This window comes from Gammaproteobacteria bacterium (assembly GCA_028817225.1).
Lineage (GTDB): Bacteria > Pseudomonadota > Gammaproteobacteria > Poriferisulfidales > Oxydemutatoraceae > Oxydemutator.
The window spans coordinates 1-46,761 of sequence record JAPPQC010000010.1 but is presented as its reverse complement, the minus strand read 5'-3'; the positions used below and the strand labels follow the sequence as shown (position 1 = coordinate 46,761).

The 46,761-nt window shown below is 65.4% G+C and carries 43 protein-coding genes; 18 read left to right on the top strand and 25 right to left on the bottom strand.

Annotated elements, in window-relative coordinates; all coding sequences use genetic code 11:
- The 14 genes from mpl to OXU50_00930 form a co-directional block, all read right to left on the bottom strand.
- Positions 1 to 1,369 (bottom strand): UDP-N-acetylmuramate:L-alanyl-gamma-D-glutamyl-meso-diaminopimelate ligase (gene mpl / locus OXU50_00995; protein ID MDD9868468.1); only part of this gene is annotated, 1,369 nt, incomplete at its 3' end.
- A gap of 89 nt (positions 1,370 to 1,458) precedes the next feature.
- Complete coding sequence (locus OXU50_00990; GenBank protein ID MDD9868467.1) at positions 1,459 to 1,992, bottom strand: hypothetical protein; 534 nt, start codon at positions 1,990 to 1,992, stop codon at positions 1,459 to 1,461.
- A gap of 37 nt (positions 1,993 to 2,029) precedes the next feature.
- The gene (gene yaaA / locus OXU50_00985) at positions 2,030 to 2,809 is read right to left on the bottom strand and encodes a peroxide stress protein YaaA (protein MDD9868466.1); all 780 of its coding nucleotides are present in this window, start codon (positions 2,807 to 2,809) and stop codon (positions 2,030 to 2,032) included.
- 17 nt (positions 2,810 to 2,826) lie between these two features.
- Positions 2,827 to 4,170 carry a metalloprotease PmbA gene (pmbA, locus tag OXU50_00980; GenBank protein MDD9868465.1) on the bottom strand — a complete coding sequence of 448 codons (1,344 nt, stop codon included), beginning with the start codon at positions 4,168 to 4,170 and terminating at the stop codon, positions 2,827 to 2,829.
- The gene (gene tldD / locus OXU50_00975) at positions 4,167 to 5,609 is read right to left on the bottom strand and encodes a metalloprotease TldD (protein MDD9868464.1); all 1,443 of its coding nucleotides are present in this window, start codon (positions 5,607 to 5,609) and stop codon (positions 4,167 to 4,169) included. Before tldD ends, pmbA begins: the two co-directional genes overlap by 4 nt.
- A gap of 90 nt (positions 5,610 to 5,699) precedes the next feature.
- Positions 5,700 to 6,128, bottom strand: a complete 429-nt coding sequence (gene ndk / locus OXU50_00970; GenBank protein MDD9868463.1) for a nucleoside-diphosphate kinase — start codon at positions 6,126 to 6,128, stop codon at positions 5,700 to 5,702.
- Complete coding sequence (iscX, locus tag OXU50_00965; protein MDD9868462.1) at positions 6,125 to 6,325, bottom strand: Fe-S cluster assembly protein IscX; 201 nt, start codon at positions 6,323 to 6,325, stop codon at positions 6,125 to 6,127. Before iscX ends, ndk begins: the two co-directional genes overlap by 4 nt.
- Positions 6,326 to 6,337: 12 nt before the next feature.
- On the bottom strand, positions 6,338 to 6,676 hold the full coding sequence (fdx, locus tag OXU50_00960) for an ISC system 2Fe-2S type ferredoxin (protein MDD9868461.1): 339 nt from the start codon (positions 6,674 to 6,676) through the stop codon (positions 6,338 to 6,340).
- Positions 6,677 to 6,685: 9 nt separating this feature from the next.
- A complete protein-coding gene (gene hscA / locus OXU50_00955; GenBank protein MDD9868460.1) occupies positions 6,686 to 8,554 on the bottom strand; it encodes a Fe-S protein assembly chaperone HscA in 1,869 nt (622 codons plus the stop codon).
- A 1-nt stretch (position 8,555) separates the two neighbouring features.
- Positions 8,556 to 9,104, bottom strand: a complete 549-nt coding sequence (hscB, locus tag OXU50_00950; protein MDD9868459.1) for a Fe-S protein assembly co-chaperone HscB — start codon at positions 9,102 to 9,104, stop codon at positions 8,556 to 8,558.
- Between the two features lie 34 nt (positions 9,105 to 9,138).
- Positions 9,139 to 9,462 carry an iron-sulfur cluster assembly protein IscA gene (gene iscA, locus OXU50_00945; protein MDD9868458.1) on the bottom strand — a complete coding sequence of 108 codons (324 nt, stop codon included), beginning with the start codon at positions 9,460 to 9,462 and terminating at the stop codon, positions 9,139 to 9,141.
- A gap of 7 nt (positions 9,463 to 9,469) precedes the next feature.
- A complete protein-coding gene (gene iscU, locus OXU50_00940) occupies positions 9,470 to 9,862 on the bottom strand; it encodes a Fe-S cluster assembly scaffold IscU (protein MDD9868457.1) in 393 nt (130 codons plus the stop codon).
- A 29-nt stretch (positions 9,863 to 9,891) separates the two neighbouring features.
- On the bottom strand, positions 9,892 to 11,118 hold the full coding sequence (locus tag OXU50_00935) for an IscS subfamily cysteine desulfurase (protein ID MDD9868456.1): 1,227 nt from the start codon (positions 11,116 to 11,118) through the stop codon (positions 9,892 to 9,894).
- 45 nt (positions 11,119 to 11,163) lie between these two features.
- On the bottom strand, positions 11,164 to 11,658 hold the full coding sequence (locus OXU50_00930; GenBank protein MDD9868455.1) for an Rrf2 family transcriptional regulator: 495 nt from the start codon (positions 11,656 to 11,658) through the stop codon (positions 11,164 to 11,166).
- A 116-nt stretch (positions 11,659 to 11,774) separates the two neighbouring features.
- On the opposite strand from OXU50_00930, the gene OXU50_00925 reads away from it, so the two are divergent.
- From OXU50_00925 to OXU50_00910, 4 genes are read left to right on the top strand one after another with little or no spacing between them, the layout of a single operon-like run.
- Complete coding sequence (locus tag OXU50_00925) at positions 11,775 to 14,000, top strand: glycosyltransferase family A protein (protein ID MDD9868454.1); 2,226 nt, start codon at positions 11,775 to 11,777, stop codon at positions 13,998 to 14,000.
- 17 nt (positions 14,001 to 14,017) lie between these two features.
- Complete coding sequence (locus OXU50_00920; GenBank protein MDD9868453.1) at positions 14,018 to 14,818, top strand: inositol monophosphatase family protein; 801 nt, start codon at positions 14,018 to 14,020, stop codon at positions 14,816 to 14,818.
- Positions 14,819 to 14,829: 11 nt separating this feature from the next.
- Positions 14,830 to 15,951, top strand: coding sequence for an anthranilate phosphoribosyltransferase (locus OXU50_00915; protein ID MDD9868452.1), 1,122 nt, complete (start codon positions 14,830 to 14,832; stop codon positions 15,949 to 15,951).
- Positions 15,952 to 15,999: 48 nt separating this feature from the next.
- Positions 16,000 to 16,203 (top strand): hypothetical protein, encoded by a 204-nt coding sequence (locus tag OXU50_00910; protein ID MDD9868451.1) that lies wholly within the window; start codon positions 16,000 to 16,002, stop codon positions 16,201 to 16,203.
- 7 nt (positions 16,204 to 16,210) lie between these two features.
- Here OXU50_00910 and OXU50_00905 read toward each other — a convergent pair whose 3' ends face one another.
- Entirely contained in the window at positions 16,211 to 16,759 is a 549-nt protein-coding gene (locus OXU50_00905) for a hypothetical protein (GenBank protein MDD9868450.1), read from the bottom strand.
- Positions 16,760 to 16,842: 83 nt separating this feature from the next.
- Between OXU50_00905 and OXU50_00900 the strand changes: the two genes are divergently transcribed.
- Positions 16,843 to 17,208 carry a S24 family peptidase gene (locus OXU50_00900; GenBank protein ID MDD9868449.1) on the top strand — a complete coding sequence of 122 codons (366 nt, stop codon included), beginning with the start codon at positions 16,843 to 16,845 and terminating at the stop codon, positions 17,206 to 17,208.
- A gap of 7 nt (positions 17,209 to 17,215) precedes the next feature.
- On the opposite strand, the gene OXU50_00895 is transcribed toward OXU50_00900, so the two are convergent.
- From OXU50_00895 to gmk, 5 genes are read right to left on the bottom strand one after another with little or no spacing between them, the layout of a single operon-like run.
- On the bottom strand, positions 17,216 to 18,193 hold the full coding sequence (locus tag OXU50_00895; GenBank protein ID MDD9868448.1) for a glycosyltransferase family 10: 978 nt from the start codon (positions 18,191 to 18,193) through the stop codon (positions 17,216 to 17,218).
- Positions 18,194 to 18,222: 29 nt separating this feature from the next.
- The gene (locus OXU50_00890) at positions 18,223 to 18,876 is read right to left on the bottom strand and encodes a response regulator transcription factor (GenBank protein MDD9868447.1); all 654 of its coding nucleotides are present in this window, start codon (positions 18,874 to 18,876) and stop codon (positions 18,223 to 18,225) included.
- A complete protein-coding gene (locus tag OXU50_00885; GenBank protein ID MDD9868446.1) occupies positions 18,876 to 20,390 on the bottom strand; it encodes a histidine kinase in 1,515 nt (504 codons plus the stop codon). The genes OXU50_00890 and OXU50_00885 overlap by 1 nt, the downstream gene beginning before the upstream one ends.
- A gap of 26 nt (positions 20,391 to 20,416) precedes the next feature.
- On the bottom strand, positions 20,417 to 20,758 hold the full coding sequence (locus tag OXU50_00880) for a Fe-S cluster assembly protein HesB (GenBank protein MDD9868445.1): 342 nt from the start codon (positions 20,756 to 20,758) through the stop codon (positions 20,417 to 20,419).
- Positions 20,755 to 21,387, bottom strand: coding sequence for a guanylate kinase (gmk, locus tag OXU50_00875; protein MDD9868444.1), 633 nt, complete (start codon positions 21,385 to 21,387; stop codon positions 20,755 to 20,757). The genes OXU50_00880 and gmk overlap by 4 nt, the downstream gene beginning before the upstream one ends.
- Positions 21,388 to 21,562: 175 nt before the next feature.
- Between gmk and OXU50_00870 the strand changes: the two genes are divergently transcribed.
- The 4 genes from OXU50_00870 (at position 21,563) to OXU50_00855 (ending at position 26,374) form a co-directional block, all read left to right on the top strand.
- Positions 21,563 to 21,886: a ferredoxin family protein gene (locus tag OXU50_00870; GenBank protein ID MDD9868443.1), complete on the top strand. Its 324-nt coding sequence runs from the start codon at positions 21,563 to 21,565 to the stop codon at positions 21,884 to 21,886.
- Positions 21,887 to 21,892: 6 nt separating this feature from the next.
- The gene (locus OXU50_00865; GenBank protein MDD9868442.1) at positions 21,893 to 25,000 is read left to right on the top strand and encodes a PD-(D/E)XK nuclease family protein; all 3,108 of its coding nucleotides are present in this window, start codon (positions 21,893 to 21,895) and stop codon (positions 24,998 to 25,000) included.
- 171 nt (positions 25,001 to 25,171) lie between these two features.
- A complete protein-coding gene (locus OXU50_00860; protein ID MDD9868441.1) occupies positions 25,172 to 25,927 on the top strand; it encodes a DUF3108 domain-containing protein in 756 nt (251 codons plus the stop codon).
- Positions 25,928 to 25,957: 30 nt separating this feature from the next.
- Positions 25,958 to 26,374, top strand: coding sequence for a VOC family protein (locus OXU50_00855; protein ID MDD9868440.1), 417 nt, complete (start codon positions 25,958 to 25,960; stop codon positions 26,372 to 26,374).
- Between the two features lie 238 nt (positions 26,375 to 26,612).
- Here OXU50_00855 and OXU50_00850 read toward each other — a convergent pair whose 3' ends face one another.
- From OXU50_00850 to OXU50_00830, 5 genes are all read right to left on the bottom strand, one after another.
- A complete protein-coding gene (locus OXU50_00850) occupies positions 26,613 to 27,212 on the bottom strand; it encodes a hypothetical protein (GenBank protein ID MDD9868439.1) in 600 nt (199 codons plus the stop codon).
- A 301-nt stretch (positions 27,213 to 27,513) separates the two neighbouring features.
- The gene (locus OXU50_00845) at positions 27,514 to 28,110 is read right to left on the bottom strand and encodes a hypothetical protein (GenBank protein MDD9868438.1); all 597 of its coding nucleotides are present in this window, start codon (positions 28,108 to 28,110) and stop codon (positions 27,514 to 27,516) included.
- Positions 28,111 to 28,483: 373 nt separating this feature from the next.
- On the bottom strand, positions 28,484 to 29,071 hold the full coding sequence (locus OXU50_00840; protein MDD9868437.1) for a hypothetical protein: 588 nt from the start codon (positions 29,069 to 29,071) through the stop codon (positions 28,484 to 28,486).
- Positions 29,072 to 29,295: 224 nt separating this feature from the next.
- Positions 29,296 to 34,539 (bottom strand): hypothetical protein, encoded by a 5,244-nt coding sequence (locus OXU50_00835; protein ID MDD9868436.1) that lies wholly within the window; start codon positions 34,537 to 34,539, stop codon positions 29,296 to 29,298.
- A 220-nt stretch (positions 34,540 to 34,759) separates the two neighbouring features.
- On the bottom strand, positions 34,760 to 36,541 hold the full coding sequence (locus OXU50_00830; GenBank protein ID MDD9868435.1) for a long-chain fatty acid--CoA ligase: 1,782 nt from the start codon (positions 36,539 to 36,541) through the stop codon (positions 34,760 to 34,762).
- 119 nt (positions 36,542 to 36,660) lie between these two features.
- Here OXU50_00830 and OXU50_00825 point away from each other — a divergent pair, with 119 nt between their 5' ends.
- From OXU50_00825 to katG, 9 genes are all read left to right on the top strand, one after another.
- Positions 36,661 to 37,788, top strand: coding sequence for a phosphotransferase (locus OXU50_00825; GenBank protein ID MDD9868434.1), 1,128 nt, complete (start codon positions 36,661 to 36,663; stop codon positions 37,786 to 37,788).
- Positions 37,789 to 37,846: 58 nt separating this feature from the next.
- Positions 37,847 to 38,521, top strand: a complete 675-nt coding sequence (locus OXU50_00820; GenBank protein ID MDD9868433.1) for a nucleotidyltransferase family protein — start codon at positions 37,847 to 37,849, stop codon at positions 38,519 to 38,521.
- The gene (gene nadC / locus OXU50_00815) at positions 38,518 to 39,378 is read left to right on the top strand and encodes a carboxylating nicotinate-nucleotide diphosphorylase (protein MDD9868432.1); all 861 of its coding nucleotides are present in this window, start codon (positions 38,518 to 38,520) and stop codon (positions 39,376 to 39,378) included. The genes OXU50_00820 and nadC overlap by 4 nt, the downstream gene beginning before the upstream one ends.
- Before the next feature lie 8 nt (positions 39,379 to 39,386).
- Entirely contained in the window at positions 39,387 to 40,976 is a 1,590-nt protein-coding gene (locus OXU50_00810) for an ABC transporter substrate-binding protein (protein MDD9868431.1), read from the top strand.
- Positions 40,973 to 42,001: an ABC transporter permease gene (locus OXU50_00805; GenBank protein MDD9868430.1), complete on the top strand. Its 1,029-nt coding sequence runs from the start codon at positions 40,973 to 40,975 to the stop codon at positions 41,999 to 42,001. Before OXU50_00810 ends, OXU50_00805 begins: the two co-directional genes overlap by 4 nt.
- Positions 41,998 to 42,918, top strand: coding sequence for an ABC transporter permease (locus tag OXU50_00800; GenBank protein ID MDD9868429.1), 921 nt, complete (start codon positions 41,998 to 42,000; stop codon positions 42,916 to 42,918). Before OXU50_00805 ends, OXU50_00800 begins: the two co-directional genes overlap by 4 nt.
- A gap of 67 nt (positions 42,919 to 42,985) precedes the next feature.
- On the top strand, positions 42,986 to 43,828 hold the full coding sequence (locus OXU50_00795) for an ABC transporter ATP-binding protein (GenBank protein MDD9868428.1): 843 nt from the start codon (positions 42,986 to 42,988) through the stop codon (positions 43,826 to 43,828).
- A gap of 151 nt (positions 43,829 to 43,979) precedes the next feature.
- Entirely contained in the window at positions 43,980 to 44,699 is a 720-nt protein-coding gene (locus OXU50_00790; GenBank protein MDD9868427.1) for an ABC transporter ATP-binding protein, read from the top strand.
- Positions 44,700 to 44,953: 254 nt separating this feature from the next.
- Positions 44,954 to 46,761 (top strand): catalase/peroxidase HPI (gene katG / locus OXU50_00785; protein ID MDD9868426.1); only part of this gene is annotated, 1,808 nt, incomplete at its 3' end.

Genomic DNA, 46,761 nt, shown 5'->3' with positions numbered 1-46,761 from the left:
CGCCCCCTTCCCCCAGCCGCTCCTCCAGCAACCCATGCACCCCCCCAAAGTCCCCGTTCGACATCACCACCACGCTGTCCCCCGCCGCAGCCTCGCCGGCCACCGCCTCGACCAGTTCGCCAATCTCGCCGTGCACCGTCCAGTGCGGCGCGGCCTGCGCCAGCATCGCTGCGGGGTCCCAGTCCAGCGACGGCGGGCGGTAGAAGAACAAACGGTCGGCCTCGTCAAACGACGCGCCCAGCAAATCATTGTGACGCCCCGCCCGGATGGTGTTTGAACGCGGCTCGAAGACCGCAAGCAAGCGGCCACCGTCCAGGCGGGCGCGCACCGCGCCGAGGCTTGCGCGGATTTCGGTCGGGTGGTGGGCGAAGTCGTCGTATATCGTCACGCCGCCGGCTTCGGCGAAGACCTCCAGGCGGCGGCGCACGCCGTGAAACCGCCCCAGCGCCTCCAGCGACGCGGCCACCGGCACGCCCACGCGGTAGGCCGCGGCCACGGCGCCGACCGCGTTGGCGATGTTGTGCTCGCCCGGCACAGACCAGTCGCAAACGCCGGCGTATTCGCCCAGATGGTACACCTCAAAACCGCCGCCGTCCGACGCGCGCGCCTGCCAGTCGGCGTCCTCGCCCTGCAAGCCGAAGGTCTGCAACTCCGACCACACGCCGCGCTCCAGCACCGAGCGCAGGTTCGCGTCGCCGGCGCGCGCCACAACCAGGCCGCCGCCGGGCAGCGTCCGCAGCAGGTGGTGAAACTGCGTCTTGATGGTCTCCAGGTCGTCAAAAATGTCGGCGTGGTCAAACTCAAGGTTGTTCAGCACCAGCACCTGCGGCCTGTAATGCACAAACTTCGAGCGCTTGTCGAAAAAGGCGGTGTCGTATTCGTCGCCCTCAATGACGAAAAGGTCGGACTGGCCGAGGCGCGCCGAAGTGTCAAAATCAACCGGCGCGCCGCCGATTAAAAACCCCGGCGTCATGCCGGCGAATTCCAGTATCCAGGCCAGCATCGCGCTGGCCGTGGTCTTGCCGTGCGTGCCGGCGACGCACAGCACGCGGCGCTGGTGCAACACCGCCTCGTACAGCCACTGCGGCCCGGACACCACCGGCAGGCGGTGGTCCAGCAGCGCCTCGACCAGTTCGTCGCCGCGCGACAGCGCATTGCCGATGATGTAGCGGTCGTAGCCGCCGGCGGCGGCGTCGGCGCGGCAGCGCGTGTCGAACGCGATGCGGTTTTTCGCCAGTTGCTCGCTCATCGGCGGCCACGCGCCCTTGTCGCAGCCGCCCACCTCGCAGCCGAGTTCGCGCGCAAGGCACGCAAGCCCCGCCATGAAGGTGCCGCAGATGCCAAGCAGATAAACGCGGCGCTCAAACATGAATGCAAAGAAGCGGCACAAGACGGCCCGCCATGCACGCAGGCCCGGCCACCAACGGGCCGCAAATGCCAAGCGGACAAACGCGGCGCTCAAACATGAATGGACAGCGACAGCACCAGATTGCCCGCCATGTACAGCAGCGCGATGCCGACGGCGAACGACAGCCGCACCTCCAGCGCGTGCAGCATGATGTGGCCGATAACGCGCACAATCCAGATGAAAATGCCGAGATAAACCAGCGCCATCACGGCGCTGAAAGGCGGCGTGGAAACGCCCGCCGGCGCCTCGCCGAAACTCATCTGCACCGCGAGGTAATTGAGCGGCATCAGAATCACATTGAACAGCGCGCTGATGCCCGCCAGCGCCGTCATCGTCTGCGGAAAACGTTCCGGGCAGCGAAACAGCAGCAGCAGCACATAAACAAAAACCAGCGTGAAGGCCAGTTCAACGCCGGCGTCTATCCACATCCGCTCCGGAACATTGGCGAGTTTGGCGGAGACAACGCCGCTGACCGCCATCAAAAAGCAGAAGGCCGTCAGCAGCGCCGGGGAGACGGGAAAATCCTGCGGCGCGGCGCGGAATGTGGCCAGCCGCCACACCAGCAGGCATTGGGTCATCGCCACCGGGCCGGACGCCGTCGCGCGCCGCCGTCAGGCGGGTTCAGTCCCGCGTGAACACCCAGTCCGCCGCATCGGACATCCCGGCGTTGTAAGCGTATCCGCCTTCCCGGAACCGCTTGATTTTGGCGACATCGGTGACGCGGTTTCTGACAATCCACGAAGTCATCATGCCGCGCGAACGCTTCGCGGTGAAACTGACCACCTTGTAACCGCCGTTCTTCTTCTCCCTGAAAACCGGCGTCACCACCCGCGCCTTCAGTTCGTCGGCACGAACCGCGCTGAAATACTCCTTTGAAGCCAGGTTGACAAGCACCGCCTCGCCGCGCCCGCCGCCGGCCTTCGCCAGTTCCGCGTTCAGATTGCGCGTGATCTTGCCGCCCCAGAACGCATACAGGTCGCCGGCGCCGTTGCCGGCGGCGAAGCGCGTCCCCATTTCAAGGCGGTACGGCTGAATCAAATCAAGCGGCCTGAGCACGCCGTACAGCCCCGACAGCACGCGCACATGGCGCTGCGCGAAGTCCAGGTCGGCGGCGCTGAAAGAATCGGCGTCCAGCCCCTGATAAACATCGCCGCGAAACGCAAGCACCGCCTGTTTGGCGTTGTCCGGCGTAAACGGCTTCTTCCACTTGCGGTAGCGCTCGACATTCAGTTCGGCGATCTTGTCGCTGACATTCATCAACTTCCGCAAGTCCGGCGCCGACAGTTTCTTCAGACGCCCGGCCAGTTTCTGCGCGTCGTCCAGAAACGCCGGCTGGGTGTGTTTGCGAACGCCGCCCGCGTCAAAATCAAGCCGCTTCGCCGGCGACAACACAACAATCATGCCACCCCCATTGTTTGCTATTTTCCGGCCACCGTCATTTCCGGCAGCAGCAGCGAACCGCAGCGGATGCTCGAGCGCTCGTCCACATCGTCGCCGGCGCGCGCGACCGACGCGAACATGTCCTTCAGGTTGCCGGCCACGGTAATCTCCTCGACCGGGTACGCAAGCGCGCCGTTCTCAACCCAGAAACCGGCGGCGCCCTGCGAGTAGTCGCCGGTCACCGGGTTGATGCCGGAACCAATCAACTCGGTCACGACCAGCCCGGTGCCCATCTCCGCGACCAGGTCGTTAAAACCGCCGGCGTTGCTCCTGACCGCGAGGTTTCTGACGCCGCCGGCGTTGCCCGTCGTGTGCAGGCCGAGGCGGCGGGCGGAATAACTGTCAAGCACATAACTGTCGAGCACGCCGTCGCGCACGATGGCGTGCGTGCGCGTGCCGACGCCGTCCAGGTCAAACGGCGCGCTGTGCAGCCCGCCCCGAATCAGCGGCTCCTCGTCCATGCAAAGCCACTCCGGAAAAACGCGCCGCCCAAGCGTGTCCTGCAAGAAGGTCGTCTTGCGGTAGAGCGCCGGGCCGCTGACCGCGCTGATAAAACACCCGAACAGCGTGCGCGCCATCTCCGGCACAAACAGCACCGGCGCCTTGCAACTGGCGATCTTGCGCGCGCCCAGCCGCCGCACCGCGCGTTCGGCGGCGCGCGCGCCGACCTGCGCCGGCGTTTCCAGCCGCCGCGAATAGCGGTTGACGCTGTACCAGCCGTCGCGCTGCATGCCGCCATCGTCGCCGGCCACCACCAGGCAACTGATGCCGTGGCGGGTGCCGGACCAACCGCCGCTGAAACCGTGGCTGTTGCCGTAGCAGTGCAGCGCGCGCACGGTGTGCACCGAGGCGCCCTCCGAATTGACGATTTCAGGCGCGGCGCGCGCGCTGTCCTCGCATTCGGTCGCCAGTTCAACCGCGGCGCCGATGTCGAGAGACCACGGGCGGTCCAGGTCCAGGTCGGCGACCGCCGCCGCCAGATCATCCGGGTTGCACAGGCCGGCGCACTCGTCCTCGCTGACCTCGCCGGCAATCGCGCAGGCGGCGGCGACCATGTCCGAAACCGACGCGGCGCGCAAGTCGGACGAAGACACCGTGGCCTTGCGCTTGCCGAAATACACCGTCAGCACAAAGTCCTGGTCGTTCTCGTGCTCCAGCGTCTCAACCTCGCCCATGCGCACCGTCGCCGAAAACCCGTAACTGCGCCCGACCGAAACCTCGGCGGCGTCGGCCTTGCGGCGCGCCGCCTCGTCCAGCACCCGCGCCACCAGCGACAGCGCCTGCTCGCGCGCCGCCGCGATGTCAAAATCCTGCGTCTTCAAGAGCCGGTGCCCCCGACCGTCAGGCCGTCCACGCGCATCGTCGGCTGGCCGACGCCGACCGGCACCATCTGCCCGTGCTTGCCGCACGAGCCGATGCCGTCGTCGAGTTTCAGATCGTTGCCGACCAGCGACACGCGCGTCAGCACATCGGGGCCGTTGCCGACCAGCGACACGCCCTTGACCGGCGCCGCGATTTTGCCGGCCTCAATCCGGTACGCCTCGCACGCCGAGAACACAAACTTGCCCGATGTGATGTCCACCTGGCCGCCGCCGAAATTGGCCGCGTAAATGCCGCGGTCAACCGAGCGGATAATCTCCTCCGGGTCGTGGCGGCCCGGCAGCATGTAGGTGTTGGTCATGCGCGGCATCGGCAGGTGCGCGTACGACTGGCGGCGCCCGTTGCCGGTCGGCGCCGCGCCCATCAGGCGCGCGTTCAGTTTGTCCTGCATGTAGCCCTTCAGCACGCCGTTTTCTATCAGCGTCGTGCATTGCGTCGGCACGCCCTCGTCGTCCATGTTGAGCGAGCCGCGGCGGTCGGGCAGCGTGCCGTCGTCCACGACGGTCACCTCGGCGGCGGCGACGCGCTCGCCGATGCGGTCGCTGAAAGCCGATGTGCCCTTGCGGCAGAAGTCGCCCTCCAGGCCGTGGCCGATGGCCTCGTGCAGCAACACGCCGGGCCAGCCCGGCCCCAGCACCACGACCATCTCGCCGGCGGGCGCCGGCACCGCCTCCAGGTTCAGCAGCGCGTAGCGCACCGCCTCCTCGACCAGTTCGCGCGGGTCGTGGCGTTCAAGCAGCGTGTTGTAATCGTAGCGCCCGCCGGCGCCGGACACGCCGCGCTCCTTCAGGCCGCCGTCCTCGGCGACGACGACGGCGTTGAGGCGCACCAGCGGGCGCACATCCGCCGTCAGCGTGCCGTCGGCGGCGGCCACCAGCACAATGTCATGGGTGCCGCTGAGCGACACCATCACCTGCTTGACGCGCGTGTCGGCGCGGCGCGCGGCCTCGTCCATCGAGCGCAGCAGCGCGACTTTTTCCGGCGCGCCCATGGACGCCGCCGGGTTGTCCTGCGGGTAGAGGTCGCGCCGCCCGGACTGGCGCCACGCCTGCAACTGCCCGTCGCCGCCGGACTGGACGATGGCGCGCGCGGCGGCGCCGGCGTCCATCAGCGCCGGCAATACAATCTCGTCGGAATAGGCGAAGCCGGTTTTCTCGCCCGACACCGCGCGCACGCCGACGCCGCGCGCGACGCCGAAACCGGCCTCCTTGACGATGCCGTCCTCCAGCGACCACGACTCGCTGCGGCTGTGCTGAAAATACAACTCGGCGTCGTCCACGCCGGGCGCCATCAGCGACGACAGCACGCCGCCGATGCTGTTTTCATCCAGCCCCGACGATTCGAGCAGGTTTTCCTTCGCAAGATCGAGTGCTTTGGCCATGGTGTTACCTCCGTGTTCAGTATAACGCAGCGGCGCCGGCGAAGCGCGGTGGCCTGCGGCCCGCGCGGCCCGTTGCGCCCGTTCCGCGTGTCATCGCACGCGCTCGCAGATTTCGTCGGCCTCAAAGAAGAAGGCGATTTCGGCGGCGGCGTTTTCGGGCGAGTCGGAGCCGTGCACGGCGTTTTCGTCTATCGTCGAGGCGAAGTCGGCGCGCACGGTGCCGGGCGCCGCCGCCGCCGGGTCGGTGTCGCCCATCAGTTGGCGGTTCAGCAGTATCGCGTCCTCGCCCTCCAGCACCTGCACGACGACCGGGCCGGACACCATGAACGAGACAAGGTCGCCGAAGAACGGGCGCTCGCGGTGAACGGCGTAAAAGCCCTCGGCCTGGCGGCGCGTCAGGTGCAGCATTTTCATCGCGACGATGCGCAGGCCGGCGCGCTCAAAACGCGAGTTGATCTCGCCAATCAGGTTCCTCGAAACCGCGTCCGGTTTCAGGATGGACAATGTGCGTTCCATCATTCCTTTTCCTCCATCCACGCCATTTGTATCGCCTCGAGTATCTTCTCGCCGGAGCGCTGCGGGTCGTCGTCAAAGTCCTCCAGTTCGCAAACCCAGGCGTGCAAATCGGTGAAGCGGATGTAGCGCGGGTCCACATCCGGATGCGCCGCGTCGAGCGCAATCGCAATGTCCAGACTGTCGGTCCATTTCAAACTCATGGTTGTCTCCTGTCAGTGAGCCTCGGAAACCAGGTTGATAGTGTACTTCGGAATCTCGACGACCAGGTCTTCATCCGCCACTTTCGCCTGGCAACTTAATCTGGAGTCGGGGTCCAGGCCCCACGCCTTGTCGAGGTAGTCCTCCTCGTTCTCCGACGGCTCCTCCAGCGAATCGTAACCCTCGCGCACATACACATGGCAGGTCGTGCAGGCGCACGACTTCTCGCAGGCGTGCTCAATCTCGATGCCGTTGCCGAGCGCCGCGTCGCAGATGCTGACGCCGGCGCCGGCCTCGACCGTCTTGCCCTGCGGGCAGATGACGGGGTGCGGCAGGAAAGTGATCTTCGCCACCGGCGGCCCTCACCCGAACTCGCCGGCGCTGCGGCCCGCAAGCGCCTTGCGGATGCCGAGGTTCATGCGCTGCGCGACATAACTCTCGCTGCACGCCTCAAGGCGCTCGATGGCGGCGCGTATCGAGTCGGCGTCGCCGCGCTCGATTTCGTCTTCCAGTTTGCGCCCGGCGTCCACAATCGGCGCGCGCCCGGCGGCGTCGAGCAACTCGTCGCCGTCTTCGGCGAGCGCCGCCATCAGCGCCTCGACAACCCGGCGCCCCTCAACCTGTTGTTCGCGCAACTTGCGCGACTGCATGTCGCTGCCTGCGTGCGCGGCGGAATCGAGAATCATCCGCTCAACCTCGTCGTCGGAAAGGCCGTAAGACGGCTTGACCTCAACCGCGGTGCGCGCGCCGGAGGCCGCTTCTTCGGCCTCGACCGACAGCAGGCCGTCGGCATCCACGCGAAAGGTCACCTCAATTCGCGCCGCGCCGGCCTTGCGCGGCTCGATGCCCTTCAATTCAAACCGCGCCAGCGAGCGGCAGTCCGACACCAGCGGGCGCTCGCCCTGAACGACATGCAGCGACAACCCGGTCTGGCCGTCCTTCGCGGTCGTGAACTCCTGCGCCTTCGCCGCCGGGATGACGCTGTTGCGCGGAATAATCTTCTCGGCCAGCCCGCCCATCGTCTCGATGCCGAGCGACAGCGGCACGACATCAAGCAACAGCATTTCATCGCCGCCGGCGCGGTTGCCGGCCAGCGTGTCGGCCTGAATCGCGGCGCCCAGCGCGACCACTTCGTCGGGGTCAATGTCGGTCAGCAACTCGCGTCCGAAAAACTCCGCGACGCGCGCGCGCACCAGCGGCATCCGCGTCGAGCCGCCGACCATGACGATGTTCTGCACCTGCGCCGGCTGCACGCCGGCGTCGTGCAACACGCGGCGGCACACGGCCACCGCCCTGTCCACCAGCGGCGCCGCCAGTTGCTCGAACTGCGCGCGCGACAAGTCCGCGCGCCACTCGCCGCAGCCGGGCGGCGACAACCGGCACTCGACGGAATCCGCCGCGCTCAGCGCCTCCTTCGCGCGCCGCGCCTCGGCCAGCAGGTGGCGCAGCGCGCGCGGCGTGCGCGCAAACGCCGCCGACGCCGGCGCCTGCGCGGCAAACCAGTCGGCCAGCGCGCGGTCGAAGTCGTCGCCGCCCAGCAAACTGTCGCCGCCGGTCGCGAGCACGCGCAGCACGCCCTTGTCGAGTTGCAGCACGGACACATCGAAAGTGCCGCCGCCGAGATCAAACACCGCAATCACCTCTTCGTCGGCGCCGCGGTCGAGGCCGTAGGCGACCGCCGCCGCGGTCGGCTCGTTGATCAGGCGGTACACATCCAGCCCGGCGAGGCGCGCCGCGTCTTTCGTGGCCTGGCGCTGGGCGTCGTCAAAATAGGCGGGCACCGTGATGACGGCGCCGTCCGGCGCGGCGCCGAGCGCCTGTTCGGCGCGCTGTTTCAGCGCGCGCAGAATGTCCGCCGACACCTCGACCGCGCTCTTGTCGCCCGCCGCCGTTTGCAGCCGCGGCACGCCGGGGTTGTCGCAGTTCAGCCGGTAACCGAACCAGTCCGGCAGGTGGCCGAGGTCGGCGGCGCCGCGCCCCATCAGGCGCTTGACCGAAACCACCGTGTTGGCCGGGTCTTCAAGCGACGCGCCGCGCGCGGCGTCGCCGACCAGCGGCGCGGCGCCTGCGCGGTAGTGCACCAGCGACGGCACCGCGCCGGACAGCGTTTGCGGCAGTCCGCCGCGCACCGTCGCCGCCAGCGAGTTGGTCGTGCCAAGGTCAATGCCGACCGCGCAGCGGCGTTCGCGCGCGGTTGGCCGCCCCGGCTCGGTGATTTGCAACAGGGCCAAGTCAGTTCTCCGCCCGCAATCCGGCGACGGCGTCGCTGATTCCGGCGGTCAGTTTGCCGATGAATTTCATCTTCAGAAGGTATTCCCGCGCGGCCCCGAAATCGCCGCTTTGCCAGGCGTTGCTGAAACCGTCGCGCACCTGCGCGGCGCTCGCCGCCACCTGCGCCGACAGTTGCGCGGCCTCGGCCTCGGCCTCGCGCGGGTCGTCATGCCCGTCCAGTTCCTGCAGGCGCTCGCGGAATTCCATCTGCTCGGCCAGAAAACCGGCGTCGCCGGTGGTGTCGGTCTCGTCGTTCAATTCAATGCCTTGCAGTTGCAGCAGGTGGCCGGCGCGCGCGCAGTCGTCCATCAGCACGCCGTAGGCCTCGTTGACCAGCGCCGACTGGCGCAGGGCGATGCGCTGCTGCTGCCCGCCGGACGCCGCATGGCGGTCCGGATGCAGCAGCGCCTGGAGTTTGCGGTATTTCCTCTCGACCGCGTCCCGGTCTATTGAAAAGCCGGGCGCGAGGTCGAACAATTGAAAATAATTCTGCTGCTCCCGCGCAGGCATCTTTCCGCCCGCCCGCCGGGGGCGCGCCGCCGTCTCAAATCGAGAAACTTTCCCCGCAGCCGCAGCGGTCTTTTTCGTTGGGGTTGTTGAACCGGAAGCCTTCGTTCAGCCCTTCCCTGGCGAAATCCACCTCGGTGCCGTCCAGATAGACCAGGCTTGCGGCGTCAATCAGCACCTTGACGCCGCGGTCCTCAAACACCTGGTCGTCCACGCCGACGCGGTCGGCGTACTCAATGGTGTAGGCCAGGCCGGAGCACCCCGTCGTCTTGACGCCGAGGCGCACGCCGATGCCGCGCCCGCGCTGCTCAAGAAAATTCTTCACGCGGCCCGCGGCGGCGGACGTCAGGGTGATGGCCATCGCGAACTCACTCGTCGGCGGCGGACTGCTTGTCGTGGTAGTCCTTGATGGCGGCCTTGATGGCGTCCTCGGCCAGCACCGAACAATGTATCTTGACCGGCGGCAGCGACAGCTCCTCGACGATCTCCACATTCTTGATCTTGCTGGCCTCGTCCAGCGTCTTGCCGCGCACCCATTCGGTCAGCAGACTCGACGAGGCGATGGCCGAACCGCAGCCGTAGGTCTTGAAGCGGGCGTCCTCGATGACGCCGTCGTCGTTGACCTTGATTTGCAGTTTCATCACATCGCCGCACGCCGGCGCGCCGACCATGCCGGTGCCGACATTGGGGTCGTCCTTGTCGAGCGAGCCGACATTTCTTGGATTCTCATAGTGATCCAGGACTTTTTTTCCGTATGACATTTCAGTTCTCCTCCATGCAGGTTTTCATTTCAATGGGTGACCCATTCGACTTTTTCAAGGTCCACGCCATCCTGGTACATCTCCCACAACGGCGACAATTCGCGCAGCCGGATGACCGACTCCTTGACCAGGTCCACGGTGTAATCCACCTCCGCCGCCGTCGTGTAGCGGCCAATCGAGAAGCGAATCGAGCTGTGCGCCAGTTCGTCGTTGCGCCCCAGCGCGCGCAGCACATAACTCGGCTCGAGCGACGCCGAAGTGCAGGCCGAGCCGCTCGACACCGCGATGTTCTTCAGCGACATGATCAGCGACTCGCCCTCGACAAAATTGAAACTGACATTCAGGTTGCCGGCGACGCGCTGTTCAAGGTCGCCGTTGCAATAGACCTCCTCCAGTTGGCTGAGGCCCTGCCACAGGCGGTTCCTGAGCGACAGGATGCGCTCGTTCTCGCTCGCCATTTCGTTCGCGGCGATGTCAAAGGCCGCGCCCATGCCGGCAATCTGGTGCGTCGCCAGCGTGCCCGAGCGCATGCCGCGCTCGTGGCCGCCGCCGTGCATCTGCGCCTCGACGCGCACGCGCGGCTTGCGCCGCACATACAGCGCGCCGACGCCCTTCGGGCCGTAAATCTTGTGCGCCGAGAAACTCATCAAATCAACCGGCAACTTTTGCAGGTCTATCGGCACCTTGCCGGCGCTTTGCGCCGCGTCCACATGAAAGACGACGCCCTTCTCGCGCGCAACCTCGCCGAGCGCGGCGATGTCCTGAATCACGCCGATTTCGTTGTTGACATGCATCACCGACAGCAGCGTGGTGTCGTCGCGCAGCGCCTGCGACACCGCGTCGGCGTCGAGCAGGCCGTTGTCTTTCGGCTCCAGGTAAGTCACCTCGTAGCCTTCCTTCTCGAGTTGGCGGCAGGTGTCGAGCACCGCCTTGTGCTCGGTCTTGACGGTGACGATGTGGCGCCCGCGCTTGCCGTAGAAATGCGCCGCGCCCTTGATGGCGAGGTTGTTGGACTCGGTCGCGCCGCTGGTCCAGACAATCTCGCGCGGGTCGGCGTTGAGCAGCGCCGCGACCTGGTCGCGCGCCTCGTCCACGGCCTTCTCGCCCTGCCACCCGAACGAGTGGCTGCGCGACGCCGGGTTGCCGAACACGCCGCCCACCTTCATGTAGTGCATCATCTTCTCGGCGACGCGCTCGTCCACCGGCGTGGTCGCGCTGTAGTCGAGATAAATCGGCAGTTTCACTTTGTTTGCCATCGGTTTTCCTCTTGTTCGTGTTCTTGTTCTTGCTTGTTGGCCGCGTCAGCAGGGCTGGTGCCACTGCACCGTGGCCGCGCCGCCGCGGTTCTTCGCCATCGCGTCCTGGCGCTCGGCGACCTCGCGCACCTGCGCGTCGGAGACGACATCCGACAGGCAGATGTCGGACAGCACATGCTCGATGCGGCGGCTCAAGTCGCTCCACAGCACATGGGTCAGGCACTTGTGGTTGTCCTGGCAGTTGACCTGGCCGCGGCAGCGGGTGTTGTCGGTTCGCTCGTCCACCGCCTCGATCATGTCGGCGATTGAAATCTCGCCGGCGCTTCTCGCCAGCCGGTAGCCGCCGCCCGGCCCGCGCCAACTCTCAACGAGGCCGTGGCTGCGAAGGCACGCAAACAGCCGCCCCAGATAGGCCGGCGGAATGCTCTGGCGTTTGGCGATGTCGGACAGCGACACGGGCCGCCCGCCGTTTTCATGCTGGTGCAACGCCAGGTCGGTCATCGCCGTGACCGCATAGCGCCCTTTGGTCGTCAATCTCATGGCACCTCCTCGGTGTGGTGTAATATACTATACCTGACTATTTTGGTCAACAATCCATTCACCGCAAGAAATCCAGTGAAAACACCGCTTTCCGGCGCCCCGTCGTCGTCGCCGGCATGACCCGAACCGCCGTCATCATCCCCGTCTTCAACCGCGCCGGCCTGATTGGCCGCGCGCTCGACCATGTCGGCGCCCAGACCCAGCCGCCCGACCGGCTCATCGTCGTGGACGACGCCTCCGACGACGGCACGCCCGACGCCGTGCGCCAATGGCAGCAGCGCGAACAGCGCCCCTTTGAAACGCAACTGCTGGTGCAGGAGACCAACCGGGGAGCGCCGACTGCAAGAAACCGCGGCCTCGCGCAAATTGCCCGCTCCGGGAACAACCGCGGGGGCGACTGCGAGTTTGTCTATTTTCTCGACTCCGACGACTTCCCGCCGCCGGACTTTCTTGAGAAGACCGCCGCCGCGCTCGCCGCATCGCCGCGCGCGGTGGCGGCCAGCACCGACCGCCTGATGCACTACGAACTGAAAACACCGGACGGCGTGCGCCATGTGGAAGAACTCATCCACCAAAACGAACTGGCCGCAAACCCGTGGCAATGGTTTTTCACCGAAGGCGCAGGCGTCGCCTCCTGCACGCTGTTTCGCGCCGAACCCGTCAGGGAACTCGGCGGCTTCAGCGGCACACTGCCGACCGGCCACGACAGCGAATTGTTCACGCGTCTTGCCAACCTCGGCGAATGGCTGCATGTACCGCACTGCGCGGTGACTTTCACCGGCGGCGACGCCCACGACAAACTCTACCGCAGGCACAAAGACTATCTGCGAAGTTGGGCCTGCATCCGTGAAGACTGCCTGGAGCGCTTCGGCGCGCGCGAGCACATTCCGCAAAAACTGCGGCGCCGGGTGATGGGCAACTTGTGGTGCCTGGCGGGCATGCAGATGATTGCGCTGGAGCGCTTCGGCGAGGCCGGCGAATGTTTCAGACGGTCGCTGGCGTGGCGGGTGTCGCCGTTCAACCGTTCGTGGCCGTTGCTGGCGCTGCTGCCGCTGGCGCGCCCGGCGATGCCGCTGCTGCGGCGCACCGGCCTGGCCGCGTCTTTCGCCGACCATTTCAGCCACAAGAAAAGGCGGTTGCTGAAACAGAAAACCGAAAAATTGCCGCCATCGGAAAGCCCGGCCCGGCCTGCGGCGCCCTGCAACGATGAGGCGGCAACCCGGACGCCGGCGCAACCGCCGGAAAAACGCGCCCGCCAGGCGCAACCGCATTCCGGCGGGCAAATGAAAACCGCCGTCATCATCCCCGTCTTCAACCGCGCCGGCCTGATTGACCGCGTGCTCGACCACATCGGCGCGCAGACACGGCCGCCCGACCGACTCATCGTCGTGGACGACGCATCCGACGACGGCACGCCCGATGCGGTACGCCAATGGCAGCAGCGCGAACAACGCCCTTTCAAGACGCAACTGCTGGTGCAGGAGACCAACCGGGGGGCGCCTGCCGCGAGAAACCGCGGCCTCGCGCAAATTGTCCACTCCGGGAATGACTGCGGGGGCGACTGCGAGTTTGTCTATTTTCTCGACTCCGACGACTTCCCGCCGCCGGACTTTCTTGAGAAGACCGCCGCCGCGCTCGCCGCATCGCCGCGCGCGGTGGCGGCCAGCACCGACCGCCTGATGCACTACGAACTGAAAACACCGGACGGCGTGCGCCATGTGGAAGAACTCATCCACCAAAACGAACTGGCCGCAAACCCGTGGCAATGGTTTTTCACCGAAGGCGCAGGCGTCGCCTCCTGCACGCTGTTTCGCGCCGAACCCGTCAGGGAACTCGGCGGCTTCAGCGGCACACTGCCGACCGGCCACGACAGCGAATTGTTCACGCGTCTTGCCAACCTCGGCGAATGGCTGCATGTACCGCACTGCGCGGTGACTTTCACCGGCGGCGACGCCCACGACAAACTCTACCGCAGGCACAAAGACTATCTGCGAAGTTGGGCCTGCATCCGTGAAGACTGCCTGGAGCGCTTCGGCGCGCGCGAGCACATTCCGCAAAAACTGCGGCGCCGGGTGATGGGCAACTTGTGGTGCCTGGCGGGCATGCAGATGATTGCGCTGGAGCGCTTCGGCGAGGCCGGCGAATGTTTCAGACGGTCGCTGGCGTGGCGGGTGTCGCCGTTCAACCGTTCGTGGCCGTTGCTGGCGCTGCTGCCGCTGGCGCGCCCGGCGATGCCGCTGCTGCGGCGCACCGGCCTGGCCGCGTCTTTCGCCGACCATTTCAGCCACAAGAAGAAACAACTGCTGAAACAGCGGCGCAACCAACAACGAGGCCGGCAATGAGGCCATCAGCGGCGCAACTGAAGGCCTATCTGAACACCGCCGCGAAGGCGGCGCTGGACGCGGGGCGGATTGTCATGCGCCGCGCCGGGCGCCTGCACGAGATCAAAACCCGCGACAAGGGGCGCAACGACCCGGTCAGCAATGTGGACCTGGAATGCGAGCGCGAAATCGTCGGCCAGTTGCGCCGCGCGTTTCCGGACCACGCCATCCTGTCCGAGGAAAGTGCAGATGACGGGGCCGATGACGGCGCCGGCAACAAGGCCGGCGGCGACGAATGGCAGTGGGTGATTGACCCCCTCGACGGCACCATCAACTTCATCCACGGCTTTCCCCATTGCGCCGTTTCCATCGCGCTGCTGCACCACGGCGCGCCGGTTGTCGGCGCCATCTTCGACCCGTTCAAGAATGAACTGTTCCTGGCCTGCCAGGGCGAAGGCGCGACGCTGAACCAGCGCAAAATCCGCGCCTCAGAGCGCAAGCACCTGGACGACGCGCTCATCGGCACCGGCTTTCCGTACCGCGACGACCAGAACCTTGACGCCTACCTGCAAACCTTCCGCAATATCGCCGGCGAAACCGCCGGCATCCGCCGCGCCGGGGCGGCGGCGCTCGACCTGGCCTATGTCGCCTGCGCGCGGCTCGACGGCTTCTGGGAATTCGGCCTCAGGCCGTGGGACATCGCCGCCGGCATCGTCATCGTGCGCGAGGCCGGCGGCCTGGTCGGCGAGCCGGACGGCGGCGAAGACTGCCTGAAGTCCGGCAATGTGCTCGCCGCCGGCACCGCGCTGTTCAAGACAATGTCGGAGCGACTGCGATAAGATAGCGCACAATGGAAACGAAAGAAAACCATGACGCGCACCTGATTCTGCGCCGCTGCATCCAGAAAGTCGCGACCGGCCCGGAATACAGCAAAGACCTCGCGTTTGAGGAGGCCCGCGCGGCGATGAAGTCCATCCTGGAAAACGGCGCCGACCCGGTGCAGGCCGCGGTTCTGCTGATTGCGCTGCGGATGAAGCGCGAAACCCAGGAAGAAAACCGCGGCGTGTTGCAGGCGATACGCGAAAGCGCCGACGCCGTCACCGCGCCCGTCGAGCAGGTCGTGGACATCGCCGACCCCTACGACGGCTTTCTGCGCAGCCTGCCGGTCGCGCCTTTCCTGCCGGCGGTGCTGGCGGCGTGCGGCGTGCCGGCGTTCAGCCACGGCATGGAGCGCGTCGGCCCGAAATACGGCGCCACCCACCACACGGTGCTGCGCGCCGCCGGCGCCGATGTCGGACTGTCGGCGCAGCAGGCGGCGGCGCAACTGCAAGACGCCGGCTGGGCCTATGTGGATCAAAGTCGCTTCTGCCCGGCGCTGCACGACCTGGCGGCGCTGCGCACGCGCATCGTCAAGCGCCCGCTGCTGACCACCGTCGAGGTGCTGAGCGGCCCGATACGCGGGCGCCGCAGCACCCACCTGATCACCGGCTATGTGCACAAGGCCTACCCGCCGGTTTATCTCGACCTGGCGCAATTCGCCGGTTTTGATTCCGCCGCCGTCGTGCGCGGCAGCGAGGGCGGCATCACGCCGTCGCTGAAACAACCGGCCAGACTGCACGAAGTCCGCGGCGACGGCGAGGCGCAAATGCGCGAACTCGACCCGCTCGCCATCGGCATCCGGCAAACATCGCGCGGCGTGCCGCTGCCCGACGACTTGCCGCCGGCGGCGGAATGCGGCGATGAAATCGCCGCCGAAGTGGATGTCGGGGCGCTGTCGCAAAACGCCGCCGCCGCCGGCCTTGAGGCGCTGCACGGCGCGCCGGGCGCCGCGCGCGACTGCCTGATTTACGGCGGCGCCATCGTGCTGACCCACCTGCAAAAGCATGCCTCAATGAAAGACGCCGCCGCCGCCGCCGCCGCGCGGCTGGACGACGGCGAGGCGCTGAGGCGTTTTCAGGCGGCCCTCGGCTGAATATAATCCGGCTCAACCAGTCACAAGCAAAAACAAGGAGAAACCACAATGAAGCAATTTTACCGGGACGCAGTGGTGCGGATGGAAGAAGCGGGCGTTGACCCCGACTATGTGCTCGGCTGGCAGAGCGGCTATCTGGGCCACCCGCCGCGCGAAGAGCAGCGCGTCAGCGACGCCTACAACGCCGGGCGCAAGGACGGCGAGGAAAAAAACGCCGACAACTTTTCGGCGTGGGCCGGCCAGGCGGGCTGAGCGCGGCTCAAACCATGGAAGCGGCGCGGCGCAGCGCCTTGTAGAGCGCCGGCGCTTCCATGTCAATGACATAGTCCGCTATCCACTGCCGGTGTTTGTCGCCCATCGCATCGCGTATATGGCCGCCGAGCACGCGCCTCATCGTAAAGCCCGGGCCTTCGTCGTCGTCGTAACCGCAGTCGGCGTACTCGTCGGCGCGCCGGTTGACCAGATCAATGAAACGCCGCAGGTGGCCGCCGCCGCCGGAAACATCGCGGCGGTTGTCCTCGATGATCTCGCCGAAACGCCGCGCCGTCGCCCCAATCAGCGCCGCGCGCGCGTCGTCGTCCAGCCTCGTGTGGGCGTGGCGGTCGAGCAGGTGCAGCGCGAAAGCCGCGAACTCGGCGATGGCGTCCAGCCGCTGCGCGTTGTCGCGCGTTTCAAACCCCTCGTTTTCCAGGTTCAGCAGGCATTCGGTCACAATCCGCCACAGGTTGGCGCCGATGGCGCCGGCGGTCGCGCGGTAATCGCGCGGCGAATCGGCGCGGTTCCATCTGGTTTTCAGTCGCGGGGGCATCGTGCGGGGCGGCGCGGGCTTGCAATGCCGTATTATAGCGCCAGGTTCAGATGCCATCAGGAGGCCCACAGGGTGCTGTTCGCATGAGCGCAAAAGAACACGGGCAGGAACACCTGCAACCGCTCGACGATGCCGGCTGCGCCGCGAGCGAACCTTACGCGCTGCGCGTGCTGGGCGACAGCATGGCGCCCGAATTCCCGGACGGCTCCATCATCGTCATTGAACCCGGCGGCGCGTTTGAAAGCGGCTCATATGTCATCGCGCAGGCCGGCGGCGAATACATCTTCCGGCAGTTCATCGTCGAAAACGGGCGGCATCTGCTGAAACCGCTGAACCCCGGCTACGAAAGCATCGCCATCGCCGGCACCGGCGCAATCAAGGGCGTTGTCGTGCAGCGCGCCGGCGCGCGGCGCGGCGACCGCAAACACTACGCCGGCGGGCGCGGCTGAGGCGCGGTCACCAGCGGTTGCGCCACCGAATCAGCCTCAGCAGCATCGGCGCAAACATCGGGTTCGGCCTCAGTTTGTCGTGAACCGCCCGGCTGAAACGGACCGACAGCGGAAGGGCGGTCAGCGGCGGCGCCCGGCGGTAGCGTATCGGCTCCGGGTTGGAAAAAATCTCCTCAAAGCGCGCCAGCAGACTGTCGTCCGACAGGTAGTCCAGGCCGCGGCCGTCGTTCAGCCAGGGTTGCGCGAGACAGGATTTGTACAAATCGTCGTCGTTGTCCATCTCGATGACCTTGTCAACAACCTGGCTGAAGTCGTCGTACTCGTGGCAGTTGATGAACGACTTCGGGTTGAAGTCGTGCGCAATCCGCGGATTGCCCCAGTAAATCGGCACGACATTGTCAATCATCGCATGATAAATCTTTTCCGTCGTGTAGCCCGGGTGGCAGGAGTTCTCGAAGACGATGGCGAATTTGTAGCGCCGCCTGAAGTCCGCCTCCTGCGCCGAATCCTTGGGCACAAGATGGCCCAGCGTGTTCAGAAACCTGCCGCCGGAGTCCACCATCTTGTAGGCCAGCATGCGGTTGAAAAAATCCTCCCTCTCCGGCGTTATGTGGGAATACAGAAAATAGCAGAACCCGCTTTTCTGCGCGAGAATGCGCTCCGGGTCCTTCGGTTGCTTCAGCCGGTCATAGTCGCCGTAAAACCGGTACAGCGGCAGGCGGTAGTGCCTGCGGGTCATCGCCAGGTCGAAAGTGAAGGCGTAATCGCAGTCGTAAAAATCCGGCCTGGTGTTCTCGCCGGTGTAGAAAATGCGGACGCAGTCCTGGTATTTCCTCTTCTCCAGATAGCCGTCGGTGTAAATCAGAAAATCCGGGTTGTCGGAAATCTCCAGGTCAAAACGCTTTGAAAGCAGTTTGTAGAAAGGGCTTTCTTCCAGGCGCAGGCCCCAGAAACCCTTGAAATTAATCTTGACGCTGCGTTTCATCACACCGAACGGCCAAACGGAAGCGGCTCTCAGCGCCCCTTGCGGATGCCGCGTTCAACCTCAATCATCGCGGCCTCGACACGCGAATGCACGCCGAGTTTCCGCAAAATGGTGTTGACATGCAGTTTGACGGTGCCGGCGGAAATATCCAGGGCGGAGGCGATCAACTTGTTGCTCTGCCCCTCGACCAGCAGCGCCAGCACCTCGCGCTCGCGCGGCGTCAATTTGCTGACCAGTTCGCCGCAGCGCAGCGGCGGCAGTTTTTTCATGTCGAGTTTCTCATATGCCTCGCGCAGCGACGGCGCGACGACGGTCTCGCCCTCCACCACGCTGTGCAGCGCCGCCACCAGGTCGTCGGGCGCGATGTCCTTCATCAAGTAGCCCTTCGCGCCGCGCATCATCGCGCCGGCCAGGTCGGCGGGGTCCTCGCTGGTGGTCAGCATGACGACGGCGCTGGAGAAATCCTGTTCTTGCAGCATCTCGAGTATTTCAATGCCGTCCACATCGGGCATGCGAACATCCACCAGCAGCACATCGGGCCGCTCCTTCTGCGCCAGTTCAATGCCGCGCAGGCCCTCGCCGAGCGACGCCGCGACCTGGATGCCGCGCTGCGTCAGCAGCGCCTCGAGGCCGTCGCGGAACAGTTTGTGGTCGTCAATGATGACGACGGACAAGTCCGGCATTATCCCGCGCCCCCCGGATAGTCAAAGGTGGCCGCAACGCGCATGCCCTCCCCCGGCTCGCTGTTGACATCCAGTTCGCCGCCGATGCGCCGCGCGCGCTCGCGCATCACCTCAAGGCCGACATGCTCGCCGCCGTCCGCCGCCGGGCGGGCGGCGGCGCCGACGCCGTTGTCCTCGATCAGCACGCGGTAATGGCCGTTGCGCCCGCGCATCAGAATCCGGACAAAATCGGCGCGGCTGTGCTTGCGGACATTCATCAGCGCCTCCTGCACAATGCGCAGGATGTTCAGTTCGTGCTGGTCCGGCAGCACAACGCCCGGCCACTCCTCCTGAAAGAACACCTTGACGCCGGGGTTGTCGTAGCGAAAACGCTCGACAACCTTGCGCACCGACTGAAGCAAACTGCCCTTCTCGACCGGCGCGCGAAAATGGCGCACCAACTCGCGCACCTCCAGATTGGCCTCGTCTATCGAATTCTCCATCTGCGCCAGCACCCGGCGCACGGGTTCAGCGCCGCCGTCCAGCGTCTGCGCCAGCGCGCCAATCTGAAAACGCAGGCCGGCAATCGTCTGCGCCAGCGAATCGTGCAGTTCGTGGGCGAGGTGGGTGCGCTCCTCGACGATGGACAGCCGCTCGCGCTCGCGGTCAAGGCGCATCTTCTCAATGGCCATCCCCAAGTGGCGGCTGATGCCGGCGAACAGGTCGCGCAGATGCGCGCGGTTGGCGAAGGTTTCGGCGTCAAGGTGCAGAATGCACGCGCCGAGCGTCTCGCCGTGGTATTGCATCGGCACCACCACCCGGCGCCCGGCCTCCGATGTTTGCAGCCACTCGCTGCCGCCGTCAAGGCGCTTGACGAGTTGCGGGCTGTCCGGCGGCAGGCCGGAACTCGCCAGCAACTGCATGCCGCCGTCGGCCAGGCGCAGCCGGATGACGACGGCGTCAATGCCGTAGATATCCTCAAGCCCGGCCAGCACCTGCGCCAGCAGTTCGTCAAGATTGTGCGACCCGGTAAGGCTCGCGGCGAAGCGGTAGAGCAGCGCCAGCGAGCGCGTCTTCTCGGTCAGGTGCCCGGCGTGGCGTTGCAACTGGCTTTCGGTGTCGCGCGACTGCGCCTCCAGCATGTTGCAGAAGGTGTTGAGGTCGTCGCACAGGCCGGCAAAACTGCTGCCGCCGAGTTGCGGCAGCCGCGCCGCCAGATCCCCGGCGTGCACCCGTTGCAGCCAGGCGTGCAGATGGCGCGACGGCTCAATCAGGTCAAGGTGCAGATACCACGCCGTCGCCGCCAGACAAACAACCACCGGCAGCCACAGCCACGCCGCGGCGCCCGCCGGAAAGTAACCGGGCTGCAACTGCGCCGCCAGCAGCGCGGCCAGCGACGCCGCCAGCGCCGCGAAAGCGGCGACGATGCGGCGGCACGAACGCGCGCCGGCCAGCCGCCCGAAGAAGGCGCGCGCGCCCGGCTTGCGCGCGAACCGCGCCGCCGATTCCTGCAAAACACTCGACATCGTTTTCATCCAGCGGTCCCGACGGCAGGCGGCGCCTATTGCGTTTCAGCCGGGGGCACCCAGGCCGGGTCGTTCGGATTCAGGAAAATAAAGTGGAACCGCCCCTCTTCCAGTTCCACATAATCCAGTGTCATGTCCTTCAAAAGCCTCAGCATCTCGCTCGACACAATCAGCGACACATCGCCGCTTGTGAACGACAGGTCGTCCTCGTGAACGGCGGCGTCAAAGCCCATCATATAGTGAAAACTGTCGTCTTCCAGGCGCTGCACGGCGATTCGCAGCGGCCAGTCGCGCACATTGCCCTGCTCCGCCGATTTCCTGATTTGCGCGGCGGCGGACGGCGTAACGCGGATGACTTCGTCCCTGTCCGGCGTCATCGGCGCGGCGCCTCCAGCCCCAGTGATTGCAGCGTGCGCCCGAGACGCGCGTGCGCGCCGGCGTCCGGTTCGCGCCCGTCGAGAATGCGCCGCAGGTCGCCGCAGGCGCGGTCGAAGTCGTCGTTGACGACGATGTGGTCAAACTCGTTGCAGTGACTCATTTCCCTCATTGCCTCCTCCATGCGCCGCTCGATGACCTGCCGGGTGTCGAGGTTGCGGCGTGTCAGCCGTTCGCGCAAGGCGCGCTCCGACGGCGGCAGGATAAAAACCGAGACGCCTTCTTTCATGCGGCTCATCACCTGCCTCGCGCCCTGCCAGTCTATCTCCAGTACAATATCATATCCGCGCGCAAGTTCGCTCTCGACAAACCGGCGGGAAGTGCCGTAGTCGTAATCATACACCCTGGCGTGCTCAAGAAAGTCGCCGTCGCGCGCCATCCGCGCAAAAGTGGCGGCGTCCACAAAATGATAATCGCGCCCGTCCACCTCGCCCTTGCGCCCCGGCCTCGTCGTGTGCGAAACCGACAGTTTCAGGCGCCCGCCGCCGTCCAGCAGATGCGCCAGCAGGCTGGTCTTGCCGGCGCCCGAAGGCGCGGAGACGACAAACAGGCGGCCACGGCGCGCGTTCATGCCCGCCGCCCGCGCAGGCCGTTTGCCGGCGGCGTGCGCCGGTCTTGCGGCGTCGGCACCGCCGGGGGGCTGTCCTCAAATGAAACCGGGCGCATCCGGTCAATTTACCACAGCCGCCGCCATTGCCATTACAATAAATGCCGAACGGCGCCGGAGCGCCGCGACAGGAACCACAATGACTTTTGTAGTGACAGAAAACTGCATCAAGTGCAAATACACCGACTGCGTTGAAGTCTGCCCGGTGGACTGCTTCCACGAAGGCCCCAACTTCCTGGTCATTGACCCGGAAGAGTGCATTGACTGCTCGCTGTGCGAACCGGAATGCCCGATCGAGGCGATTGTTCCGGAAGACGCCATCGAGGAAGACCAGCACCACCTGCTTGCACTCAACGCCGAATTGTCGCAGGAGTGGCCGGTCATCACCGTCAAGAAAGACCCGCCGCCCGACGCCGACGAATGGCGCGGCAAGCCGGACAAACTGAAACTGCTCGAACGCTGACCCGCCTTGCCCTGTCTCGTTGTCCCGTGCCGCCGCGACGCGGCGGCGGCGTGCGCCGAAGCGGTTCTCGCCGACTTCAACGAGCGGCTGCCCGACCTGGGCGCCGCCGTCATTCTGCTGCCCGAGGCGCTGCACCACATCAAGCCGCAGTTTGTTGAACTGCGAAACCGCCTGCTGGAAGGCGCGCGCGAACGCGGCCACGACGCGCTGATTGCGCCGGTCATCTCGACGCCGCGGCAATTGTTTATGCAGCGGTTCATGCACGCGCGCAAGATGCCGAAACCGCACGAACTGAAACTGCTGCTGGCCGGCGCGCTGGAAGAACACCCCGGCCTGTTTCCGCCGGGCAGCGTCTGGCAACTGGCCGGCGAGTTGCTGCGTTTCTTTGATGAAGTCAGCGAACTCGACGAGGCGCGCAAGGCCGGCGGCAAACTCCTTGAAGACCATCTGGCGCGCCTTGACCGCCAGGTCTGGAGCGCCGAGACGGAAATGCTGCTGACGCTGTGGCGCGCCTGGCGCGAACTGTTTGACAATGACAGTGATGCCGGAGACTTCACCGACGCCGGCGCCGCATACCGCGGCGAACTGCTGCGCGGCGGCCTGCTGGACGACGGCGAACACGCCTACCTGTGCGGCCACGACCGGCTGACGCCGTGCCAAACCGTGTGGGCGCGCAAACTGCACGAAGAAGGCCGCCTGACGCTGCTGGTCAACGCCGACTTGTCAGCCGCCGTGGCGGACGGCGAGCCGACCGCCGGGCCGGACAACAAACAATCGCCCACCCCCCGCTACCCCGCGCCCGCCGTCGCCATGCTGAAGGATGTGACGGGCGAAACACCACCGGCGTCGGCGAACAGCGGCAGCAGTGACAACGGCAACGCCAGCAGCAATAACAGCAACAGCGGCAACGATGACAGCGCCAATAACGGCAATGGCGACAGCAACAACGCCGGCAACCTGTCGGCCATGCTCGACCAAATCTTCTGCACAAATGACACGCCGCTGGCCGAACGCGCACGCGAAACCTCGCGCCGTTTTCCGGCAAGCCCGCTTACGCGGCGGCTGCGCATCTTCAGGCCGCGCACGCTGGAGGAACACGCCTGGGGCGTTTATCTGGCGGTGCGCCAATGGCTTGCCGAAGGCAAGACCGTCGGCATCGTCAGCCTCGACCGGCGGCTGACGCGCCGCCTGCGCGCGGTGTTTGAACGCCACCGCCTGTCGCTCTACGACGCCTCCGGCTGGGAACTGTCCACCACCAGCAGCGCCGGCGCGCTGCACAGCCTGCTGCAAGCGGCGGACGCCGACTGCGCGGCGCGCGAAATACTGGCGCTGATGCGCTCGCCGTGGTGCGACTATGCCGCCGTCTGCAAACACGCGCCCGCGGCGGCGTGGCGCATTGAGGATGCAATGTTCAAATGGGAGCGCCCGCCGCGAACAACCAGCGACTGGCTCAGCCGCCTGCGCGAACAACGCGGCGGCGAAGACGACGCGGCGCTCGCGCGGCACATCGCCGGCATCACCGCCGGCCTGCGCGAACTCGCCGCGCCCGGCGACCGCGACCGCGCCAAAGGCGCGGAACACGCCGAACGCCCATTCGCCGAATACGACGAACGCCTGTCGGCGGCGATGGACGCGCTCGGCATGACGCAAAAATTCCGCGCCGACGCCGCCGGCGAACGCCTGCTGAAAGAACTGGAACAAACCCGCGACGCCGCCGCCGCGCAGACCGCGCGCGGCCCCTTCCGCGCATGGCGCAACTGGCTTTCGCACAACCTGGAAAGCGCCAACTTCATCCCGCCGGCGCCGGACAGCGGCGTCGCGCTGATGAACCTGCGCCAAAGCCGTCTGGCGCGGTTTGACGCGCTGGCCGTCGTCTCGCTCGACAAACAGCACCTGCCGGCGCCGCCACGCCCCGGCCTTGTGGACGAGAAAATCCGCCGCGAACTCGGCCTTGAAACGCGCGAGATGCGCGAGGCGTTTCAGTTTCACCTGTTCCGGCGCCTGCTTGAAAGCACCGGCGCCGTCGTGCTGAGTTGCCAGCAAAACGCCGGCGACCGCGCCGTTGAACCGTCGCCGTGGCTGAGCGCCATCAACGACTTTCACCGCCTCGCCTACGGCGGCGGTCTTGACGATGAAGCGCTGGCAGACCGCGCGCGGCGTCTTCCGCAAACGGCGTCATCCGCGAACGGCGCGAACGGCGCGAACGGCGCAAATGCCGCGCCCAACTGCGGCCTTGAAGTGCGACTGCAAACCAGGCCGGCGCCGGCGGCGCCGCCCGATGCGTGGCCCAAGGCTCTCAGCGCGTCGGCGCACAAAACGCTGATGGAATGCCCGTACCGTTTCTTCGTGCGCTACGGCCTGCGAATCCGCGAGCGGCGCGAAAGCGGCGATTACTGGAAACCGGCGGAATACGGCACACAACTGCACCGCTGCCTGCAAGCGCTGAACACCGACCTGCCCGGCCTGCCGGGGCCGCTGAACAAGCCGTGGACAAACACGCACCTTGAAGACGCGCTGACCCTTGCGCGCGACATCGTAAAAGCCGTCTTCGCCGAAGCCGCCGGCGCCAACCGCGCCAACCGCCACCTGCACGCCGAGGCGCTGGACGCCGTTGAATACTATGTGCGCTGGATGATCCGGCGCTTCGGTGCGGAGCCGTCGCCGGCGCTTGAAACCGAGCACGAACAACAGAAAACGCTGGACGGCGGCCCGGCCATCGGCGGCAAACTCGACCTGGTGGCCGCCGCATCGTCGGGCCGCCAGGTGGTGGACTACAAAAGCGGAAAACTGCCGGGGCCGGGCGAGATTGACAAGGGCGAGGATGTTCAACTGTCGCACTACGCGCTGCTGGAAGAAGACGCACACACTGTTCTTTACCTGGGGCTGGGGCGCGAGAAGAAACACCTGGAACGCAAGGGCGGCGCACTCAATCAATGCCGCGACAACGCACGCGAACGCCTGCTGGCAATGCACCGCGACTTCATCAACGGCGCCCCGCTGCCCGCATGGGGCGAGGAAAAAAGCGCATGCAAACACTGCACCTGCGAGGGCCTGTGCCGCCGCCCGGCATGGAAGGCGTACCAAAGTGATGTGCGGCAGGCGCAAAAGGAATAACACCGGCAATGCCGCAGGCGCTGCGCGCAGCACTGAAACAATAATGACGCCGGCAATGCCGCAAACAATACAACGCGCACCGAAAGAATGACATCGGCAGTGCCGCAAACACCGCGCCGCGCAATGACGCCGGCAACATCACCGGCGCCACGCCGCGCACAAACAACGCCGGTGGCACGGGCGGCGTTGTGGAGAGCGCCGCTGGCCGGCATTCTGCTGTGCATCGCCGCCGCCGCGCACGCCGGCGGCCTTGCCGACACCGGTTTCAGCGCGCAATACGCGGTCGGCCTGCCGAACATGATTGTCGGCAACATCCGCATCACCGTCTCCGCCGAAAACGGCGAAATCCTGTATCACAACGCCACCACGCCGCAAGGCGTTATCACCAGTTTGCTCAGCCCGGCGCTGACAACCTGGTCGCGCATCCGCCGCGACGGCGCGCGCCTGCGCCCGCTGGAATACGACTACCGCATCAAGAACCGCCCCGCCAGAACACAACACCTGCTGTTTGATTGGCAACGGCGCCTCGCGGCGGTCGAGAAAGAAGGCAAGACTTACGAACTGCCGCTTGAAGACGGCCTTATGGATGAAAACACGCTGCAACTGCAACTGATAGAAGACGCCGCCGCCGCACGCGCCGAGCCGTTCGACCGCACCTACCGCCTGCTGTCCAACGGCAAACTCAAAACCCGGCGCTTTGCCGGCGCCGGAACCGAAACCATCGAAACCGCCCTCGGACGCTTCCACACCATCCGCATCGAAAGAATCCGCCGCGGCAAAACCGACCGCGTGCTGTGGCTAAGCCCCGAACACCATTACCTGCCCCTGAAAATAGAGAGACTTGACGACGGGCGCGTGCGCCAGCGGATGTTGGTGCGGGCGGTGCGTATTGGCGGAGTTGGAACGGGCGACGCACGGCAGCCATAAGCGGCAGTTGACACCTGAGAACCAACAGCAATGAAAATCAAACTGGAAAGCGTCCCTGTTTCCGATTTGGACAAGGCGCTGGCGTTTTATGTGGATGTGCTGGGCTTTGTCAAAAAGCGCGATATCCCGATGGGCGATACGCGGTATGTGACCGTGGTGTCGCCCGATGAACCGCACGGTGCCGAGTTGATACTGGAGCCCAGCGGCGAGCATCCGGCGACCCGGGCGTACAAGCGGGCGCTTTATGACGAGGGTATTCCGCTGACCGCGTTTTTGGTGGATCATGTCGAGTCCGAATACGCGAGATTGAAGGCGCAAGGCGTCTCGTTTCGCGCCGGCCCGGCGTTATGCGGCGATGTAATAACCGCCGTGTTTGACGACACATGCGGCAACCTGATTATGATTTATCAGGCCGCCGATGAACTTGACGGCGAGGGCAAAGCATAACGCACCCCGCCTTCCCGCATTGTGTGTTTGCCCGGAGCACCGAGTCAGGCAAATGGGAAAGTGTCTTCTTTATTCATGGTGATTCCTCCTGCCAGCAAAGTATATCGCCATCAGCCAACAGTAGTGAACCCGGCGGCAAGCCCGTATAAACTTGAATAAAAAAAGGCCGCGCTTCCGGCGGGAGCGCGGCCTTTGGGCGGGGTTGTTTTGGCGGGCTTGCGACTGGTATGGGCCAGCCTTAACTGGCGTGGCCGACGTTGACGGTGCTGCTGCTGCTGTCAAAAGCGCCCACTGCGGCGGCGATGCCGACGCCGACGCCGGCGGCCGCACCCGCGACAACACCGGTGATTGTTCCGGCAACCAGGCCAACAGCCGCCACGCCCGCCATGACGCCGGTCAATGTAGCCATGGCGCCAGTGCTGCTCCCTAATGCTGCAAAGCCAACAAACACTGAGCCGGTTCCAACGCCCAGCATGGCGCCGATTTTCGCAAAAAAGAGTCCCACAGTCCCGACCGATATCAGGATTTCACCACCGGCGATTTCCTCCAGTTGCTTCTCGGTTATTCTTTCCAACTCGCACTCCAGTTCCGGAAAGTACGGCACGACGACATTCATTTCATCGGCGGTGTTTTGTGCATAAACCACCTTGAAATTTTCAAATTGCGTCAGTTTCTCCTCGGCCTCGGCGCGTGCTTCCGGCGTCGTGTCCGGATGCGTCAGGCTCTGCCCGATAATGACGGCTGCAATTTCATTGCTCAGCGGGATGGAGACGCCGGGTTTGGTCTGGAGAGACTTCACCATCCCCCCACGAGGGCTGTTCGCCGACTGTGTGTCCATTTTCTGCCTCCTTCACAGTAAATTATCATTGTTTCAACTGCGGCTGCCGGGCGGGGTGGCCCGCAACCGCAACGCCATCATACTACACCACAGCTCACCCCCGATGAAAAGCATGACAAAGGTTTCTGAACGCCCCCGCCCGCATTGGTTTTTCGCGGTTCTGTCCGCCAATGCCGGTGCGGGCGTTCCCAGCCCGCTGCGCCCGGCGAACGGCAGGCAATAAAAAGGCCGCGCTTCCGGCGGGGAGCGCGGCCTTTGGGCGGGGTTGTTTTGGCGGGCTTGCGACTGGTATGGGCCAGCCTTAACTGGCGTGGCCGACGTTGACGGTGCTGCTGCTGCTGTCAAAAGCGCCCACTGCGGCGGCGATGCCGACGCCGACGCCGGCGGCCGCACCCGCGACAACACCGGTGATTGTTCCGGCAACCAGGCCAACAGCCGCCACGCCCGCCATGACGCCGGTTACCGTACCATAGGTTACCATACCTGCTGTGGTAGCGCCAACCATAAAAACCGACGTCACGGAGCCGGCGCCCAGCATGGCACCGATTTTCGCAAAAAAGAGTCCCACAGCTCCGAGCGAGATGGCGATTTCACCACCGGCGATTTCCTCCAGTTGCTTCTCGGTTATTTTTTCCAACTCGCGCTCCAGTTCCGGAAAGTGCGGCACGACGACATTCATTTCATCGGCGGTGTTTTGTTTATAAACCACCTTGAACTTGTCAAATTGAGCCAGTTTCCCCTCGGCCTCGGCGCGTGCTTCCGGCTTTGTGTCCGGATGCGTCAGCCCCTGCCCGATAATGACGGCTGCAATTTCATTGCTCAGCGGGATGGAGACGCCGGGCCTGGTCTGAAGAGACTCCCTCCCCCCACGAGGGGTGTTCGTTGATTGTGTGTTCATTCTCTGCCTCCTGTGCACTCTGCCTCCTGTGCAGCAAATTATCGTTAATCCAACTGCGGCTGCCCGGCGGGGTGGCCTCGCAACCGCAACGCCATCATATTACACCACATCGCCCGACCAATGAAAAGCATGACAAAGGTTTCTGAACGCCCCGCCCGCATTGGTTTTTCGCGGTTCTGCCCGCCAATGCCGGTGCGGGCGTTCCCAGCCCGCTGCGCCCGGCGAACGGCAGGCAATAAAAAGGCCGCGCTTCCGGCGGGAGCGCGGCCTTTGGGCGGGGTTGTTTTGGCGTGCTTGCGGTTAGCGGGTGGCAACCCTTGCCGGCGAAGCCGGCATTGACATTGCCGCCGCCGGCAAAATGCCCGTAATGCCCTTAACTGGCGTGGCCGACGCTGACGCCGCTGCCGCCGCCGTCAAAAGCGCCCACTGCGGCGGCGATGCCCACACCGACGCCGGTGGCAACAGCCGACACACCAAGGGCGACGTTCCCGGCAATCAGGCCAACAGCCGCCACGCCCGCCAAGACGGTGGTTACAGTTGTTAAACCTGTTGTCGCTGCAGCACTTACGCCAACTGTCAGGGAGCCAACGCCCAGCATAACGCCAATTTTCGCAAAAAAGATCCCTACAGAACCGACAAAGATGACGACTTCACCGCCGGCGATTTCATCCAGTTGCTGCTCGGTTATTTTTTCCATCTCGCACTCCAGTTCCGGAAAATACGGCACGACGACATTCATTTCATCGGCGGTGTTTTGTGCATAAACCACCTTGAAGTTCTCAAATTGCGCCAGTTTCCCCTCGGCCTCGGCGCGTGCTTCCAGCTTTGTGTCCGGATGCGTCAGCCCCTGCCCGATAAAGACGGCTGCGATTTCATTGCTCAGGGGAATGGAGATGCCGGGCCTGGTCTGAAGAGACCTGCCCCCCTCCATAGAGGGTTGTTTCATTGGTTGTTTTTCCATTTTTCTGCCTCCCGACAGTAAATCATCGTTGATATTCAACTGCGGCTGCCCAGCGGGGTGCCTCGTAACCGCAACGCCAGCATACTACACCATATCACACGGCCAATGAAAAGCATGACAAAGGTTTCTGAACGCCCCGCCCGCCCGTGTTTTTCCTGAATTGGCCGCCGCCTGCCCCGGCAGCAATGCCAACGCCAATACCGGTGACTACAACCGCCGTCCGGTCAGGGAATAACGGCGCCTTCGAGGAAGACGCGAATCCGCACCGGCATGCCCACCCGGGTATTCACCGGCACCTGCACGCGATAGTCGGCGGCGGCAACGGCGCGGGTGACGCTGCCGCCGCCGGCGCCCACGGTCGGTGTTTCGCCGAGGGTAACGGCCAGCGTCTGTTCGGGGTCGCCGGCGCCGGTCGAACCGCTGCGCGGCAGGGCAAGCGTGAGGGCGGCGGTGGTGCTGCCGGCCATGATGACAACGGCGCCGCTCCGGTCGCCTGCGGCGACATTGTAATCGCCGCTGCCGGTTACGCTGTAAGGCACCTCAATGTCCGCCGCCGAGCCGCTGGATGCGCCGCTCAGGGCAACGATGAAATCAACCGACTCGCCCGCGTTCACCGGCTCGGCGCCGTCCGTGCGGGCGATGCTGTAAGTAACCGGGTCGTTGTCGGTGATGGTAACGCCGTGCGCATCGGGGGGCACGATGGCGCCGCCGGCGGCGGTGGCGGCGGCCCGGTGGGCCGGGGCGATGCCGAGGGCGAGGGTGAAGCGCTCGTCAGCCTCGTTCAGGTTGTCGTCCGCAACGCTGATTGAAAAAGTCTTGTCGGTTTCCGAACCGGTGAATTCCAGCGTGCCGCCGGGCGGAACGGCGCCGCCGATGAAATCGGCGGCAGCCGGGGCCGGATTGCCTGCGGCGTAAGCCCAGGTAATGGTCAGCGTGGAGCCGTCGGCGATGGCGGGGCCGGTGCGTTGCACCGTGTAGGTGGCGGACGCGCCCTCGCCGATGCCGGTGACCGGGTTGGTAAAGGCGATGATGTGATCAGCGGAGACATTGGCGATGTTCGCCCGGGCTTCACGGCGGGGTTGATTGGAGTAGAGATTGACCGTGGTCGCGCCCACGCGCGGGGTGGCGCCGGTCAACTCCACAACCAGTTCTTCATTCCCGCCTTCGTCCAGGTCATCAAAGCGCGCGAGAATTCTGAACCTGGCGGTTTGCCGCCCCGCCGGAATCAGAACGCCGCCGGAGGCCAGGCTGAGGGCGTCCGAAATACTGACGGGCGCGCCGTCGCAGTCGGTGACGCCGGCGATATCCGGACCGCTTCTGTCGGTGTTGGCGGGCGTTTGCTGCGAAAAGACGCTCACATCAAATCCGGCGCAAATCGCTCCGTCGCTGATTCCCCGTAATCCGCCACGGACAATGTGTTCAACCTCAAACTCAATATATCTGCCCTCGCTCACCGTCCTCCGGGCCACCGTGCCGCGTTGGCTTTGTTGGCTTTCAATGAATTGGACGCGGGATCCATCGTTGCCGCCAATGAAGTCTGTTACCGAGAACAACCCGGCGTGCAGACCCGGCACGGCAATTGCGCCGCCGCCACGGGGGTTGCTGAGGGTAATGATGAAATATTCATCCGCCTCGTTCACATTTTCGTTGACGATGTTGAGGGGTATATCCACCGTGCGCTGTCCGGCGGGAATGCTGGCCGTGCCGTTGGTGGCGGAAAAATCGGCAGATGACGCCGAACCTTGTGTCGTCACAGGGGGAAAGGAAAAGGCCCAATCCACTTCCACCGGAGCGGTGGTAACGACTCTCTCGGGGAAACTGACCGTGAATTTGTTGTTGTTAGACACCCCCTCAAAGAAGCCAAAGACGCCGCGAGGCGGCACGGTAATCTGCAAAGTCACCGGGTGGTCACTCTCGCCGATGGTTACGGCAACGGCGGCGGGAAGGCTGATGCCGGTGATGCCGGCGCCGCCGCCGCCGGGGTTGCTGAGTGTGAAGGTCAATGTTTCGGCGGCCTCGCTCAGGACGTCGTCGTTGATGGCGACGCGGATGGTCTGGCTGCCGGTGGCGTTGAAACTCAGGGCGCCGTCGGTGTCGGCGCCGCTGACGGTGTAGTCGGCGGTGGTGATGCCGGCGCCACCGATGGCCCAGTCCACGGTCGCCGCCGGGCCGGGCGCGTTTCCGGCGAGGGCAACGGTGAAGACCACGGTGTCGCCTTCGTCGGCGGCGGCGTTGTCCACGGAGACGCTGAAGGCGCGGTCGGCGTCCACGAAATTCACCGCCACCTGCGCGCGATGGTCGGCGGCGTCGGCGGCGCGGGTAACGCTGCCGGCGCCTGCGCCCACGCTCGGCGGTTCGCCGAGGGCAACAGTCAGCGTCTGGTCGGGGGCGTCGTCGCCAAGCGAATCGCTGCGCGGCAGCGCAAGCGTGAGGGCGGCGGCAGTCGTGCCGGCGGCGATGACAACCATGCCGCTTCGGTCGTCGGCGGCGACATTGTAATCGCCGCTGCCGGTTACGCTGTAAGACACCTCAATGTCCGCCACCGAACCGGAGGAAGCGCCGCTCAGGGCAACGATGAAATCAACCATCCCGGCTTCGTCCACCGGCCCGGCGCCAACGCGGGCAATGCCGTATGTAACCGGGTCGCTCTCGGCAATCGTGAAAGTCTGCGCGCCGCCGCTTGTCACTGCAGCCGCGCCGTGCGCGCCGGTGATGTTGTTGGCCGGCGTATTGACAACGAAAGTCTCCGCCGCTTCATTCAGATTGTCGCTGACGATGGGAATAGCCAGCGAACCAATCGGCGGGTTGGTGTTGGCGGCGATGGTGATGGAGTCGGTGAAGGTTCCCAGATCCGCGCCCGCGCCGGAGAGAACGGCGTCCACATCACCGGTGGCGGCGGTGGCGGTAACCTGGCCGGCCCAGGTTATCCGGATGTCTCTGCCCGGAATCGCGCCGAGGTTCACATTAACCACCGCATCGCCGCCCTCGCTGACGGCGCTGGTGGCGGTAACGCGGACGGCAATCGGGTCGTCGTCGGCAATCGCAACGGTGTGCGTGCTCGGCACAAGGACGCCGCCTTCGGTAACAACGGCGGCGGCGGCGGACGGGTGCACATTGAAGAGGATGGTGAAGGTCTCGCTGGATTCGTTCAGGTTGTCGCCCGCAATGCCGATGGCAAAGGTGTCTGTGTCTTTGCCGCCGCTGAAAGTCAGCGTGCCGCGCGGCAAACCGCCACCGCTGAAATCGGCGGCCACGGCGGTGCCCGCAGTTACCGCCCATGCAATTTGCAGGTCATTGCCGCTCATGATGTCCGGGCCGGCGCGGGTCATCGTGTAAATGGTGTCGGTGTCGGCGTCGGTCTCGTCAATGCCGGTGGCCGGGCTTCCCAGCCTGAAAATATGCGAGACATCCACAAAATTCACCTCCGCCTGCGCGCTCTGGCCGGCGCCGGCGGCGCGGGCAACGCTGCCGCCGCCGGCGCCCACAGTCGGTGTTTCGCCGAGGGTGACGGTCAGCGTCTGGTTGGGGTCGCTGTCGCCAAGCGTGCCGCTGCGCGGCAGGGCGAGGGTAATCATCGCGGCGGTGCTGCCGGCCATGATGGCAGCCGTGCCGCTCTGGTCGTCGGCGGCGACATTGTATGCGCCGCTGCCGGTTACGCTGTAAGGCACTTCAATGTCCGCCGCCGAACCGCTGGATGCGCCGCTCAGGGCGACGATGAAATCAACCCGAAGGCCCTCGTTCACCGCGCCGCTGTCGTCCGCGCGGACGATGCTGTATGTCATCGGGTCGCTTTCGGCAATCGTGAAGGTCTGCGTGCCGCCGCTTGCCACTGTCGCCGTGCTGTACGCGCCGGTGATGCTGCCGGCCAGTGTATTGACGACGAAAGTCTCCGCCGCTTCGTTCAGATTGTCGCTGACAATCGGAATGGTCAGCGAACCAATCGGCGGGTTGGTGTTGGCGGCGATGGTGATGGAGTCGGTGAAGGTTCCCAAATCCGCGCCCGCCCCGCTGAGCGTGGCGTCCACATCATCGGTGGCGGCGGTGGCGGTGATTTGGGTGCTGTATGCAATACGAATCTCCCGGGTCGGAATCGCGCCGAGATTCACATTGACCACGGCGTCATCGCCCTCGCTGACAGCGGTGTCGGCGGCAACTGTGACGGCAATCGGGTCGTCGTCGTTGATGGCAACGGTGTGTGCGCCGGGCACGGTGGCGCCGCCTGCGGCGTTGGCGGCTTCCAAATCCGCAACGCTGAGGATAAGTGTGAACCGCTCGTCAGGCTCGTTCAAATTGTCATCGGCAACGGCGATTGAAAAGGTCTTGCTGGTGTCCGAGCCGGTGAATTCCAGCATGCCGCCGGCTGGAACGGCGCCGCCCGTGAAATCGTTGGCAGCCGGGGCCGGGTCGCCTGCGGCGTAGGCCCAGGTGATGGTCAGCGTGGAGCCGTCGCTGATGTCGGGGCCGGTGCGGGTAACGGTGTAAATGGCGGCGGGCGCACCTTCGCCGATGACGGCGGTCGGGGTGGTGAAGGCGAAGTTGTGAGCGTTGTTGAAATTGGCGATGAACACGCGAATGGTGCGGTTGGCCGTCCTGCCGGGGGGAAATACCAGGCCTGTGCCGGCCCGCCTGGTGACGCCGGTAATCTCCACCACCAATTCTTCATTCCCGACCTCGTCCAGACCGTCAAAGAGCACGGGAATACTCAAATCGGCGGTTTGCCGCCCCGCCGGAAACAGGAAACCGCCGGCGGCCCTGCTGTCTGCGTTAGAAATACTCACGGGATTGCCGTCGCAATCGGTGATTCCGCCAATGTCCGGGCCGCTGGCAGCGTTGTTCCGGGGTGTTCTCTGGGAAACGACCGAAGTCTGGAATGAAACGCAAATCGGCCCGCCGCTGATTCCTGTGCCCCTGGGGAAGATGCGTTCAAGCCGAAACCTGAACCTGGCGGAATTCTTCTCGGTAACCGTGCCCGGCCCGATGCGATTCCATTCGACTCGGGCACGATCGCTCTGGTCAATAAAGCTGTTGGCCGAGAAGCGCGTAGCGTGCAGCCTCGGCGCGGCGCCTGCGCCGCCGCCGCGGGGATTGCCGAGGGTAACGATGAATTCCTCTGTCGCCTCGTTCACATTGTCGGCAACGGAAGTGATGGGAAGAGTTACCGACTTCATTCCGGCGGGAATGCTGACCGTGCCGTTGGTGGAGGGGAAGTCGGCGGCGGAAGCCGGATTCACCGATTCCGAGGCGGCGGGAAAGGAAATGGCCCAATCCGCTTCCACTGGAGCGGTGGTGGCAACATTCTCGTCAAAACGCACGGTGAAGTTGACGGGGCTGCCCTCAGATGGCGGGAAGAAGCCGAAGTCGGGCACTGTAATCTCAAGGGTCACCGGGCTTTGCGCGTAAGACGCCATCGGCGCCAACACAAACAACGCGGCCAGCAGCAATCGCGCCAGCCGCGCGCAGCGGCGCACACGCCGCCGCCTGTGGCGCCGGCAGACTGAAGAATCGGCGCAAGACGGCGACGGCAACAGGCTTATGTCAGCAGGGGGGGGGGGGGGGGGTATATGGTATGAACAAAAGTATGCAAAACGGCTTTCATGGCGGAAGACCCCGGCCCGTGTTCAACGGCGAGGGCGGAGTATAACATGCGCCGCCTTCCCGCATTGATTATTCCACGCCCCCGCGCCTGCCTCAATAACCACGATATGCCCCCTCAATCTCCTCCGCATAACACTCCGCAATGCGGTGCCGTTTCAGTTTCAATGTCGGCGTCAGCAAGCCGTTGTCCACCGTCCACGGTTCGCGCAGCAAAACCACGCGGCGCACGCGCGCATAAGACGCCGAACCCGACAATCTCGCGCGAACGCGCTTCATCGCCTCGGCCTCCAGGCCCTCGGTGTCTTGCGGATAACGCTCAATCACCTCGTCCGCCAGCACCAGCAGCGCGACCAGAAAAGGGCGGCCCTCGCCGTGCACCATCGCCTGCGCGAACCAGGCGTCGGCCAGCAGCGCGTGTTCCATGTCGGCGGGCGGCGCCTTCTCGCCGTTTGCCATCACGATGATCTCCTTCAGCCTGCCGATGATGTAAAGACGCCCGTCCTCGTCCATGCGCGCCTGGTCGCCGGTGTGCATCCAGCCTTCCCCGTCCAGCGCGTGCGCGGTCGCCTCCGGGTTGCCCCAGTATTCGCGCATCACATAGCGGCTGCGCGTCAGCAGTTCGTTGTTGTCGCCGATGCGAACCTCAACGCCGTCAATCGGCACGCCGATGCTGTCGGCGGGGCCGCCGGGCCAATTGACCGAAACCACCGGCCCGGTCTCGGTCAGGCCGTAACCCTGGTAAACCGGCACGCCGAGCGCCGTCAGCGTGCGCCCGATGTCAGGCGGCAGCGCGGCGCCGCCGCTCAGCGCGTAACGCAGACGCCCGCCAAGATTGCGCCGGAAATCGCGCGCGACCAGCGCATCAAACAGCGGCCACAGCAACCGGCACAGCAGCGCCAGCGGCGAAGAACCCGAACGCCGCCAGCCGACGGCGACGGCGGCGTCAAACACCCGCCGCAGATACGCCGGACGCTCTTCCAGCGCGGCCTGCAAACGGTTGTACACCTGCTCGTAAATCCTCGGCACTGAAACCAGCACAGTCGGCCTGAGCGTCAGCAAATCCTCTTTCAACTGCTGAATGGAACGCGCATACGCCACTTGCGCGCCTATCATCATGCTCAGGTAGTAGCCGACGGTTCGCTCGAATGTATGCGACAGCGGCAGAAACGACAGAAACAAATTGTCCGAACCGATGTAGTGAACGAAGTCGCTGGTCGCGGCGACATTGCCCAGCAGGTTCCCGTGCGTCAGCACAACGCCCTTGGCCGGGCCGGTCGTGCCCGATGTATAAACAATCGTCGCCACATCGCCCGGCACGGGCGGCGCGGCGCCGACATCATCCAAATCGCCATCTCCTCCCGGCGTGAACTCACCGGCGGCGGGCACCGCCACCGCGTTGCGCGGCGGCGGCTGGCGCGGTTCGCCGGTTACGATGATGCGTTGCAGCGGCGCGAGTATCTCCGGCTTGGATTGCAGTCTCTCCAGACGCACCGGGTCCGCCACCAGCACCTTGGCGCCGGAATTGGCCAGAATGTAGCCGACATTCTCGGCGCTGTCGTGGCTGAACGCCGGCACGCTGATCAGTCTCATGCCGAGCAGCGCCTGGTCGAACGCCACCCAGTCCACGCCGTTCGGCAGCATGACGGCGACGCGCTCGCCCGCTTGCAGCGCCTCGCGCGCCAGCACGCGCCGCCGCGACGCCGCCAGCGCCGCCATGTCGCGCCAGGTGTAGTGCCGCCATGTTCCGGTGAGCGCGTCAAACTGCCGGTAGGCGACGGCATCGCCCGACAGCCGCACGCGCTCGGCAAACAGGCCGCACAAAGTGCCCGCCTGCCGCCCGGAAATCCGCGGCTCACCGCCGCTGATTGCGTCCATCACCTTTGCGCCGCCGTTTGCGCCGGTTTGTCGTTGTTCATATTGTCCATTTCTCCCGTCCCGTGCAGAACCCCGCAAATCAATTTATCATACATGCCGACGGGCAACCGTTGGGCACAATGGACGAGCGACACGCACTGCTGCGCGGCTGGCTGCAACAAACACTCGGCAGCGGCTTCACAATGGCCGCGCTGACGGGCGATGCGAGTTTCCGGCGCTACTTCCGGGTCGCGCTGCAAGACCGCAGCCTGATGGCCGCCGATGTGCCGCCGGACAAGGAAGACATCCGCGACTTCACGCGGGTAACGCAAAAACTTGAAGACGCCGGCGTGCGTGCGCCGCACATCCACGCCGCCGACCATGCAAACGGATGGCTGCTGCTGGACGACTTCGGCGACACCACCGGCCTGAAAGCGCTGTCACGCGACAATGCCACCGGCAATGCTCTCGGCAACGCCACCGACAATGGCCCCGGCAGCGCGCCCGCCAACGCCACCGTCAACGCCGATGTCTTCTACCGCCGCGCGATCAACGAACTGGTCAAGGTGCAGCAGGCCGACAGCCGCGGCCTGCCCGATTACACCCACTCGCTGCTGGTGCAGGAGATGTGCCTGTTCACCGACTGGTACTGCGACACCCACCTGCAATGCGGCCTGACCGAAAGCCAACACGCCGCCTTCGGACGCGAGTTTGAACAACTGGCGCAGGCGGCGCGCGCGCAGCCGCAAGTCTTTGTGCACCGCGATTACCATTCGCGCAATTTGATGGTGCTGGATGCGGGCGCCGGCGCCGGCGCAAACACCGGCGCAAACACAAACGCCGGCGCAAGCACAAACGCAAACGCAGGCGCAAACGCGGGCGCAGACGCAAACATCACCCTCGGCGTCCTCGACTACCAGGACGCCGTTGTCGGCCCGGTAACCTACGACCTCGTGTCGCTGCTGAAAGATTGTTACATCGTCTGGCCCGAAGCGCGGCGGCGCGACTGGATGCGCTATTACCTTGAACGCCGCCCGGCGAACGCCGACGCCGACACCTTCACAAGATGGTTCGACTGGATGGGCATACAGCGCCACCTGAAAGCCATCGGCATCTTCGCCCGCCTGCACCACCGCGACGGCAAAAGCGGCTACCTGAACGACATCCCGCGCATCCTCGCCTACATCACCGAAAGCCTTGAACGCTACCCGGAACTCAACGGCCTGCGCCGCCTGATGTCGCAACTGCCGCCGCCGCGCACACGATGAAGACGATGATGGGCGGCCACGCCGCACCGCAGCCATCAAACCGAACACCGCGCACACCATGAAAGCGATGATACTGGCCGCCGGGCGCGGCAAGCGCATGAGGCCGCTGACCGACCGCACGCCGAAGGCGCTGCTGGAAGTCGGCGGCAAGGCGCTGATTGAACACCACCTTGCGCGCCTGCGCGCGGCGGGCGTCGCCGAGGTTGTCATCAACATCGCGCACCTGGCCGAAGCGATACGCTCGCGCCTCGGCGACGGCGCGCGCTACGGCCTGCACATCCGCTACTCGGACGAAACCGGCGGCGTGCTGGAAACCGGCGGCGGCATCGTCCGCGCGCTGCCGCACCTCGCCGACGGCGACGACGATGTGTTCCTCGTCATCAACGCCGATGTGTTCACCGACTACGCGGTGCGGCGCCCCGAACTCGGCGACGACCACGCGCACCTGGTGCTGGTGAACAACCCGCCGCACCGCCCGCACGGCGACTTCCTGCTGAACGGCCAGCGCCTGTGCCGCGAACACGGCACGCCGCTGACATTCAGCGGCATCGGCTATTACCGGCGCACGCTGTTCAGCGAACTGCCGGACGGACACAACGCCAACCCCGCGCCGCTCGCGCCGCTGCTGGAACAGGGCATCGCACAAAACCGCATCAGCGGCGAACATTACCGCGGCCTGTGGGCCGACATCGGCACCCCGCAACGCCTTGAAGAAATTCGCCGACACCAATGAAACTGCGCCCCAATCACTGCCCCGAACCGCTGCGCCGCGCCGTTGCCGACAACGCGCGCGCGGCCATTGCCGAAGACCTGGGCGGCGGCGACCCCAGCGCCGCGCTGCTCGACGCCGCCGCGACCGGCGAGGCGCTCATCATCAGCCGCGACAACGCCGTGCTCGCGGGCCGTTTCTGGGTGGACGAAGTCTTTCGCCAGGTGAACGCGGCCATCCGCGTCGCGTGGCGCAAGCAGGACGGCGAACGCATCGCCCCCGGCGATACAGTGTGCGCCGTGCGCGGCCCGCTCGCCGCCATTGTCAGCGGCGAACGCAGCGCGCTGAACCTGCTGCAAACGCTGTCCGGCACCGCCACCGCCACCGCCCGGCATGTCGCGCGCATCGCCGGCGCGAAATCCATCGTGCTCGACACGCGCAAGACACTGCCGGGCCTGCGCCTCGCGCAGAAATACGCCGTCGTCTGCGGCGGCGGGCGCAACCACCGCCTTGACCTCGCGGGCGGCATCCTGATCAAGGACAACCACATCCGCGCCTGCGGCTCCATCGCCAACGCCGTGCAGCGCGCGCGCGCGCAAGATGCAAGCAGCCGCATTGAAGTTGAAGCCGAAACAGCGGACGAAGTGCGCGAAGCGCTGAAAGCGGGCGCCGACATCATCCTGCTCGACAACTTCGCACCCGCCAACATCCGCGACATGGTCAAACTCATCAATGGCCGCGCCGAAACCGAAGTCTCCGGCAACATCACCCTTGACGGCCTCCCCGCCATCGCCGCCGCCGGCGCCGACTACATCTCAATCGGCGCACTGACCAAACACCTGCACGCAGTGGACTTCTCACTGCAACTGCCGCCGGAGTAATCGCGCCGATGACATTCCGTGCCCGGCTTGCGGCGCTTGCCGTCGCATTGTTCTGCGCCGCCGCAGCGCACGCCGGCACGCCGCCGGACACGCTGGTTATTGCCGACAAGCTGGATGACATCGTGTCGCTCGACCCCGCCGAGAGTTTTGAGTTTTCCGGCAACGACCTGCTCAACAATGTCTATGACACGCTGATAGAACTCGACCCCGACGACCTCGGCCCGCTGAAACCGGGGCTGGCCGAATCGTGGGCGCTGGCGGGCGACGGCGTTACCTACACTTTCCGCATCCGCAACGGCGCGCGCTTTCATTCCGGCAACCCGGTTACCGCGCACGATGCCGCGTGGTCGCTGCGCCGCGCAATCCTTCTCGACAAGACGCCGGCCTTCATCCTGAAACAATTCGGCTTCACCGCCGCCAACGCCGCCGACAAAATCCGCGCCGACGGCGAACACCGACTGACCCTCATCACCGACAAACCCTACGCGCCGTCGCTGTTCTACAACTGCCTGACGGCGGCGGTCGCGTCCGTTGTGGACCGCAAGCAGGCGCTGGCGCACGAGCGCGACGGCGACCTCGGCCACGGCTGGCTCAAGACGCACACCGCAGGCTCCGGCGCCTACCACCTGCGCCTTTACAAACCCGCCGACAGTTACCTGCTGGAAGCCGCGCCCAACCACTGGCGCGGCGCGCCGCCGCTGGCGCGCGTGTTTGTGCGCCACATCGCCGAACCGGCGGCGCAGCGCCTGCTGCTGGAAAGGGGCGATGTGGACATCGCCCGCAAGTTAAGCACGCTGGACATCGTCGGCGTCGCCGCGCACCCGCAAGTGCGCGTTGTCTCCGAGGGGCGCGGCCTGATCATCTATCTGTCGCTGAACCAGAAAGTCGCGCCGCTGAACCACCCGAAAGTGATTCAGGCGTTCAAGTATCTGGTGGATTACGACGGCATGGTCAGCACCTTCCTGCGCGACAGTTACGAGGTGCGCCAGGGTTTCGTGCCCGGCGGTTTCATCGGCGCGCTCGACTGGAAGGAACGCCCCTACCGGCTGAACATCGCAAAGGCGCGCGCGCTGCTGAAAGAAGCCGGCGTCGGTGAGTTCAGCGTGCGGCTGTCGGTGCGCAACGAGCAGGAGCGGCTGGAGATTGCCCAGTCATTGCAGAACACGCTGGCGCAGGCCGGCATCACCGCGCACCTGCGCGTCGCCACCGGCAAGGAGATACTCGGCGAATACCGCGCGCGCAAACACCAGGTTTATCTCGGCGCGTGGGGGCCGGACTACGCCGACCCGCACACCAACGCCGACACTTTCGCGCGCAACCCCGACAACCGCGACGACGCCCGGCTGAGCGGCATACTGGCATGGCGCAACGCCTGGCCCGCGACGGAAGTCTCCACAAGAACCGACGCCGCGATGTTTGAGCAAGACATTGAAAAACGCCGCCTGCTGTATGAGGAAAGCCAGCGCATACATCAGCGCGTGGCGCCGTTTGTGCCGATGTTTCAGCGGATTGAGCCGACGGCAATGCGCGTAGGCGTCAAGGGCTTCTCGGCGGGCGGCGCCATTCATTCCGCGTTCTACTGGAAAACGACGAAGTGAAACGCGCATTGCGCCGCCTGATTGCGCTGGCGGCAACGCTGGCCGCGACCTTCATCGGCCTGCTGGCCGTTACCTTCATCATTGGCCGCGTGATTCCGGTGGACCCGGTGCTGGCCATCCTCGGCGAGCGCGCAAGCGCCGAACAAATTGAAGCCGCGCGGCGCGCGCTGGGCCTGGACGAACCGGTCTGGGTGCAGTTTGCGATTTACCTGCGCGACGCATTCAGCGGCGACTTCGGCACATCGCTGCTCACCGCCAACCCGGTGCTGACCGACATCGCGCGCGTGTTCCCGGCCACGCTGGAACTGGCCACCATCGCAACGCTTATCGGCGTGCTGTTCGGCATTCCCGCGGGCGTGCTGGCGGCGTCGCGGCAGGGCGGCCTGGCCGACCACATCGTGCGCTTCGCCGGACTTGTCGGCTATTCCATGCCGGTGTTCTGGCTCGGCCTGATGGGGCTGCTGGTGTTCTACGGCCACCTCGGCTGGGTCGGCGGCCCGGGGCGGCTCGACGCCGCCTACCAGTTGCAGTTGGAACTGGAAGTGCCGCAGACCACCGGCGCGATACTGATAGACACCGCGCTCGCCGGCGCGTGGGACATCTTTGCCAACGCGCTGGCGCACATCGCGCTGCCGGCGTCGGTGCTGGGCTACTATTCGCTGGCGTTCATCAGCCGCATGACGCGCTCGTTCATGCTGGAGCAGTTGTCGCAGGAATACATCACCACCGCGCGCGTCAAGGGCGTGCCGGAAGTGCGCGTGGTGTGGGTGCACGCGCTGCGAAACGCCGCGGTGCCGCTGATTACCGTCATCGCGCTGACTTACGCCAACCTGCTGGAAGGTTCGGTGCTGACCGAAACGGTGTTCGCGTGGCCGGGGCTTGGGCTGTACATCACCAACGCGCTGTTCTCCGCCGACCTGGCCGCGGTGATGGGCGGCACGATAGTCGTCGGCGCCGTTTTCATTTTCCTGAACCTGCTGTCGGACAAACTCTACCGCCTCGCCGACCCGAGGGTGCGCCGATGAACGCGCCGATGAAACCCTCGCTGCGCGACTACCTGCTCGACCCCAACCCGGCATCGCGCCGGCAGGCGCGGCTTGGGGAATGGTGGCGCGGGTGGCTGGCGTTGTCGCGCAATCCGCTGAGCGTGTTCGGGCTGCTGATTGTCGCCGCGCTGGTGCTGATGGCCGCCGCCGCGCCATGGCTGGCGACGCACGACCCGCTGGCGCAGGCGCTGCACAACCGGCTGCTGCCGCCGGGAACGGCGGGGCACTGGCTTGGCACCGACGAGTTCGGGCGCGACATCTGGAGCCGCCTGGTGCACGGCGCGCGCATCACCTTTTACATTGTCGCGCTGGTGGCGCTTACCGCGCCGCTGTTCGGCCTGGCCGTCGGCGCCGTCGCCGGTTATTTCGGCGGCGTGGCCGACACCGTGCTGATGCGTGTCACCGACATCTTTCTCGCGTTTCCGCGGCTGATACTGGCGCTGGCGTTTGTCGCCGCGCTGGGGCCGGGCGTTGAAAACGCGGTGCTGGCGATTGCGCTGACGGCGTGGCCGCCGTACGCACGCGCCGCGCGCGCCGACACGCTGACGGTGCGCCATTCGGACTACATCGCGGTGGCGCGTTTGCAGGGCGCGGGTGCGGCGCGCATTCTGTTGTCGCACATTGCGCCGATGTGCGTGCCGACAACCGTTATCCGGATGACGCTCGACATGGCCGGCGTGATACTGACCGCCGCCGGCCTCGGCTTTCTCGGCCTCGGCGCGCAGCCGCCGACGCCGGAATGGGGGCTGATGATTGCGTCCGGGCGCAAGTTTCTGTTTGAGTACTGGTGGGTGGCGACGATACCGGGGCTTGCCATCTTTCTGGTGTCGCTCGGCTTCAACCTGCTGGGCGACGGCCAGCGCGATTTGCTTGATCCGCGCAGGGCGGCGCAATGAAGTTGCTGGAAGTCAGCAAACCGCCAGGCCCGCGCAGCGCGCCGCCCGGCCAGCGCAAGACGCCGCAATGAGCCTGCTGGAAGTGCGCGACCTGCGCGTTACCTTTGACGCCGCGACCGGGCCGGTGGATGCGGTGCGCGGTGTTTCATTTGCGTTGGGGCGCGAGCGGCTTGGCATTGTCGGCGAGTCCGGCAGCGGCAAGACGATGACCGGCCTTGCCATTCTGAAACTGGTGCGCCCACCCGGACGGGTGGCGGCCAAACGCATACTGTTTGACGGCCACGACCTGCTCGCCGCCAATGAGCGGCAAATGCGCGCGCTGCGCGGGCGGCGCATTGCGATGGTGATGCAGGACGCCAAATACTCGCTGAACCCGGTGATGCGCGTCGGCAAACAACTGACCGAGGGCCTGCGTTTGCGCGGGCGTTCGGGCGAGCGTTTAAGCGCGCGCGCCGCGCGCGAACGCGCGCTGGCGATGCTGGAGGCGGTGCAGATACGCGACGCCGGGCGCGTGTTTCACGCCTGGCCGCACGAACTGTCCGGCGGCATGGGGCAGCGCGTGATGATTGCGATGATGCTGGCCGGCAACCCCGACCTGCTGATTGCCGACGAGCCGACCTCGGCGCTGGATGTGACCGTGCAAAAGGAAGTGCTCGGCATTCTCGACGGCCTGGTGCGCGAGCGCGGCATGGGGCTGGTGTTTATCTCGCACGACCTGCGGCTGGTGTCGCGCTTTTGCGACCGCGTGCTGGTGATGCACCGCGGGCGCGTGCTGGAAGAACTGCACGCGGCGCGCCTTGACGACGCGCGCCACCCCTACACGCGGGGCTTGCTGAATTGTTTGCCGGTGATTGGCGGCGACCGCAAACCGCTGCCAACGCTGGCGCGTGACGCGGACTGGGCGCGATGAGAAGGTGAAGTGAGAGCGGGCGGTTCGGCATTACATGAAACCAACTCTGCTTCGTGAGATTTACTCATTGGCATTGTTGAATACCGCCCACTCTCGCTGAGATAATACCATGAGCACGCCCATCATAGAAGTGGAAAATCTGCGTGTCTCCATGCGCCGCGGCGGGCGCGTTGTGCACGCCGTGCGCGGCGTTTCCTTCCGCGTCGGCGCGCGCGAATCCTTCGGGCTGGTGGGGGAATCCGGCTGCGGCAAGTCCACCGTGCTGCGCGCGATTTGCAATCTGGCGCCGGTTGCCGGCGGCGTTGTCCGCATTGGCGGCGAAGACTGGCGCGGGCGCCATGACCGCGCCTTTGCGCGGCGCGTGCAGATGGTGTTTCAGGACCTGGCCGCGTCGCTGCACCCGCGGCGAACGGTGGACGCGGCGCTGTCGGAACCGCTTGCGATCCACCGCATCGGCGGGCGCGAGCGGCGCGTGCTGCGCGCGCTGGAGGATGTGGCGCTGGATGCGCGTTTGCGTTTTCGCTATCCGCATCAACTGTCCGGCGGGCAGCGCCAGCGCGTGGCCATTGCGCGGGCGCTGATGCTGGAGCCGGACATTCTGCTGCTGGACGAACCGACCTCGGCGCTGGACGCATCGGTGCAAGCCGAAGTGCTGAACCTGCTGACGCGCCTGCGCGCCGAACGCGGCCTGACCTGCCTGACGGTGAGCCACGACCTGGCGGTGATTGATTACCTGTGCGACCGCCTCGCGGTCATGCACAAGGGCCGCGTGGTGGAACAGATGAACCGCCGCGCACTGGCCGACGGCAGCGCGCACAACACCCACACACGAGCGTTGCTGGCGGCAAGCGGCCAACCGGCAGCCGGATGACTTGCCTGCCTGGCCGCGCCGGGACAGGGCCGGGGCCGCACCCCGGCTGTTTCAGCGTTTTCGGCATCGCCCGGGCCTGGAACCCCTGCGCCACAAGGCTTTCACCGGCCCCGCTGCATTCCGGTCAAGCCATCAGCATTGTCCGCGCTATCGGATTGATTGATTTTTCCCGTTGGTAAAATGGCGCGTTTCGGTTAATAGTCATCTGCATTATCCACTCTTATAACTCACTTTCACACCGGAGGAGAAAACCAATGGATGATACCGCCAAATTCAACGAGCCAAAGTGCCCGTTTGCGACCAGCCCCGGGTCGCGCACCAGAGTCAACATCCAGTCCAACAGCGACTGGTGGCCGAACCGGCTGAATGTTAATATCCTGCATCTTCATTCTGAAAAATCCAGCCCGCTGGGCGCGCAGTTCAACTACGCCGACGAATTCCAGAAACTGGATTTTGCCGCCGTCAAGAAAGACCTGTATGCGCTGATGACCGATTCGCAGGATTGGTGGCCGGCAGACTGGGGCCATTACGGCGGCTTGTTTATCCGCATGGCCTGGCACGCTGCGGGCACTTACCGGACATGGGACGGGCGCGGCGGCGCCGGCACCGGCGGGCAGCGTTTTGCGCCGGTCAGCAGTTGGCCCGACAACGGCAACCTGGACAAGGCGCGGCGGCTGTTGTGGCCCGTCAAGCGCAAGTATGGCAACAAAATTTCGTGGGGCGACTTGATGGTCCTGGCCGGCAATTGCGCGCTGGAATCCATGGGCTTTCAAACCTTCGGTTTTGCCGGCGGGCGCGAAGATGTGTGGGAAGCCGAGAACGAAATCTACTGGGGTTCGGAAAACGAATGGCTTGGCGACAACCGTTACAGCGGTGAACGCGACCTTGAAAACCCGCTGGGCGCGGTGCAGATGGGGTTGATTTATGTGAACCCCGAAGGGCCGAACGGCGAACCCGACCCGGTGGCTTCGGGGGTGGATGTGCGCGAGACCTTTGCGCGCATGGCCATGAACGACGAAGAAACCGTGGCGCTGGTGGCCGGCGGCCACACCTTCGGCAAGGCGCACGGCGCCGGCGACCCGGACATGGTGGAGGCGGACCCGGAAGGCGCGCCGCTGGAGCAGATGGGACTGGGCTGGATGAACCGCTTCGGTTCCGGCAAGGGCGCCAGCACCACCACCAGCGGCATTGAAGGCGCATGGAAGCCGAACCCGACGCAGTGGGACAACGGCTACTTCAACATGCTGTTTGGCTACGACTGGGAACTGGTGAAAAGCCCCGCCGGTGCGTGGCAATGGACGGCCAAGGATGTGCGCGAGGAAGATATGATTCCGGACGCGCACGACCCGTCGAAAAAACACCGCCCGATCATGACCACGGCAGACATGTCGCTGCGCTTTGACTCTATTTATGAGCCGATTTCGCGGCGCTATCATCAAAACCCGGAGGAATTCGCCGACGCCTTCGCGCGCGCCTGGTTTAAACTGACGCACCGCGACATGGGGCCGGTGTCGCGTTATCTCGGCCCGGAAATTCCGCAGGAAACGCTGATTTGGCAGGACCCGGTTCCGGCTGTTGAGCACCAACTGGTGGGCGACGGCGAAATCGCCGAATTGAAGAAAAAACTGCTGGCGTCGGGCCTGAGCGTTTCCGAACTGGTGACGACCGCGTGGGCGTCGGCGGCGACTTTCCGCGGTTCTGACAAGCGCGGCGGCGCCAACGGCGCGCGGATTCGGCTGGCCCCGCAAAAGGACTGGGAGGTGAACCGGCCCGAACAACTGGGCAAGGTGTTGCAGAAACTGGAAAGCATTCAGCGGGAATACAGCGGTGCGGCCAACGGCGGCGCAAAAATCTCGCTGGCGGATTTGATTGTGCTCGGTGGTTGCGCCGGCGTTGAGGAAGCGGCGCGGCTTGCGGGGCACAATGTGAATGTGCCGTTTGCGCCCGGGCGCACCGATGCATCGCAGGAGATGACCGATGTGGAATCGTTTGCGGCGCTGGAACCGCGAGCCGACGGTTTTCGCAACTATGTGCGCGGCGGGATGAACTTCCCGGCGGAGGA

Excerpts from the sequence above, each read along its gene's own strand:
- OXU50_00800 (MDD9868429.1), top strand. The coding sequence starts at position 41,998 with ATGAACGCGCCGATGAAACCCTCGCTGCGCGACTACCTGCTCGACCCC.
- ndk (MDD9868463.1), bottom strand. The coding sequence starts at position 6,128 with ATGATGGAACGCACATTGTCCATCCTGAAACCGGACGCGGTTTCGAGG.
- OXU50_00870 (MDD9868443.1), top strand. The coding sequence starts at position 21,563 with ATGACTTTTGTAGTGACAGAAAACTGCATCAAGTGCAAATACACCGAC.
- OXU50_00840 (MDD9868437.1), bottom strand. The coding sequence starts at position 29,071 with ATGGAAAAACAACCAATGAAACAACCCTCTATGGAGGGGGGCAGGTCT.
- iscA (MDD9868458.1), bottom strand. The coding sequence starts at position 9,462 with ATGGCCATCACCCTGACGTCCGCCGCCGCGGGCCGCGTGAAGAATTTT.
- OXU50_00790 (MDD9868427.1), top strand. The coding sequence starts at position 43,980 with ATGCGCCGCGGCGGGCGCGTTGTGCACGCCGTGCGCGGCGTTTCCTTC.
- iscU (MDD9868457.1), bottom strand. The coding sequence starts at position 9,862 with ATGTCATACGGAAAAAAAGTCCTGGATCACTATGAGAATCCAAGAAAT.
- OXU50_00900 (MDD9868449.1), top strand. The coding sequence starts at position 16,843 with ATGAGCGCAAAAGAACACGGGCAGGAACACCTGCAACCGCTCGACGAT.
- iscX (MDD9868462.1), bottom strand. The coding sequence starts at position 6,325 with ATGAGTTTGAAATGGACCGACAGTCTGGACATTGCGATTGCGCTCGAC.
- OXU50_00795 (MDD9868428.1), top strand. The coding sequence starts at position 42,986 with ATGAGCCTGCTGGAAGTGCGCGACCTGCGCGTTACCTTTGACGCCGCG.
- yaaA (MDD9868466.1), bottom strand. The coding sequence starts at position 2,809 with ATGATTGTTGTGTTGTCGCCGGCGAAGCGGCTTGATTTTGACGCGGGC.
- OXU50_00885 (MDD9868446.1), bottom strand. The coding sequence starts at position 20,390 with ATGAAAACGATGTCGAGTGTTTTGCAGGAATCGGCGGCGCGGTTCGCG.
- OXU50_00895 (MDD9868448.1), bottom strand. The coding sequence starts at position 18,193 with ATGAAACGCAGCGTCAAGATTAATTTCAAGGGTTTCTGGGGCCTGCGC.
- OXU50_00925 (MDD9868454.1), top strand. The coding sequence starts at position 11,775 with ATGACCCGAACCGCCGTCATCATCCCCGTCTTCAACCGCGCCGGCCTG.
- OXU50_00855 (MDD9868440.1), top strand. The coding sequence starts at position 25,958 with ATGAAAATCAAACTGGAAAGCGTCCCTGTTTCCGATTTGGACAAGGCG.
- OXU50_00880 (MDD9868445.1), bottom strand. The coding sequence starts at position 20,758 with ATGACGCCGGACAGGGACGAAGTCATCCGCGTTACGCCGTCCGCCGCC.
- OXU50_00810 (MDD9868431.1), top strand. The coding sequence starts at position 39,387 with ATGACATTCCGTGCCCGGCTTGCGGCGCTTGCCGTCGCATTGTTCTGC.
- hscB (MDD9868459.1), bottom strand. The coding sequence starts at position 9,104 with ATGCCTGCGCGGGAGCAGCAGAATTATTTTCAATTGTTCGACCTCGCG.
- OXU50_00890 (MDD9868447.1), bottom strand. The coding sequence starts at position 18,876 with ATGCCGGACTTGTCCGTCGTCATCATTGACGACCACAAACTGTTCCGC.
- gmk (MDD9868444.1), bottom strand. The coding sequence starts at position 21,387 with ATGAACGCGCGCCGTGGCCGCCTGTTTGTCGTCTCCGCGCCTTCGGGC.
- OXU50_00930 (MDD9868455.1), bottom strand. The coding sequence starts at position 11,658 with ATGAGATTGACGACCAAAGGGCGCTATGCGGTCACGGCGATGACCGAC.
- OXU50_00905 (MDD9868450.1), bottom strand. The coding sequence starts at position 16,759 with ATGCCCCCGCGACTGAAAACCAGATGGAACCGCGCCGATTCGCCGCGC.
- OXU50_00850 (MDD9868439.1), bottom strand. The coding sequence starts at position 27,212 with ATGGACACACAGTCGGCGAACAGCCCTCGTGGGGGGATGGTGAAGTCT.
- OXU50_00915 (MDD9868452.1), top strand. The coding sequence starts at position 14,830 with ATGGAAACGAAAGAAAACCATGACGCGCACCTGATTCTGCGCCGCTGC.
- OXU50_00845 (MDD9868438.1), bottom strand. The coding sequence starts at position 28,110 with ATGAACACACAATCAACGAACACCCCTCGTGGGGGGAGGGAGTCTCTT.
- OXU50_00910 (MDD9868451.1), top strand. The coding sequence starts at position 16,000 with ATGAAGCAATTTTACCGGGACGCAGTGGTGCGGATGGAAGAAGCGGGC.
- nadC (MDD9868432.1), top strand. The coding sequence starts at position 38,518 with ATGAAACTGCGCCCCAATCACTGCCCCGAACCGCTGCGCCGCGCCGTT.
- OXU50_00820 (MDD9868433.1), top strand. The coding sequence starts at position 37,847 with ATGAAAGCGATGATACTGGCCGCCGGGCGCGGCAAGCGCATGAGGCCG.
- OXU50_00935 (MDD9868456.1), bottom strand. The coding sequence starts at position 11,118 with ATGGCAAACAAAGTGAAACTGCCGATTTATCTCGACTACAGCGCGACC.
- tldD (MDD9868464.1), bottom strand. The coding sequence starts at position 5,609 with ATGGCCAAAGCACTCGATCTTGCGAAGGAAAACCTGCTCGAATCGTCG.
- OXU50_00825 (MDD9868434.1), top strand. The coding sequence starts at position 36,661 with ATGGACGAGCGACACGCACTGCTGCGCGGCTGGCTGCAACAAACACTC.
- OXU50_00830 (MDD9868435.1), bottom strand. The coding sequence starts at position 36,541 with ATGGACGCAATCAGCGGCGGTGAGCCGCGGATTTCCGGGCGGCAGGCG.